General features: G+C 44.4%; 51 protein-coding genes, 4 pseudogenes, 1 CRISPR repeat array and 2 riboswitches. Of the genes and pseudogenes, 39 read left to right on the top strand and 16 right to left on the bottom strand.

Annotated features, from left to right (window positions below; genetic code table 11):
• Positions 1–5 precede the first annotated feature (5 nt).
• From cas6 to GBH70_RS08575, 8 genes and pseudogenes are all read left to right on the top strand, one after another.
• Positions 6–752, top strand: coding sequence for a CRISPR-associated endoribonuclease Cas6 (cas6, locus tag GBH70_RS08610; RefSeq protein WP_151680657.1), 747 nt, complete (start codon positions 6–8; stop codon positions 750–752).
• Positions 753–931: 179 nt separating this feature from the next.
• Positions 932–1,228: a CRISPR direct-repeat array (repeat unit 30 nt; unit sequence GTTTCTATCTTACCTATGAGGAATTGAAAC).
• A 72-nt stretch (positions 1,229–1,300) separates the two neighbouring features.
• A protein-coding gene (locus tag GBH70_RS08605) for an IS3 family transposase (RefSeq protein ID WP_371862244.1) occupies positions 1,301–2,463 on the top strand; the annotation gives its coding sequence in 2 pieces (ribosomal slippage) (positions 1,301–1,544 and positions 1,544–2,463; 1,164 coding nt in all).
• 214 nt (positions 2,464–2,677) lie between these two features.
• Positions 2,678–2,836 (top strand): annotated as a pseudogene (locus GBH70_RS08600) (DUF86 domain-containing protein); the annotation flags it as partial.
• Between the two features lie 4 nt (positions 2,837–2,840).
• A complete protein-coding gene (locus tag GBH70_RS08595) occupies positions 2,841–3,923 on the top strand; it encodes an NAD(P)/FAD-dependent oxidoreductase (RefSeq protein ID WP_371862243.1) in 1,083 nt (360 codons plus the stop codon).
• A gap of 148 nt (positions 3,924–4,071) precedes the next feature.
• Entirely contained in the window at positions 4,072–4,677 is a 606-nt protein-coding gene (locus tag GBH70_RS08590; protein WP_151680653.1) for a methyltransferase, read from the top strand.
• Between the two features lie 282 nt (positions 4,678–4,959).
• Complete coding sequence (locus GBH70_RS08585) at positions 4,960–6,423, top strand: type I restriction-modification system subunit M (RefSeq protein ID WP_151680652.1); 1,464 nt, start codon at positions 4,960–4,962, stop codon at positions 6,421–6,423.
• Positions 6,424–6,427: 4 nt separating this feature from the next.
• On the top strand, positions 6,428–7,615 hold the full coding sequence (locus tag GBH70_RS08580) for a restriction endonuclease subunit S (protein WP_151680651.1): 1,188 nt from the start codon (positions 6,428–6,430) through the stop codon (positions 7,613–7,615).
• A 17-nt stretch (positions 7,616–7,632) separates the two neighbouring features.
• Positions 7,633–10,971, top strand: coding sequence for a DEAD/DEAH box helicase family protein (locus GBH70_RS08575; RefSeq protein ID WP_253693650.1), 3,339 nt, complete (start codon positions 7,633–7,635; stop codon positions 10,969–10,971).
• 160 nt (positions 10,972–11,131) lie between these two features.
• Here GBH70_RS08575 and GBH70_RS16745 read toward each other — a convergent pair whose 3' ends face one another.
• Genes GBH70_RS16745 through GBH70_RS08560 form a run of 4 tightly spaced genes read right to left on the bottom strand, consistent with a single transcriptional unit; the run spans position 11,132 to position 14,050 of the window.
• The gene (locus tag GBH70_RS16745; RefSeq protein ID WP_172967558.1) at positions 11,132–11,305 is read right to left on the bottom strand and encodes a hypothetical protein; all 174 of its coding nucleotides are present in this window, start codon (positions 11,303–11,305) and stop codon (positions 11,132–11,134) included.
• 51 nt (positions 11,306–11,356) lie between these two features.
• Positions 11,357–11,920, bottom strand: a complete 564-nt coding sequence (locus tag GBH70_RS08570; RefSeq protein WP_151680649.1) for an ECF transporter S component — start codon at positions 11,918–11,920, stop codon at positions 11,357–11,359.
• 12 nt (positions 11,921–11,932) lie between these two features.
• Entirely contained in the window at positions 11,933–12,655 is a 723-nt protein-coding gene (locus GBH70_RS08565) for a DUF4430 domain-containing protein (protein WP_151680648.1), read from the bottom strand.
• A gap of 6 nt (positions 12,656–12,661) precedes the next feature.
• A complete protein-coding gene (locus GBH70_RS08560; protein WP_151680647.1) occupies positions 12,662–14,050 on the bottom strand; it encodes a prenyltransferase/squalene oxidase repeat-containing protein in 1,389 nt (462 codons plus the stop codon).
• Between the two features lie 56 nt (positions 14,051–14,106).
• Positions 14,107–14,254: riboswitch (adenosylcobalamin (AdoCbl) riboswitch) on the bottom strand.
• A gap of 168 nt (positions 14,255–14,422) precedes the next feature.
• Between GBH70_RS08560 and htpG the strand changes: the two genes are divergently transcribed.
• The 5 genes from htpG to GBH70_RS08535 all read left to right on the top strand — a co-directional run bounded on the left by htpG (position 14,423) and on the right by GBH70_RS08535 (position 20,010).
• A complete protein-coding gene (gene htpG, locus GBH70_RS08555) occupies positions 14,423–16,300 on the top strand; it encodes a molecular chaperone HtpG (RefSeq protein WP_151680646.1) in 1,878 nt (625 codons plus the stop codon).
• 176 nt (positions 16,301–16,476) lie between these two features.
• A complete protein-coding gene (locus tag GBH70_RS08550) occupies positions 16,477–17,661 on the top strand; it encodes a M20 family metallopeptidase (RefSeq protein ID WP_151680645.1) in 1,185 nt (394 codons plus the stop codon).
• Positions 17,662–17,751: 90 nt separating this feature from the next.
• A complete protein-coding gene (locus GBH70_RS08545) occupies positions 17,752–18,558 on the top strand; it encodes a transporter substrate-binding domain-containing protein (RefSeq protein ID WP_443098245.1) in 807 nt (268 codons plus the stop codon).
• 77 nt (positions 18,559–18,635) lie between these two features.
• Positions 18,636–19,295: an amino acid ABC transporter permease gene (locus GBH70_RS08540; RefSeq protein ID WP_151680643.1), complete on the top strand. Its 660-nt coding sequence runs from the start codon at positions 18,636–18,638 to the stop codon at positions 19,293–19,295.
• Positions 19,288–20,010, top strand: a complete 723-nt coding sequence (locus GBH70_RS08535; RefSeq protein ID WP_151680642.1) for an amino acid ABC transporter ATP-binding protein — start codon at positions 19,288–19,290, stop codon at positions 20,008–20,010. Before GBH70_RS08540 ends, GBH70_RS08535 begins: the two co-directional genes overlap by 8 nt.
• 223 nt (positions 20,011–20,233) lie before the next feature.
• Here the strand turns inward: GBH70_RS08535 and GBH70_RS08530 are convergent, their stop codons facing one another.
• Together GBH70_RS08530 and GBH70_RS08525 are read right to left on the bottom strand one after the other, a co-directional pair.
• On the bottom strand, positions 20,234–20,686 hold the full coding sequence (locus tag GBH70_RS08530) for an OsmC family protein (protein WP_151680641.1): 453 nt from the start codon (positions 20,684–20,686) through the stop codon (positions 20,234–20,236).
• 66 nt (positions 20,687–20,752) lie between these two features.
• Complete coding sequence (locus tag GBH70_RS08525; RefSeq protein WP_151680640.1) at positions 20,753–21,964, bottom strand: MFS transporter; 1,212 nt, start codon at positions 21,962–21,964, stop codon at positions 20,753–20,755.
• A gap of 336 nt (positions 21,965–22,300) precedes the next feature.
• On the opposite strand from GBH70_RS08525, the pseudogene GBH70_RS08520 reads away from it, so the two are divergent.
• The 10 genes and pseudogenes from GBH70_RS08520 to GBH70_RS08475 all read left to right on the top strand — a co-directional run bounded on the left by GBH70_RS08520 (position 22,301) and on the right by GBH70_RS08475 (position 32,438).
• Positions 22,301–22,671, top strand: a pseudogene (locus GBH70_RS08520) (YkvA family protein).
• 125 nt (positions 22,672–22,796) lie between these two features.
• The gene (gene pxpB / locus GBH70_RS08515) at positions 22,797–23,504 is read left to right on the top strand and encodes a 5-oxoprolinase subunit PxpB (protein ID WP_151680639.1); all 708 of its coding nucleotides are present in this window, start codon (positions 22,797–22,799) and stop codon (positions 23,502–23,504) included.
• Entirely contained in the window at positions 23,501–24,511 is a 1,011-nt protein-coding gene (locus GBH70_RS08510; RefSeq protein ID WP_151680638.1) for a 5-oxoprolinase subunit C family protein, read from the top strand. Before pxpB ends, GBH70_RS08510 begins: the two co-directional genes overlap by 4 nt.
• Complete coding sequence (locus GBH70_RS08505) at positions 24,498–25,265, top strand: LamB/YcsF family protein (RefSeq protein ID WP_151680637.1); 768 nt, start codon at positions 24,498–24,500, stop codon at positions 25,263–25,265. Before GBH70_RS08510 ends, GBH70_RS08505 begins: the two co-directional genes overlap by 14 nt.
• Positions 25,266–25,290: 25 nt before the next feature.
• Positions 25,291–25,995, top strand: a complete 705-nt coding sequence (locus tag GBH70_RS08500; RefSeq protein ID WP_151680636.1) for a DUF969 domain-containing protein — start codon at positions 25,291–25,293, stop codon at positions 25,993–25,995.
• Complete coding sequence (locus GBH70_RS08495; protein ID WP_151680635.1) at positions 25,992–26,945, top strand: DUF979 domain-containing protein; 954 nt, start codon at positions 25,992–25,994, stop codon at positions 26,943–26,945. The genes GBH70_RS08500 and GBH70_RS08495 overlap by 4 nt, the downstream gene beginning before the upstream one ends.
• A 12-nt stretch (positions 26,946–26,957) precedes the next feature.
• A complete protein-coding gene (gene pcp / locus GBH70_RS08490; protein WP_151680634.1) occupies positions 26,958–27,605 on the top strand; it encodes a pyroglutamyl-peptidase I in 648 nt (215 codons plus the stop codon).
• A gap of 364 nt (positions 27,606–27,969) precedes the next feature.
• Positions 27,970–28,821 carry a BglG family transcription antiterminator LicT gene (gene licT / locus GBH70_RS08485; RefSeq protein WP_151680633.1) on the top strand — a complete coding sequence of 284 codons (852 nt, stop codon included), beginning with the start codon at positions 27,970–27,972 and terminating at the stop codon, positions 28,819–28,821.
• A gap of 212 nt (positions 28,822–29,033) precedes the next feature.
• Positions 29,034–30,929 (top strand): beta-glucoside-specific PTS transporter subunit IIABC, encoded by a 1,896-nt coding sequence (locus GBH70_RS08480; RefSeq protein WP_151680632.1) that lies wholly within the window; start codon positions 29,034–29,036, stop codon positions 30,927–30,929.
• Positions 30,930–31,004: 75 nt separating this feature from the next.
• Entirely contained in the window at positions 31,005–32,438 is a 1,434-nt protein-coding gene (locus tag GBH70_RS08475; protein WP_151680631.1) for a glycoside hydrolase family 1 protein, read from the top strand.
• A gap of 36 nt (positions 32,439–32,474) precedes the next feature.
• Here the strand turns inward: GBH70_RS08475 and GBH70_RS08470 are convergent, their stop codons facing one another.
• From GBH70_RS08470 to GBH70_RS17795, 3 genes are all read right to left on the bottom strand, one after another.
• Entirely contained in the window at positions 32,475–32,693 is a 219-nt protein-coding gene (locus tag GBH70_RS08470) for a hypothetical protein (RefSeq protein WP_151680630.1), read from the bottom strand.
• Positions 32,693–33,043 carry a PLP-dependent transferase gene (locus GBH70_RS08465; protein ID WP_172968297.1) on the bottom strand — a complete coding sequence of 117 codons (351 nt, stop codon included), beginning with the start codon at positions 33,041–33,043 and terminating at the stop codon, positions 32,693–32,695. Before GBH70_RS08465 ends, GBH70_RS08470 begins: the two co-directional genes overlap by 1 nt.
• A 200-nt stretch (positions 33,044–33,243) precedes the next feature.
• Complete coding sequence (locus tag GBH70_RS17795; RefSeq protein ID WP_371862199.1) at positions 33,244–33,333, bottom strand: hypothetical protein; 90 nt, start codon at positions 33,331–33,333, stop codon at positions 33,244–33,246.
• A gap of 522 nt (positions 33,334–33,855) precedes the next feature.
• Here GBH70_RS17795 and GBH70_RS08455 point away from each other — a divergent pair.
• Positions 33,856–34,164, top strand: a complete 309-nt coding sequence (locus GBH70_RS08455) for a hypothetical protein (RefSeq protein ID WP_151680628.1) — start codon at positions 33,856–33,858, stop codon at positions 34,162–34,164.
• Positions 34,100–34,830 (top strand): annotated as a pseudogene (locus tag GBH70_RS08450) (transposase); the annotation flags it as partial. The gene GBH70_RS08455 and the pseudogene GBH70_RS08450, both read left to right, overlap by 65 nt.
• Positions 34,831–34,881: 51 nt before the next feature.
• Here the strand turns inward: GBH70_RS08450 and guaC are convergent.
• Positions 34,882–35,865, bottom strand: a complete 984-nt coding sequence (gene guaC / locus GBH70_RS08445; RefSeq protein WP_151680626.1) for a GMP reductase — start codon at positions 35,863–35,865, stop codon at positions 34,882–34,884.
• Positions 35,866–36,135: 270 nt separating this feature from the next.
• On the opposite strand from guaC, the gene GBH70_RS08440 reads away from it, so the two are divergent.
• From GBH70_RS08440 to ssuE, 6 genes are all read left to right on the top strand, one after another.
• A complete protein-coding gene (locus GBH70_RS08440; RefSeq protein WP_151680625.1) occupies positions 36,136–37,317 on the top strand; it encodes a NupC/NupG family nucleoside CNT transporter in 1,182 nt (393 codons plus the stop codon).
• Between the two features lie 401 nt (positions 37,318–37,718).
• On the top strand, positions 37,719–38,705 hold the full coding sequence (locus tag GBH70_RS08435) for a sulfonate ABC transporter substrate-binding protein (RefSeq protein ID WP_151680624.1): 987 nt from the start codon (positions 37,719–37,721) through the stop codon (positions 38,703–38,705).
• 22 nt (positions 38,706–38,727) lie between these two features.
• Positions 38,728–39,864, top strand: a complete 1,137-nt coding sequence (gene ssuD, locus GBH70_RS08430) for an FMNH2-dependent alkanesulfonate monooxygenase (protein ID WP_151680623.1) — start codon at positions 38,728–38,730, stop codon at positions 39,862–39,864.
• A 12-nt stretch (positions 39,865–39,876) separates the two neighbouring features.
• Entirely contained in the window at positions 39,877–40,635 is a 759-nt protein-coding gene (ssuC, locus tag GBH70_RS08425) for an aliphatic sulfonate ABC transporter permease SsuC (protein ID WP_151680622.1), read from the top strand.
• Between the two features lie 14 nt (positions 40,636–40,649).
• On the top strand, positions 40,650–41,411 hold the full coding sequence (locus GBH70_RS08420; protein ID WP_151680621.1) for an ATP-binding cassette domain-containing protein: 762 nt from the start codon (positions 40,650–40,652) through the stop codon (positions 41,409–41,411).
• A gap of 26 nt (positions 41,412–41,437) precedes the next feature.
• Positions 41,438–41,992: an NADPH-dependent FMN reductase gene (ssuE, locus tag GBH70_RS08415; protein WP_253693647.1), complete on the top strand. Its 555-nt coding sequence runs from the start codon at positions 41,438–41,440 to the stop codon at positions 41,990–41,992.
• 58 nt (positions 41,993–42,050) lie between these two features.
• Here the strand turns inward: ssuE and GBH70_RS08410 are convergent, their stop codons facing one another.
• Entirely contained in the window at positions 42,051–42,230 is a 180-nt protein-coding gene (locus GBH70_RS08410) for a YezD family protein (RefSeq protein ID WP_151680619.1), read from the bottom strand.
• A 176-nt stretch (positions 42,231–42,406) separates the two neighbouring features.
• Positions 42,407–42,515, bottom strand: a riboswitch (SAM riboswitch).
• A 229-nt stretch (positions 42,516–42,744) separates the two neighbouring features.
• Here GBH70_RS08410 and GBH70_RS08405 point away from each other — a divergent pair.
• Entirely contained in the window at positions 42,745–42,843 is a 99-nt protein-coding gene (locus GBH70_RS08405) for a putative holin-like toxin (RefSeq protein ID WP_151680618.1), read from the top strand.
• Positions 42,844–42,993: 150 nt separating this feature from the next.
• On the opposite strand, the gene GBH70_RS08400 is transcribed toward GBH70_RS08405, so the two are convergent.
• On the bottom strand, positions 42,994–43,905 hold the full coding sequence (locus tag GBH70_RS08400; RefSeq protein WP_151680655.1) for a DMT family transporter: 912 nt from the start codon (positions 43,903–43,905) through the stop codon (positions 42,994–42,996).
• A gap of 288 nt (positions 43,906–44,193) precedes the next feature.
• Here GBH70_RS08400 and GBH70_RS17160 point away from each other — a divergent pair.
• Positions 44,194–45,651 (top strand): annotated as a pseudogene (locus GBH70_RS17160) (amino acid permease).
• On the opposite strand, the gene GBH70_RS08390 reads toward GBH70_RS17160, so the two are convergent.
• From GBH70_RS08390 to GBH70_RS08385, 3 genes are all read right to left on the bottom strand, one after another.
• A complete protein-coding gene (locus GBH70_RS08390) occupies positions 45,641–45,859 on the bottom strand; it encodes a hypothetical protein (protein WP_151680617.1) in 219 nt (72 codons plus the stop codon). The pseudogene GBH70_RS17160 and the gene GBH70_RS08390 sit on opposite strands and share 11 nt — an antisense overlap.
• Positions 45,860–45,952: 93 nt before the next feature.
• Entirely contained in the window at positions 45,953–46,114 is a 162-nt protein-coding gene (locus GBH70_RS16740) for a cupredoxin domain-containing protein (RefSeq protein WP_172967561.1), read from the bottom strand.
• Between the two features lie 21 nt (positions 46,115–46,135).
• Positions 46,136–46,756, bottom strand: coding sequence for a hypothetical protein (locus GBH70_RS08385; protein ID WP_151680616.1), 621 nt, complete (start codon positions 46,754–46,756; stop codon positions 46,136–46,138).
• Between the two features lie 112 nt (positions 46,757–46,868).
• Here GBH70_RS08385 and GBH70_RS08380 point away from each other — a divergent pair, with 112 nt between their 5' ends.
• The 6 genes from GBH70_RS08380 (at position 46,869) to GBH70_RS08355 (ending at position 55,457) form a co-directional block, all read left to right on the top strand.
• Positions 46,869–48,530: a sigma-54 interaction domain-containing protein gene (locus tag GBH70_RS08380; protein WP_151680615.1), complete on the top strand. Its 1,662-nt coding sequence runs from the start codon at positions 46,869–46,871 to the stop codon at positions 48,528–48,530.
• Between the two features lie 237 nt (positions 48,531–48,767).
• Positions 48,768–49,880: a DUF917 domain-containing protein gene (locus tag GBH70_RS08375; protein ID WP_151680614.1), complete on the top strand. Its 1,113-nt coding sequence runs from the start codon at positions 48,768–48,770 to the stop codon at positions 49,878–49,880.
• Positions 49,864–51,417: a hydantoinase/oxoprolinase N-terminal domain-containing protein gene (locus GBH70_RS08370; protein WP_151680613.1), complete on the top strand. Its 1,554-nt coding sequence runs from the start codon at positions 49,864–49,866 to the stop codon at positions 51,415–51,417. Before GBH70_RS08375 ends, GBH70_RS08370 begins: the two co-directional genes overlap by 17 nt.
• A gap of 18 nt (positions 51,418–51,435) precedes the next feature.
• Positions 51,436–52,752, top strand: coding sequence for a purine-cytosine permease family protein (locus GBH70_RS08365; RefSeq protein WP_151680612.1), 1,317 nt, complete (start codon positions 51,436–51,438; stop codon positions 52,750–52,752).
• A 30-nt stretch (positions 52,753–52,782) separates the two neighbouring features.
• Positions 52,783–53,877, top strand: coding sequence for an S-methyl thiohydantoin desulfurase family protein (locus GBH70_RS08360; RefSeq protein ID WP_151680611.1), 1,095 nt, complete (start codon positions 52,783–52,785; stop codon positions 53,875–53,877).
• Positions 53,877–55,457, top strand: coding sequence for a hydantoinase/oxoprolinase family protein (locus GBH70_RS08355; RefSeq protein WP_151680610.1), 1,581 nt, complete (start codon positions 53,877–53,879; stop codon positions 55,455–55,457). Before GBH70_RS08360 ends, GBH70_RS08355 begins: the two co-directional genes overlap by 1 nt.
• A 412-nt stretch (positions 55,458–55,869) precedes the next feature.
• On the opposite strand, the gene GBH70_RS08350 is transcribed toward GBH70_RS08355, so the two are convergent.
• The gene (locus GBH70_RS08350) at positions 55,870–56,388 is read right to left on the bottom strand and encodes a folate family ECF transporter S component (RefSeq protein WP_151680609.1); all 519 of its coding nucleotides are present in this window, start codon (positions 56,386–56,388) and stop codon (positions 55,870–55,872) included.
• Positions 56,389–56,584 lie beyond the last annotated feature (196 nt).

The raw sequence follows: 56,584 nt of genomic DNA, 5'->3' as shown, positions 1-56,584 counted from the left end.
AATAAATGAGGCTTACGATTCGATTTAGACCAAAAAATGGAACCCTTACATTACCTATCAATTACGAAGAAGTGTTGCAAGGATTTTTATACCGCTCCATTCAAGATTTTGATCTTGCAGATTTTTTGCACAATATTGGATATCCGAAAGAAAAGCGGCGGTTCAAAATGTTTACATTTAGCCGGCTATACGGAACATACCATATTCATCGGCATGAGAAAAAAATCGAGTTTTTTGACCAAGTTACATGGTATGTTTCATCTGTGGTGGATTCGCTGATTGTAGATTTGGGAAGAAGCTATATGTTGCAAGGACAATTTACCCTTTATGGACAGCCAATTCATATTGAGGAAACAATAGTGAAAGCGCTAGATATCACCGCAAAGCGTGCTTATCCAATTCGAATGCTTTCCCCACTTACGATCTACAGTACTTATGAAAACCGATATGGCGACAAGCGAACCCATTTTTTCTCGCCGTCTGATCTTGTTTTTTCGGATATGGTTGAGAAAAATTTTTGTAATAAGTTTGAAGCTTATTTTCAAGCACAACCAACGGAGAGAGTTACTATTAAGCCGATCAAAGTAACAGAAAAAGATAAAGTGATTACAGCGTTTAAAGGATTCCGTATCAATGCATGGAATGGAATTTACGAAATTCAAGCCCCGTCCGCTTATTTAAAATTTATGTATGACGTTGGCGTTGGTGCCAAAAACTCACAAGGATTTGGAATGTTTGAAATCATGGAGTAGGTGTATTTTTCTGTCGTCGATCCCCAATAGCGTATGAATTCCAAGGGATCGACGACAATTCTCTAGTTGCCAGAATTCCAACTGGCGAAAGGAAAACAATGAATTGATTAAATGTTAAAAAACGTTTATACTAAAAATGTCTCTATTTTGCAAACGCTTATTTTATAAAGACTTTTGGCGTTTCTATCTTACCTATGAGGAATTGAAACAGGCTTAATACCTATGCTATGAACTACCATGCCTAGTTTCTATCTTACCTATGAGGAATTGAAACGCAAGTCGAATGTCGAATGCAGAAGGCAACATAAGCGTTTCTATCTTACCTATGAGGAATTGAAACTATGTCGGATCTCTCGTAATCACGCCGTCCTCTATGGCGTTTCTATCTTACCTATGAGGAATTGAAACTACTGGGTATACTTAATCATGCCGAGATAATCATTTTCGTTTCTATCTTACCTATGAGGAATTGAAACTTCATGATGCTAGTATAGTTTCATGGACACCCTTTAGTGAAATATAATATTAACGAAGGGATGTGTCCTGATATGGGTAACACAAGCGAAAAACGTAAAAGTTATCATGCTGAATTTAAAGAAATGGTGGTTGAGCTTTATCAAACTGGAACACCAGTAAAACAGATCTGCAGCGAATATGGCCTGTCTGAAACGACAATCTACAAATGGATCAGAAAACAAAAACCGGTTAAGCTGGATGACGGGAGCTCTTTTACCCCGGAAGAATTTCTGAACCTGCAAAAAGAATTGCACCGGCTGAAAGAGGAAAACGAAATCTTAAAAAAAGCTATGGCCATATTCGCAAAGAAGTAGATCAAACCACTGTTATATCCATGATTGACGAGATAAGAGCCAAACACCATTATGACCTTAAAACCATGTGTACGGTCCTTGGCGTGCCGAGAAGTACCTACTATCAATCCAAACAAAAAAAAGAGTCAAAAACAAAACGGGAAAACCGGGAGTTGACAGACAGAATACGAAAAATCCATACGGAAAGCAAGCAGAGGTACGGAGCGCCGAAGATCCGCCATATGCTTGAAAAAGAAGGGCTCAAAGTCAGCCTGAAACGGGTTCAGCGTTTGATGAAGGCTGCAGGCATTTATTCCATTATCAGAAAAAAGTACCGTCCCCATTCCAATAAGGGCAAGATGGAAGAACACGATAACCTGCTGAACCAGGACTTCTCAACGACAACCATCAACGAGAAATGGGTTACGGATATTACGTACATTCATACTTTGAGAGACGGTTGGTGCTACCTGGCTTCCGTAATGGATTTACATTCCAGAAAGATTGTCGGTTACGCTTTTGACCGCCACATGACGACTGAACTGGCTTTAAAGGCAGTAGAAAACGCTTATCAGGCACAACGTCCAGGTCCGGGATTGATCTTGCATTCTGATTTGGGATCCCAGTATACAAGCGAGAAATTTGCAGAATACATGGAAAAGAAGCAGTTCAAACACTCCTTCAGTAAAAAAGGTTGCCCATACGATAACGCCTGCATTGAGTCTTTCCATGCAATTCTGAAAAAGGAAGAGATCTACAGAGTCAACTATTTGAACTTTCAAGCTGCCAGAAGAGCCTTATTCGAATTTATAGAAGGCTGGTACAATCGGAAACGGATTCATAGCTGCTTGGGCTATATGACGCCACAAGAAACAGAAGACAGTATCAAAGGGGCAGCGTAGTGCTCTTCACAATATTACAAGCATCCGCTTTACATGGAGTGGCGGGCGTGGTAGGCTTGTTTGCCATGCGAAGGAAATCATTGCCTCTTGCGCCCTTCGCATAACACCACGCCCGCAGATGCTCTATGTCAAGCGACCAGCAGTCATGAAAAATATGGCATGAGATCAAAATTAAATTTCACTTATTGGTGTCCAAAATATTGACTTAAATCCACTAGCCGTAAAATTGAAGGCAATGATCGGATTCCGTAATATTGCTGTTTACGATTATCAGGCTATTAACTTGGAAATATTGAAGCAAATCATTGAGAACCACCTTGATGATTTTACTTCGTATACAAAACAAATCTTATTTTACAGGAAACAGGAGTGACATTATGCCATCTTATATCGTAGTCGGCGGCGGTGTGCTCGGGGCATCTGCTGCTTATCATCTGGCAAAAGCGGGCGCAGCCGTCACACTCATTGACAGGGCTGACAAGGGGCAGGCGACTGAAGCAGCAGCCGGAATCATTTGCCCGTGGCTGTCGCAGCGGAGGAACAAAGACTGGTACCGGCTCGCCAAAGCAGGTGCAAAGTACTACCCTGAATTAATCGCACAATTGGAAGAAGACGGAGAAACGGAAACCGGATATAAAAAGACTGGTGCCCTCAGCATACATACGGGTGAAGAAAAACTCGATAAAATGCAGGAACGGGCTTTGAAGCGGCGGGAAGATGCGCCCGAAATTGGCGAGATCAAACGGCTGTCGCCTGAGGAAACGCGCGGCATGTTTCCGTTGCTTTCCAGTGGCTTCAGCTCTGTCTATGTGGGCGGGGCTGCCCGCGTAAACGGAAAGGCGCTGCGGGATGCGCTAGTGAATGCTGCCCGAAAAAACGGGGCAGAAGTCATACATGGAAATGCCCGGCTGCTTGTGGAAGGCAGAAAAGTAATCGGGGTTGAAGCCGGAGGACGCACGATGCATGCGGACAAAACGATTGTGGCAGCGGGCGCATGGGCAAAAGAGTTGTTCAAACCGCTCGGCGCAACGTTCCAAGTCAGCCACCAAAAAGCGCAAATTATCCATCTGGAGCTGCCCGGCACGGATACTGGCGGCTGGCCTGTCGTGATGCCCCCGAATGACCAGTATTTGCTTGCGTTTGAAGGCGGTCGCATCATTGCCGGCGCCACCCATGAAAATACGGAAGAATTTGACCAGCGTGTGACTGCAGGCGGGCTCCACGAAGTTTTATCCAAAGTGCTGCCGGTAGCGCAAGGCCTGGCAGATGCAGCAATTATTGATGTAAAAGTTGGCTTCCGTCCGTTCACGCCGGGATTTTTGCCTGTCATCGGCGCGTGGCCCGGTTTTGGCGGGATTCTTGCCGCAAACGGGCTAGGTGCTTCAGGCTTAACCGTCGGACCGTTTTTCGGGGCTGAACTGGCAAGGCTCGCACTCGGCCGGGAAACGGAACAAGTTTGAAGTGTCCATTACTGTAAAAGGCAAAAGGCAAGGCTCGCACTCGGCCGGGAAACGGAACTGGATTTATCACCGTACGGACTGGAACAGGCAATAGAGCATCATTCGTTTCGTTCCGGAATGAAACCATAATAAACACAGGAGTAATGGCATGAACGATTCTTATATTGACGGGCTGTTAAATATTAAAACGACCGGGAAGCAGAAAAGTTTTTACGAATCGCTGCATTACAACCGGTATGAGCCAACGCCGTATTATGCGCTTGATGAACTGTTTGACCATTACGAACTAAGGGAGAGCGATCATGTTGTGGATTTCGGCTGCGGCAAAGGGCGGCTCAATTTTTACATTTACCATCTGTTCCACGCAACAGTGACCGGCGTTGAGATGAATGAAGTTTTCTACCGTGAAGCGCTCGAAAACAAGAAACGCTACGAGAAAAAATTCCCAAACCATCCCGGCCGGATTCATTTTAAACGATGCTTGGCAGAGGAATATGAGATCGCGCCTGAAGATAATCGCTTTTATTTTTTTAATCCGTTCTCGGCACAGATTTTTATGAAGATCGTGCAAAATATTTTACACTCGGTGGAAGAAGCGGGCCGGGAAACAGACATCATTTTATATTACCCATTGGAAGACTATATTTATTTCCTTGAAGACCGCACGCCGTTTGAAAAAATGCTTGAAGTCCCGCTGGCGCTTTTATATGAGCATAATCCATATGAAAAATTTGTGGTGTACCGGCTCGTATGATCATGATGCCCATATTCAAAGAACAACGGGAAGCAGTGGCGGGAGAGTACATGAATTCATGCTGGAATTTCCGTTGCGTTAAATGTGGTGTATGAAAATCAAACAGTTGTTCCATTAAAGTCCTCTGAAACATAAACCGGGGGATTTTCTTTTTTGTAAGAAATTGGTAAAGGCAATGGACAATGCATTTTTTTCCACGGAGGAAATACCGCTCCCTGCTTCCATCATCCTTTACTTAGTCGCTATAATAGTAATAAGTTCACTCAGGAGGAAGAAGTATTTATGATTACAGGCGAAATGAAAAATAAAGTAGATAAAATATGGGAAACATTCTGGACAGGCGGTATTACAAACCCCTTAACAGTGATTGAACAATTTACATACTTGCTGTTTATAAAAGGGCTTGATGATGCGGAGTTAATTAAAGAGCAGGAAGCGGAAGTTTTAGGGCTTCCGTATGAAGGCATATTCCCGGAAGACAAACAGCATCTTCGCTGGCACCGGTTCAAACAGCTTGGATCGGCAGACGAAATGTATGAAGTCGTTTCAAAAGAAGTGTTTCCGTTTATCAAAAGTTTGCATGGCAATGAGGACTCGGCGTATTCCAAATACATGGACGACGCCATGTTTTTGATCCCGACAGCAAATATGCTGGCGAAAATTGTGGACGGCATTGACAACCTGCCGATGAAAGGGCGCGATACGCAGGGAGACCTGTACGAGTATTTGCTGTCCAAGATCGCAACGGCCGGAACAAACGGACAATTCCGTACCCCGCGCCACATTATTAAAATGATGGTCGAATTGATGAAACCGACCCCCGAAGACATCATCATCGATCCGGCGATGGGTTCGGCAGGATTTTTGGTGGCGGCAAGCGAATATTTGCATCAACACCATGAGGATTTATTCCTCGTCCAGGGATTAAAGGAACATTTCCATAATACGATGTTTTACGGCAATGACATGGACCGGACGATGCTCCGGATTGGTGCGATGAACATGATGCTGCACGGTGTCGATAATCCGAACATTGCCTACCGCGATTCGCTATCCGAGGCGAATAAAGACAAGGACAAATACACGCTTGTACTTGCGAATCCGCCGTTCAAAGGCTCGCTTGATTACGAAGCCGTGTCGAATGATTTATTAAAAATCGCGAAGACAAAGAAAACAGAATTGCTGTTTTTATCTTTGTTTATCCGGATATTAAAACCGGGCGGCCGGGCAGCAGTGATTGTCCCGGACGGTGTCTTGTTCGGGAGCTCTAACGCCCATAAGAAAATCCGTAAAGAAATTATTGACAACCACAAGCTGGAAGCGATCATTTCGATGCCAAGCGGCGTGTTTAAACCGTACGCAGGCGTTTCGACCGCGATCATGATTTTCACGAAAACGGGGGCAGGCGGAACCGACAACGTATGGTTCTATGATATGAAAGCAGACGGTTTTTCACTAGATGACAAACGCAGTCCGATTGAAGAAAATGATATACCGGATATTATTGCCAGATACAATAATTTAGAAGCAGAAAAAGGGCGGAAACGGACAGAACAATCCTTCTTTGTACCGGTTGAAGAATTACGGGAAAACGAATATGATTTGTCGATAAATAAATATAAAGAGATTGAATATGAAGAAGTGGAGTATGAAGAGCCACAATTGATTCTTGAAAAAATTGAGAAATATGAACATGAGATAATACAAGGAATTAAAGAACTGAAAGATTCATTAAAAGGGTTGTGAAAAGATGGCTGTTATTTATAAAAAGCTAGGAGAAATTGCTGATATTTCAGCAGGTGGTACACCAAAAAGATCTAATCCAACTTATTGGAAAAATGGGAATATACCTTGGGTGAAAATTAGTGATATAAAAGGAAAGTACTTAGAAAAAACTGAAGAATTTATTACAGAAGATGGTTTAAATAATTCTTCTGCAAAATTGTTTAAGAAAGGAACTTTACTTTATACAATCTTTGCAACAATAGGAGAATGTGCAATATTAAATATAAATGCTTCAACGAATCAAGCAATTGCAGGAATAAATGTTAAAAGTGAAAAAGTATTGACTGAATATCTATATTACTTTTTGAAATCTATAAAAAATACAGTTGTAAATACTGGTCGTGGTGTTGCTCAAAATAATATTAATTTATCTATATTGAAAAATATTGATGTTCCACTTCCAGAAATTGAAGTTCAGAAGAAGATTATTAATTTATTGAATAAAAGTAATGAACTAGTTATAAAACGCAAATCCCAAATCGAAGCCTTAGACCAATTAACGCAAAGTGTGTTTTTGGAGATGTTTGGGGATCCGGTATTGAATAACATGAACTGGAATACTCAAAAGCTTTCAGAAACTGGGCAATTAAAAAGAGGATTGTCAAAGCATAGGCCTAGAAATGCACCTGAGCTTTTAGGGGGAGCCTATCCATTAGTCCAAACGGGAGATATTTCTAAGTCAGGAATATTTATTAAACAGTACACTCAAACTTATTCTGAATTAGGCTTAAAGCAAAGTAAGTTGTGGCCGGCAGGAACTTTATGCATTACAATTGCAGCTAATATTGCGGAAACTGGCATTCTTACCTTTGATGCGTGCTTTCCAGATAGTATTGTTGCATATTTACCAAATAGTTATATGTCCAACATCTACGTCCATACTTGGTTTAGCTTTCTTCAAAGAATTATAGAAGCAAATGCACCAGAATCTGCACAGAAAAATATAAATTTAAAAATTTTAAGCGAATTAGAAATTCCAGTACCACCGTTTGAGAAGCAAAAGAAGTTTGAAAATTTTATTCTAAATTTGGAAAATAAAAGAAAATTGTTTGAATTTAGTCTGTTTGAATTAGAAAATTCATTCAACTCCCTCATGCAACGTGCCTTCAAAGGCGAATTATTTACCGAAAAGGAAGAAGTGTCAGCTCTCTAATCCAAGGGGGGATATGGGTGTCGAACTTTGATTTTTTGAAAGAGAAGAAGCAGTACCGGAGTTTTGCAAAGGCTTGCTTGGAGGCGGAGAAGGCGTTGGTGGTGAGTCCGGCGGTGAGCGCGATCCAGTCGCGACGGGCGCTGGAACTGGCGGTGAAGTGGGTGTACCAGTATGATGGGGCGCTAAAAATCCCGTATCAGGATAATCTCTCCAGTTTGATCCATGACGCCAATTTTTTGGGGATTATCGATGAAGAACTGCTCCCGATGATGAAATATGTCGTCAAACTTGGCAATGTGTCCGTCCATACGAATGCGCCGGTGACCCGTGATGAGGCGGTGCTGTCCCTGCATCATCTCTACCAGTTTGTTTCCTGGATTGATTATTGCTACTCCGACACCTTTACGGCTGGTGATTTCGACGAATCATTGCTGCCTGTCGGCGAAGAGAAGCGGGTGCGTCCGGAAGAGCTGCAAGATTTGTATGAACAACTCAGCTCCAAAGACAAAAAACTTGAAGAACTGATGAAAGAAAACGAGGCATTGCGCCAAAAAACCGCTGAAAAACGTGAGCAAAACACGCAGGATTACGATTTCCATGTCGACGAGCTGAAGGAATTCGAAACACGGCTCAAATACATTGATCTTGACTTAAAACTGGCCGGCTGGGAATTCAACAAAGACATTGTACGTGAATATCCGGTCAGCGGGATGCCGAACCAGACCGGAAAAGGTTATGCCGATTACGTTTTATTCGGGGAAAACGGCAAGCCGCTCGCAGTGGTTGAAGCAAAGCGGACGTCAAAAGACGCGAAAATCGGCCGTCAGCAGGCAAAGCTGTATGCGGATTGCATCGAAAATATGACAGGCACGCGCCCCGTCATCTTTTACACGAACGGATTTGAAACGTATATTTGGCACGAGCCTTATCCGCCGCGGAAAGTGTCGGGCTTTTACAATAAAGAGGAATTGAGCCTGCTTTTGAATCGCCGCGAGATGAAACGACAGCTTAACAATATACGGGTGAACGACAACATCACAAACCGCTATTATCAAAAAGAAGCGATTCTCGCTGTTTGCAATGCGCTTTCCCGCAACCAGCGCAAAGCCCTGCTTGTTATGGCGACAGGAAGCGGGAAGACAAGAACTGCGATTTCCGTTGTCGATGTCCTTACGCGGCATAACTGGGTGAAAAATGTGCTGTTTTTGGCGGACCGGAAAACGCTGCTCAACCAGGCATATAAAAATTTTAATACTTTGCTGCCGAGCCTGACGTTGTGCAACCTGCTCGATAACAAAGATAACCCGGAAGAAGCACGGATGGTCTTTTCTACATACCCGACGATGATGAATGCGATCGACGAGGCAAGAAGGAAAGACGGTAAAAAGCTGTTTACGGTCGGCCATTTCGATCTCATCATCATTGATGAATCGCACCGGAGCATTTACAAAAAGTACCGCAGCATTTTTGACTATTTTGATGGAATCCTGCTCGGGCTGACAGCGACGCCGAAAGACGAGATCGACAAAAATACATATGAAGTATTCGGCCTTGAGAACGGTGTGCCGACTTTTGCCTATGAACTCGACCAGGCGGTAAAAGACGGGTACCTGGTTGATTACCGCACAATTGAAACGAAACTGAAATTCCTTGAAGAAGGCATCCGTTACGATGATTTATCGGATGAGGAAAAAGAAGCGTTTGAGGAAACATTTGAAGATGAAGAAAATGTAAAAGACATTGACAGTGCGGCGTTAAATGAATGGTTGTTTAATCAAAATACGATTGATACTGTATTAAAAAATCTCATGGAAAAAGGTCTTAAGGTGGAAGGCGGGGATAAGCTCGGGAAGACGATTATTTTTGCAAAAAACCACCACCACGCCGAAGTGATTGTCGATCGGTTTGATCATCTTTTTCCTGAGTATGGCGGCCATTTTGCCAAAGTCATTGATTACAGCGTGAAATACGTCCAAAGTTTGATCGATGATTTTTCCGACCGGCGTAAGCTTCCGCAAATCGCCGTGTCTGTTGATATGCTCGATACCGGTGTCGATATTCCGGAGGCGGTCAATCTTGTCTTTTTCAAAAAAGTGCGCTCGAAATCGAAATTTTGGCAGATGATTGGCCGCGGGACAAGACTTTGCCCGGACCTGTTCGGGATCGGCCAGGATAAAACGCATTTCCTCATTTTTGACTACTGCGGGAACTTCGAATTTTTCCGGGAAAACCCGAAAGGCATGGAAGGGGAGGTCGGCAAAAGCCTTACCGAAAAACTGTTCAATGCAAAAGTTGACATCATCCGTGAATTGCAGGGGAGCGATTACCAAAAAGAAGCATATATTCGCCATCGCAACGATTTGGTGGAAGAAGCGGTGAAAAGCATCCTCGTGCTTGACCAGGAAAATTTCCGTGTCCGCCAGCATTTGCAACAGGTGGAAAAATTCCGGAACCGCAGCAACTGGCAATCACTGTCCGTGCTTGATACAAATGAAATCAAGGAACACATTTCGCCGATTGTCATACCGATTGTGGAAGATGAGTTTGCGAAAAGGTTCGACCTGGTCATGTATACGATTGAGCTCGCGAAGCTGCAAATGAAAAATGCCACAAAACCAATCCGCAGCGTTGTGAAAACGGCGGAAGCATTGTCGAAGCTCGGCACGATTCCGCAAGTGCTTGAACAAAAGCCTGTGATTGACAAAGTACGGACTGAGGAGTTTTGGGAAAGCGCCGATCTGTTTGAACTCGATGCCGTCCGTGAAGCACTGCGCGATTTGATCAAATTTATCGAAAAAGAAACGCAGAAAATCTATTATACGAATTTCCAGGATGAAGTGCTGGAAGTGAAAGAAAACGGCCCAATGTACGAAGTGAACGATTTGCAAAGCTACAAGAAAAAGGTGCACCATTATTTGCAGGCGCATAAAGACCAGATTGCGATTTACAAACTAAACAATAATAAACCGCTGACCGCCGCTGATGTGGTGGCGCTCGAAAACATCTTGTGGAAAGAACTCGGCACGAAAGAAGATTACGAGAAAGATTTCGGCAATACGCCAATTACAAAACTGGTCCGCCAAATCGTCGGGCTTGACCCGAAAGCAGCCAATGCGGCATTTTCGGAATTCCTTTCTGAAGAGCGGCTGAATCTGAACCAGGTCCGTTTTGTCAAACTGATCGTTGATTATGTTGTGAAAAACGGTACGCTTGATAAAAAAGTGTTGCAGCAGGAACCGTTCAAAACCGTCGGCAGCATTGTCGAGATTTTTAAAGACAATATGGATGATGCCAGGAAAATTATCGGCATCATTGACACCATCAACCGGAACGCGGAGGAAATCGCCGGGGCATGAGCAAATAGGCGGATGGAAAGGGTGAAAAAACCTGTTCCAAAAAGCATGAAGAGTAATCGTTTTGCTTTTTCGCCTATAGATAGATGATCAAGAACCGGAGAAATCCATCATGATGGTGTCTTTCCGGTTCTTTTCCATTCTTTATATCAGTGGGCCAGTTTTAAAATGATTGTCCGCTTTGTTTGAGTGCGTCAATTTCCGGCGCTTTCTGATTCATGAAGGCGGTTGCGTTCGCTCCGGTCAGTTTTTTCTTTTTTAATTGGGGGCTGGTGGTATGCACTTCTGAACTCAGCAACATCTTGCTGTCCTTATGGCGGTTTTTTGCGGCAATCATTAGCGGGAACAGTCAAACAAGGCTGCCCGCAACAAAGGGGCAGCCTTGTTCCTAAACGCCGTATATCCGTTCTTTTTCTTTTGCAATTAATTTGATCAGGATTGGGCCCAAAATCAAGTAAATCACAAAGTTCCCTGCAGCATGGTAGCCATCAAAAAGCAGGCCGGCAAGGTAGTAAGTCCAAAACGCATACGGCCCGCCGATAAATAAATAATTCAATGAAACCATAAAGCCGAACAGAATGCCGGTAAATCCAGCATACAAACACAACACAATATGCGGGACTTTTTTGTAAAACTGTTTCTTGCCGAGCAGGCCGGAAAGCACGGCGACACTTCCCCAGGCAATAAACTGCATGATGGCAAAAAAACCCATGCCGAGAAACATGTCGGAACCGAAGACGGTTAAAAATGCAAGGGCCAGCCCGAAACGGATCCCGAATACGAATGAACTGCAAATAATGATGACGGTGCACGGCTGGACATTCGGAATCGAAGCCATAAAAATTCTTCCGGCGATGCTCAGTGCGGCCAGCACAGCGAGGAGGGCAATCTTTCTCGTTACCTGTGAAGCCGTTTTGGCCGATTTTCTGTTTTCAACCGGCTGTTTTTCCATTTGAAACATCTCCTATTCAGAATAGTACCATACGACCTGGTCGCCGGCTTTCAGTTTATACGTCCCCGCTGAATAATTCAGCTCCTTGCCGTTCACTTTATATTTCCAGCCGCTCATGCCGCCTTTATCCCCTTCATTCTGCCCGTCAATGCCTTTCACATAGGCGGTTGCACCAGATCCGGAGTAATCGAGGCTGATACCTTCCGCAGAAGCAGCGGTTTTTAACAGCGTAAAGGCGGTATCGCCGCTGTGGTATGCATATTTGCCGCTAAAAATGGTTCCTTTGTAGCCTTTAACCGTTAAAGAAACCGTTTCGGCTTTTTTTTCGGAAGATGCATTGGGGCTGCTGCCTGCGATGCTGCTTCCAGAATCTGATGAAAAAGCGCCGGATGACGTACTTTGGGTTGTGCTGACCGTTGTAGCCGTTTTTGAAGCCGGCGTTTCCCCGGTTTTGCTCTTAGTAGAAGATTTGCTGAGTGTATCATTGGAGCTGCCGGATTTGCTGTTTGCAGCACTTGGGTTGCTGTCTGATTTGGTTTTACTGCCACTGCTGCCGGCAGCGGTGCTTGTTTGCGCTGCATCCTCCGATTTGGCTGGGATGCTTGCAGTTTGTGTGGCCGCAGAATACGTTTTGACCGTTTTTGTTTCAGTATGGAAACCATCGATAAAAAACCAGGCGCCGAACGCGATCAAAAGCACCGCAACACTGTCAATGATGATACTTTTTAATTTCATTCCCGGTCACACCCCCAACAGCCTTTTCCGAATGACAAGCAGGATGACGCCTACACCGGTCGAAATGGAGCCGACCCAACCGTGCACAGGAGAGACGCCCGTTGTTTTTGTGGTCACCACTTTTTGGGGCTGCTGCTCTTTTTCTGCCGGTGCAGCTGAAGCCTTTGCAGTGGCTGCTTTTTTATCGGCATTCGAAGTTTTTTTCGTTTTTGCCGGCGTTTGTTTTGTGTCCACCGCCTTTTTGGTAATGGTGTTGTTTTTCGTGATGGTATTGGTTTTGGTGATCACTTCTTTTGTATTCTTTTCAATCACATTCGTGGCAGCCGCAGAATTGCCGGATGCTGTATTGGAACTTGATTGGCTTGCGGTATCCGTACTGCTGTTTCCTGATCCGGCTGATTTTGAAGCCGTATTGCCCGAATCCGGATTGCTGTTTCCGTTTTCCGTTGCGGCTGTGCTGCCCGTACTGCTTTTTTGCGTAAAATCGTACAGCGTATCTCCTTTTTGGAAAAGGTCATAGGCGACGAGTGCCTGAAGCACCTGTTCTGTGGAAAAACTGTCGGAAGCATCGCTCGTTGCCATCCATTTGTAGCCCCCGTTTTTTGTATCCTTAAAAGTGCTGAGCATCGATACCGGATTTGTGCCGCTTTTTACAAAATCCCCTGTTGTAGGGTCAACATCAACGGAAGTCAGTCCTATAATGGCCTGGGCGGTGCTGCATGAATTAATACCCCAGTTGTCAAAGCCGGCATTGTCCTTTTCCGCCGCTTTTAAGTATTTAATGCCGTCCTGTATGGCATTTTTTACATCCTCATCATGCCTATCCTGATACGTCCCGAGCGCGGTCAGCACCATCCCGGTTGAATCCACATCCGAGGCCGTTGCGGACGGGCCCCAGCTCCAACCGCCGTCTGGAAGCTCTAAATCCACAAGTTTGGCTGCGATTTTTGCCGGCGTATTCGGTGCATCGCCCGGAATCGAATAATTATCCGTATTCAAGGCGATTAAATCGTAGGCGTAGCCGGTCGTAGTGCTTTCTTCCTTTGTTTCAAACACGCTTCTCACGAGATTTTTGCCTTCAAAATTTGCCGGATCCTCGCCGATCGCTTTTAAAGCAATGATCGTTTTGTCGAGTTCCGTTCCGGTTAATGTTTTGGAATTAACCCTTTCTTTTATAACGCTGCGGTACTGTTTGATTTCATTGGCTGTCAGCAGATTTTCCTTCGCCAATGCAGCCACCACAAAATCGGAATTTAATGCTGATGATTTAAAGTATGAAGCTGTATCCGCAATGTCTTTGCTTACCGAAACAGCCGCAAAACTATGTGACGGAACCGCGAAGGCCAAAACGAAGGCTATCCCCCAGATGAGTCCCCTCAACCTTTTTCCAACCATATCACTCTCTCCTTTCCATAAAAAAACCCTTGTACGCAGAGGTATACAAGGGCAGAAAAAATTTTTCGCCTATACCTCGTAGGCTCCAAATAAACCGACAGCTTGGGAGAAAGACCTGACTTAGGAAAAGTTTTTCCATCACAGTGGCGGGACCGTATAGGATTTTCACCTATTTCCATCGCCCAAGCCCGTATTTAAATGTCAATTACTAATTATAAGCCATCATTTTACTGTTGGAAAGAACATTTTCGGCTGCCGTTTCATTGACAAACGGCCGGCACTGTGCTAAATAATAGTATGTTAGCACTCTGGTGTTTTGAGTGCTAAAATCAGAACCGGAAACGATTTTTTACATATAAAGGGGAGATCGATGTGGCGGTAAAAGAATTTAAAGCGGAATCGAAAAGGCTTTTGGACATGATGATCCACTCGATTTACACACAAAAAGAAATTTTCCTGCGGGAATTGATTTCAAACGCCAGCGACGCGATCGATAAAATTTATTACAAAGCCCTGACCGATGAAAATTTAACGTTTGATAAAGACAACTATTATATTAAAATTACCCCGGACAAAGAAAACCGGACTTTGACGGTTTCCGATACCGGGATCGGCATGACAGAAGAAGAACTCGAAAATAATCTTGGCACGATTGCACAAAGCGGTTCGCTCGCGTTTAAAAATGAAAATGAAAGCAAAGACGGGTATGATTTGATCGGCCAATTCGGCGTCGGCTTCTACTCCGCATTCATGGTTGCCGATGAAATTACGGTCATTTCGAAAGCAGTGGGAAGCAGCCAGGCCTATAAATGGCAGTCGAAAGGCGCGGAAGGCTATACGATCGAGCCGTGCGAAAAAGACGGCTACGGCACCGATATTATTTTGAAACTGAAAGAGAATACGGAAGACGAAGATTACGATCAGTTTTTGGAAGAGTACCGGCTGAAGGCACTTGTAAAAAAATATTCTGATTTCATCCGCTACCCGATCAAAATGGATGTGACAGAAAGGCGCCTGAAAGAAGGCAGCGACAACGAGTATGAGGAAGTGAAAGAAGAACAGACCCTCAACAGCATGGTGCCGATTTGGCGCAAAAACAAAAACGAGCTGACAGACGAAGATTACGAGAATTTTTACATGGAAAAGCATTACGGCTTTGATAAACCGGTGAAACATATCCATATTAAAGTTGACGGGGCTGTGCGTTACAACGCGATTCTTTACATCCCGGAAAAAATTCCGTTTGATTACTATACGCCGGAATACGAAAAAGGCCTTGAACTGTATTCGAACGGCGTTTTGATTATGGAAAAATGCCCGGATTTGCTGCCGGATTATTTCAGCTTTGTCAAAGGGATGGTCGATTCGGAAGACCTTTCCCTGAATATTTCGCGGGAAATGCTGCAGCATGACCGCCAGCTGAAACTGATCGCGAAAAATATTAAAAACAAGATCAAACGCGAGCTGGCCAATCTCCTGAAAGAAAACCGGGAACAGTACGAAGCGTTTTATAAATCTTTCGGCCGCCAGCTGAAGTTCGGCGTGTACAATGAATTTGGCGCCCATAAGGAAGATTTGCAGGATCTGTTGATGTTCTATTCGTCAAAAGAAAAGAAACTTGTGACGCTCGATGAATACGTCAGCCGCATGCCGGACGGCCAGAAATACATTTATTATGCAACCGGCGAATCGATTAACCGGATTGAAAAACTGCCGCAGACTGAACTTGTCGCCGACAAAGGGTATGAAATCCTCTATTTCACGGAAGATATCGATGAGTTTGCGATTAAAATGCTCATGAATTACAAAGAAAAAGAATTCAGGTCGGTATCAAGCGGCGACCTCGGTTTTGAAGAGGAAGACAAAAAAGAAACGGAAGCGGAAGAAAAAGAAAACAAAGATCTCTTTGATTTCATGAAAAAGGCTTTGAACGGCAAGGTGAAAGATGTGCGCGCATCGCACCGGTTAAAATCGCACCCGGTCTGCTTCACAACGGACGGCGAAGTGTCGATTGAAATGGAAAAAGTGCTGAACGCGATGCCGAACGGGCAAAACATTAAAGCCGACAAAGTGCTCGAAATCAACGTTCACCACGATGTGTTCCGCGCCTTAAAAGAAGTATTTGAAAACGATAAAGACAAATGCACGCTTTATACAAACCTGCTGTACAACCAGGCGCGGCTGATTGAAGGACTCGATATTGAAGATCCGGTCGCATTCACGAATGATATTTGCAAACTAATGGTGTAAAGTTGTAAAAGGCTTTATCCCATACAGGGGGTAGGGCCTTTTTATTTTTGCGTGATATTTTTTGAAAAAACACTTGCCGAACCTTATGATTTATTGTATATTTATAACATATTATTCATAAATATTAATTTTGCGATGTGCACAACACGGCATAGAACAGCAGGGGGATATTCCAAATGAAAGAACAACTCAGGCAGCATCTGAAACAAATAGAGTCGAAGCTTTGGGAAATGAGCGATACCTTATACCACCATCCGGAACTCGGCGACCAGGAATACAATTCAATGAAACTGCTCACAGACTTCCTTGAAGTCCATGGTTTTACGGTAGAAAAAGGGATCGTGGACAGGCCGACCGCATTCAAAGCGGTATATGACAGCCAAAAAGAGGGGCCGGCAATTGCGTTTCTGTCGGAATACGATGCGCTTCCCGGTGTCGGTCACGGCTGCGGCCACAATATGATCGGTACGATGAGCGCGGGCGCCGGCGTACTTTTAAGCAAAGTGATCGATGAGATCGGCGGACGCGTGGTTGTCCTTGGTACGCCGGCCGAAGAAACGAACGGTGCTAAAGTCCCGATGGCGGAACAGGGTATTTTCAATGATATTGACGCTGCCATGATCTTACATCCGGCCGATGAGTCCTATGAAAGCGGAGAATCGCTTGCCATGGATGCAATCCAGTTTGATTTCCGCGGCAAATCGGCGCACGCGGCTTCTAATCCGGAAGACGGCATCAACGCGCTTGATGCGGCGATCCAATTGTTTAACGGCGTAAATGCGCTCCGCCAGCATGTCACTTCCGATGTCCGCATCCATGGCATTATTAAAGAAGGCGGGATTGCCGCAAATATCGTGCCGGATAAAGCGGTAGCCCAATTTTATGTGCGCGCCAAAGACCGTGTATATTTAAACGAAGTGGTCGAAAAGGTGAAAAATATTGCAAAAGGTGCGGCTATGATGACGGGCGCCAAAGTGCATATTTCAAACTACGAATTAAGCTACGACAATATGGTGACAAACGAAACGTTGTCCAATTTGTTCACGAAAAACCTTTTAACAACAAAGGTAAAAGAAGTAAAGAAACCAAGGTCATCTTACGGTTCGATCGATATGGGCAATGTCAGCCATGTCGTGCCGGCCATTCACCCGTATATCGGCCTGGATTCCCCGGGCCTTGTCGCCCATACGAAGGAATTTGCCGATACGACGATTACGGACAATTCCCACCAGGTTTTATCGAGCGGGGCATTGGCCTTGGCGATGACCGGTTATGACCTGATTACCGACAAAGAAATCTTTGAAAACATGAAGCGTGAATTTGAAGAAAAGGTCAAAAACAAAATGCCAGTGAAAAGCTGACCAAACTGACAATATTTTAAAATATTTTTTTTGAATAAATATCTTCTCAAATATTCCACATCGTGTTAAAATTCATTTTGTTGAATAAAAATGCTTCGCAAGTTTGATACTTTCATAGGGGGAAAAATTGTGAAAAAGATCGTTTTAGGCATCGCACTTGTATTTGCAATGGTGATTACGACAGCTTGCGGCCAATCAAGCAGCGGAAACACCGCCAACAAAAAAGAAAAGGTATTGGTCATGGGCACATCAGCCGACTTTGCCCCGTTTGAAACAAGGGATACTTCCGGGAAAATTGTCGGTTTTGATATTGATCTGGCTAACTATATTGCAAAAGAATTAGGATATAAATTGGAAATTAAAGATATGAAATTTGACGGTTTAATTGGCGCCCTGCAATCGAAGCGGGTGGATATGGTGCTTTCCGGGATGTCCGCCACGAAAGAACGCGCCAAAAACGTTGATTTCTCCACGCAGTACCACCATTCAGGGGAAATGTTCGTGACATTGAAAGGTTCAAACATCAAGAAGCTGGAAGATATTAAGGGCAAAACCGTCGGCGTCCAATTGGGCACCATCCAGGAAGAAGGCGCTGATAAGCTGAAGAAAACGTACAATTTTAATGTCAAAAAACTCGATAACTCGACAAACTTAGTTGAAGAACTGCTTTCTAAGCGCATTCAAGTCGCCTATTTGGATAAATCCGTTGCGGAAGGTTATATTAAAAAGCAAAATCTGGCCGGCTTTGATGATCCGACTTCCAGTTCGCCGGGCATGGCTGTTGCTTTCCCGAAAGGCAGCAAATTGACGGCAAAAGTCAACAAAGTGTTGGCAAAAGCTGAAAAGAACGGTAAACTTGCTGAATTGAAAAAGAAATGGAAAATTGACCAACAGTAATTGCATGCAGGCGCCTTGCTGAGCAGGGCGCTGTTTTTTCAAGAAGTTCATTAAACTAACAAGGTGAGGTGTAAGGCATGAATTTGGATTTCAGCCAAATTGTGCCTTATATTCCTTTTATGTTAAAAGGAATATGGGTAACATTAAAATTTGTTTTCTTTGCGATTCTTTTCGGTTTTGTACTCGGGACGGTTTTCGCATTGTTTAAAATATCCCGTATCAAAACATTAAAATGGATCGGTGATATTTATACATCGATTTTTCGCGGCACGCCATTGATTGTTCAATTGATGCTCATATATTTTGCAATCCCGCAGCTGACCGGGTATGATATCAAGCCGTTTCTTTCGGCCATTTTGGCGTTCGGCCTGAACTCGGCTGCTTATGTGTCGGAAATCATCCGTGCCGGGATCCAGGCAGTGGACAAGGGCCAGACAGAAGCCGCCCAGGCGCTAGGGGTTCCGTACTATTTAATGATGAAAGATTTGATCCTGCCGCAGGCGATGAAAAATATTCTGCCTGCACTGATGAATGAATTCATTTCCTTGACAAAAGAGTCTGCCCTTGTTTCCACTATTGGTTATTTGGACCTGATGCGCCGCGCCCAGGTTGTCGGAGCACAAATTTACCGCAACTTTGAACCGCTCCTGTTTGTAGCCGTCATTTATTGGGTGCTTGTCTTTATCTTGACGGTGCTCGGCAGACAGCTGGAAAGGAAGATGAAATACAGTGATTAAAGTGGAACATCTCTATAAACAATTCGGCCATAACGAAGTCCTGAAAGATATTTCCACACATGTAGACAAAGGGGAAGTTGTTGCTGTCATCGGCCCGTCCGGATCCGGCAAATCCACTTTTCTGCGGTGCCTCAATTTTTTGGAAGAGCCGACAAAAGGCAGGATTTGGATCGACGGGGAAGAAATTACAGATAAGAAAATCAATATTATGAAAGTGCGCTCAGAAATTGGTATGGTTTTCCAACATTTTTATCTTTTTCCACATAAAACGGTTCTGGAAAACCTGACCTATGCTCCAATGAAAGTCAAAAAAATGAAACGCCAGGATGCAGAGGCCAAGGCAAGGGAACTTTTGGCAAAAGTCGGCCTGACGGAAAAAGAAGGGGCGTATCCAAATAACCTTTCCGGGGGGCAGAAACAGCGGGTGGCAATTGCCCGCGCACTGGCAATGGAGCCAAAGCTGATGTTGTTTGACGAGCCGACTTCCGCTCTTGACCCGGAAATGGTAAAAGAAGTATTAAACGTGATGAAAGACTTGGCCCAGACCGGCATGACCATGATGATCGTCACGCACGAAATGGGTTTTGCCCGAGAAGTGGCCGACCGCATTATTTTCATTGATGGCGGGAAAATTTTAGAAGAAGGCACCCCTGAAGCATTTTTTAGCCATCCAAAGACAACCCGGGCACAGGACTTTTTGGATAAGGTATTGTAAAAAAGGCAGCCGCTATTTTTCTCGGCTGCTTTTTTTAGCACTTCCTCTTAAGTTCTGCTTTGATAAAACCAATCAGAGATTTGATATAAGTGTTTTCATTGATGCGATGAAAGACAAATGCCAATTAAATATTGAAACAAGTGTCTTTCATAAGTAACAAGGCGAAACAAGTTCGTCCTGTGATTGTGCTTTTAATCGTAAATGCCACGGAAAGCCAGCATCACTATTTTGCGGCTCTTTTCACAGCTGCCTGTAATTCGAGCTCAACATTCCCCTGAATGGCGCGGCTGATCATGCATGATTTTTCTGCTTTTTCGGCCAGAGTGTACGCCAGCCGGATGTCCTTGTCGGTTGCGTCCGGTTTCAGCACAATTTCAGGGCGGTGGATCATTTTTTTATACGTAAATACACCATTGGTTACATCCACAATGCCTTCCGATTCCATCGTCAGCTGTTCTTTCTCCAAGTGGCTGCGCTCCATCATGGCCGCGAGCGTAATGATATAGCAGGTTGCCGCAGCCCCCAGGAGCATTTCATCAGGATTTGTCCCGACGCCGGGGCCGTCCATCTCCGGGGGTATAGAAATCTTCGCCACCAAATTTCCACAATCAATTGTGCCCACATCATTTCGCAGGCCGGGCCAGTCTGCCTTTAAATGAAAGTGGTGTACTGCCATTTGCTATTCCTCCAACCGATTTTCTATGAAAATTGCCGGCATTTTTTTAAAAGGCGGCGGCCGGCATTATGATTTATTTATGCTTTCTGCAACCGCCGTTTTTCTTTCCATTTTCGCCTTTTTTCCGTGCACGGCATAATAAATGGAAATGCCCGCGACAATCCAGCCTGCAACCGCAAGATAAAGGAAGCGGAAACTCATGAATCCGGCCGCGATCCCAAGCAGGTAAGGCCCCGCGCCGCTTGCCAGATCAATAAAAATGAAAAATGTCGACGTTGCCAGCGCTTTTTGGTGCGGCGGTGAAAGTTTGATGGCAATGGCTTGGAAACACGACTGCACGGTGCCGTAACCGATTCCGATCAGTGCGCCTGCCGCAAGCAGCATCCAACCGCTGTGCGCCTGGCTGAGCAGGAGAAAACCGGTTGTTAAACAAATCAAAAGCGGGTAAATAACAAAATTTTCCCCGTGCTCATCGAACCATCTGCCTGTAAACGGCCGCGTTAATATGAGTGCTGCTGCATAGACGATAAAGAAATAACTGGCGGCATTCACCAAGTGGATGTCTTTTGCATAAAGGGACAAAAAAGAAAGGAGGCTGGAATAGGCGAGCGTGACCGCGAAAGCCGCTACTGAAACCGGCAGCGCGGCCGGTTCGAAAAAATTTCTTACTTGAAAACGAGCCATTTCTTTTAACTGCTGCTCGGTCAAGTCCGCTTTCGGAACGGTTAAAAATACAGCAGAGATCAGATCGATCAGTGCAATGATGCTTGCCGCCAACATGATCATATGAAAATCGGCGATTCTCATGATAAACATGCCTAAAAATGGGCCGATTGCCATTGCCAAATTCATGCTCGTCGCATAATAGCCGGTGCCTTCGCCGCGGCGCTCATTCGGAATGATGTCGGCAACAATCGCGCCCGCCGCCGTTGTGATTGCGCCGTGCATCGCCCCCTGGATAAACCGTAGCACCATCAAAAATGCGAGGCTGTCCGCTTGGAAATGGAGCACCATGACCACGAAGAACACAATCAAAGATCCGACAAGCACCCGCTTACGCCCAATTCTGTCCAAATATTTTCCTGCAAATAATCTCGCGACTAACGAAGCCAGGACGAATATTCCTGCTGCCAGCCCGGCCATGCTTTGGCTTGCGTGATAGGCGGTTGTCACATACATAGCAACGCTTGTCATTAATAAATAAAACACGACATGCGTAAAAAAATTTGTGGATGAAACCATAATAAAGTCTTTCGTCCACAATTTCGGTTTGTCCATAAAAAGTAAATCCCCTCTTTTCCTGTTTGCCATCGTGCAAAAATCGGTAATTCCATTATAAGGCTTCATCGAAAGAATATTCAATGCATTTCTATACCAGAAATAATGGGTGCAATCGTTGCGACTCTTGTGGCACTCAGATTATACTTTGAATAATAAAAAATTCATACTAAGAATTTAACAAAAAGAGGATCCACTCTGAGGGAAGAAATAGAAGACGAGGCCGTCAAGCGATGAACGACCCTTTTCAGTTTTAACATTGTTTCCCCCGGGACCATTTCCAGGCAAAATAGACTTAAATAGGGGGCAAATAGAGTGGCACATTTACTGGTAAAAATGGAAACGCGCATGCAAAAAGCAAGGAAATATTTTTCGGAACAAAGTTTTTGGGAAAAACTGAAGAAATTTGCCCAAAAAGCCGGCATAAACGTGCCGTTCTACTTCTTTATTATACGCTGCAAAAACCGGACGTCCCGAAAAAAGCAAAAGCGACCATTATTGGCGCGCTCGGGTATTTTATTCTGCCAACCGATCTATTTCCGGATATTTTGCCGGCAGGGTTCACGGATGACCTTGGCGCCCTCGGCCTTGCGCTGATCCAGGTGGCTATGTATATTGATGACAATGTGAAAGCCGAGGCAAAAGGTAAACTGAAACAATGGTTTGGAGAGTTGGTGCATACATCGAAAATTGACCAAAAGTTATGAATCCCGCAGCATATTCCTGCCGGGGTTTTTAAATTGTAAAACAGAAATAATTTTGTTATTATAAAATAATAATATATTAATAATTTTTATAAATATAATTCTTTTTGAAAATGGAGGTGACCATGTTGGATTATCAGTTATTCCCGGAAGGCGACTGCGCAGTCCTGATTGAAGCGGGAAAAGAAATCAGCCTTGAAAACCACAGGAAAGTGCAAACGATCGTTTCATTATTGGAAAACCATTTTCCCAAGTGGATGATTGAATATATTCCCGCTTATACAACAGTCACCGTCCTATATGACCCGTTCAAAATTTATAAGCAAACCTCAGAAAACCCGTACATATATGTTTCAAGGTATTTAACACAACTGCTGGAGAAAGAGTCTGCAGCGCCCCTCCGAAAACCTCGTGTCATCGATATCCCGGTCTGCTACGGCGGCGAATTCGGGCCTGATCTGGAATATGTTGCCCGTGTAAACCGCCTCACTCCTGAAGAAGTCATCCACATCCATGCATCCGGCGACTATACGGTTTATATGATTGGATTTGCACCGGGTTTTCCTTATATTGGGGGGATGCCGGAAGAGATCGCAGCCCCGAGAAAAAAGACGCCGCGCTTGAGGATCCCGGAAAGATCCGTTGGCATTGCTGGCAAACAAACCGGCATTTACCCGATCGAAACGCCGGGCGGCTGGCAGATCATCGGGCGCACCCCGTTAAAATTATTCCTGCCGGAAAAAGACAGCCCAAGCTTGCTCAATGCAGGGGATAAGATCCGTTTTCAGCCGGTCAGTGCCGAGGAATATAAAGAGCTGGAGATGATGCCGTCATGATCAAGGTCATCAAACCGGGCATGCTGACAACGATACAAGACTTGGGGAGAACGGGTTACCAAAAATTTGGGGTTGTGCAAAGCGGTGCCATGGATCCTTTTGCACACCGCATCGCTAACCTGCTCGTCGGTAACCCGGAAAACGAGGCTGCAATCGAAATCACGGTAACGGGGCCGGTTCTCGAGTTCCAAACAGATGCGCTGATCGCCATCTGCGGCGGCCGTTTCCATGCCTATCTGAACGGCAAACCGATCGGGCTTTGGCGTCCGGTAAGGGTTGAGAATGGAAGCGAACTGCGGATCAAACAGGCGGAAACCGGCTGCCGGGCTTATTTGGCGGTGGCCGGCGGTTTTTCGGTCCCAACTGTGTTAAAAAGCAAATCGACATACTTGCGGGCCAGGATCGGCGGTTTTCAAGGCCGGACCCTGAAGGCGGGGGACGAGATCCAAGTCGGAATGCCAGGGGAATTATCAAAACAGCTCCAGTCATTATTCGAAGATGGTTCTCTGCAGGCAAGCTGGTCAGTTTCCAAAACCATTATGCCGGATTACGGCACGTTTCCAACCATCCGGGTAATAAAAGGGCGGCATGCCGAATTATTTACGGATGAAAGCATACAGGAATTTTTCCGGAAGCCGTACCGTATCTCCCGCGATTCCGACCGGATGGGCTACCGGTTGGAAGGGCCGGGGCTGGAGTTCAAAAGGGCACAGGAAATGTTGTCGGAAAGCGTCTGTTTCGGTACGGTCCAAGTGCCGTCCGGCGGGCAGCCGATTGTCCTATTGGCGGACCGGCAAACGACCGGCGGGTATTCGAAAATCGCACAAATTGCAGCGGTGGACCTTCCGCTGATGGCGCAGCTGAAGCTGGGGGACAAGGTCAGATTTCAAGAAATTTCGCTGGAGGAAGCCCAGGCGCTTTATATAGATAGGGAAAAACAAATCCGCCTGCTGAAAAAATCGATTTTCTATCAGGAAAAAAGGAGGGACACCCATGCCAAGCATTGATTTGAATTGCGATATGGGAGAAAGTTTTGGCGCATATACGATTGGATGCGATAAGGAAATCCTTGATTTGATTACATCGGCAAACATTGCGTGTGGGTTCCATGCCGGTGACCCTGCCGTCATGCGGAAAACCGTCCGCATGGCGCTTGAAAAAGGAATTGGGATCGGCGCACATCCCGGGCTTCCGGACCTCGCCGGGTTCGGGCGCAGAAACATGCAGATTTCTGCGCAGGAAGCATACGATATGACCGTCTATCAAATCGGTGCCTTGGCTGCATTTGCGAAAGCGGAAGGCGGGACAATCCAGCACGTCAAACCGCACGGCGCCCTTTACAACATGGCGGCAAAAGATCGGGAGCTCGCACAAGCCATTGCCAAAGCAGTATATGACGTTGATCCCGAAATCATCCTGTTCGGTCTGGCCGGATCGGAACTCGTGAAAGCCGGCACGAAAACCGGCCTGAAGACAGCAAGTGAAGTGTTTGCCGACAGGACCTATCAACGTGACGGCTCGCTGACGCCGAGGCGTGAACCCGGCGCGTTGATCGAAAACCGCGAAACCGCCGCAGACCAAGTGATCCGGATGATCAAAGAAGGCAGCGTCACATCCGTACAAGGGGAGGATGTCCGTGTCCAGGCCGATACGATCTGCATCCACGGCGACGGCCAACAGGCCCTTGTTTTTGCGAAGTTTATCCGGCAGTCACTGGAGCACGAAGGAATCAAAATAGAAAAAATCAGCAATTTTTTATAAAGCGTGTATAAAGGAGTGAATGGGTTTGGCTTTAATCGGTGTCGCACTCATTATCATTGGTTTTGCGCTCAGATTCAATCCGCTTGTCGTGGTAACCGTTTCCGGCCTTGCCACCGGACTGATCGTGGGTCTTCCGCTTAAAGAACTGATCACACAGTTCGGAGAAGCTTTTACAACTAACCGTTATATGTCAATTTTAATTGTTACCCTGCCGGTCATCGGTCTTTTGGAAAGAAGTGGGCTGCAAAACCAGTCAAAACATCTTGTTTCAAAAATCAAGGCGGCATCAGCTGGGAAAATATTGACCTTTTATCTGCTGATCCGTGAGATTGCCGCTGCCCTTGGGTTAAACAGCCTCGGTGGCCATCCGCAGACGGTGCGCCCACTCATTGCGCCGATGGCTGAAGGGGCGGCGGAGGCAAAATACGGTGAAGTGCCGGAAAAAGACCGGGAAGAGATCCGTGCCCAGGCTGCTGCTGCTGACAATATCGGCTTGTTTTTCGGTGAAGACATTTTTGTCGCAGTTGGTGCGATTCTTTTAATGAAAGGATTTTTTGACCAGAATGGGATAAAAGCAGATCCGATTTTCATGGCGCTTTGGGGCCTTCCGACAGCGATTTTTGTGTTTATCGTCCATTCTATCCGTCTCCGCCTGTTTGACCGGAAACTGGACCGCAAGCTTGGGAACCCGGGTAGAGGAAAAATGGATAGTGAGGTTGTGAGAAAATGATCATTTCAACGGAATGGATTTACATCGCCATGGGGATCGTTTGCCTCTTCTGTTCTTTCTATACGTTTTTTGACAAAACGAACAAAAGGCGCATCCTATCCGGCCTGTTTTATTTTATTTACGCCATTACATTGCTGTTTGGAAAAATCATCCCGCCATTTTACATCGGTCTAATGGTGCTGGCAATGGTAGTCATCGTGGCATTCGGTGGCCTGCAAAAAGGCGGATACGGTGAGACGGCGCCGGATGAGCTTGAAGCCCGACGCAAGCGTTTAGGGAACTGGCTTTTTCTGCCGGCATTATTGATCCCGATTCTAACTGTACTGGGCTCAAAACTGCTGGTGAATGTAAAAATCGGTTCCCGGCTGCTGCTTGACCCTTCAAACCCTACGCTTGTTGCCCTTGGGGTTGCATGTATCATTGCGATCCTCACGGCGATGTTATTGACGAAAAGCCGGCCTCAAACCGCATTCAAAGAATCGCGGCGCCTTTTGGAAGCAATCGGCTGGGCTGTTGTCCTGCCGCAGCTTTTGGCAACGCTCGGTACCATTTTTACAAAAGCAGGGGTCGGCACAGTCGTTTCGAAACTTATTACAAAAGTAATCCCAGAAAATTCGGTTTTCTGGATCGTGTTCGTTTTCTGTGTCGGCATGGCGTTGTTTACGATGATCATGGGCAATGCGTTTGCTGCTTTTCCGGTGATGGCGGCGGGGATCGCCATCCCGTTTTTGATTAAACGGTTTGGTGCCAATGCGGACCAGATTGCCGCGATTTCGATGTTTGCCGGCTACTGCGGCACGCTCATGACCCCGATGGCAGCCAATTTCAATATCGTGCCGGCTGTTTTGCTTGATTTAAAAGATAAAAATCATGTCATTCGTGTGCAGCTCCCGACCGCGTTAATGACGCTCGCGTTTAATATTATCCTGATGTATCTTTTAGTCAGATAGGAGGAGAGGAAAATGGGGAAAAAAGTGCTTTTAACAGGTTTTGAGCCTTTCGGGGGGGATAAACTCAACCCTGCGCTTGAAGCGATTAAACAGTTGGACGGAAGAAACATTGAAGGCATCCGGATTGTTACGCAGCAGGTGCCGACTGTTTTTTATGAATCGATTCGGACTGTAACAGAAGCGATTGACCGCCATCAGCCTGATGTGGTCATATGCGTCGGGCAGGCAGGCGGGAGGGCGCAAATCACGCCGGAGCGCGTCGCAATTAATATCGATGACGCCCGTATCCCGGATAACAAACAGCAGCAGCCGGTCGATGTTCCGATTGAAGCGGACGGGCCGGCGGCATACTGGTCCACCCTTCCGATTAAAATGATTGTCAGCCGGCTGCGGGAAGCAGGGATACCTTCAGCAGTCTCAAATTCCGCCGGGACGTTTGTGTGCAACCATCTTTTTTACGGTGTCCTGCATTATTTAGAAAAAAACAAAAAAAAGGTTCGCGCAGGCTTCATCCATATCCCGTACATCCCGGAACAAACGACGGAAAACGGAGATCCGAGCATGGCCCTTGATACAATCGTGAAAGCTTTGGAAATTGTCGCGGTGGTCTCCGCCACAACAGAAAAAGACATTGCGGAAACCGGCGGGGCGCTGCATTGATGTGAGGCGGAAGGCTGCGGCTTTCCGCTTTAAAATTGTTGACACTTTCACAAAATCATTTATAATGTATAATGTAATCGATTACAGAAATCGCTGATTGATTCAATGGGATCGTGACTGTTCGGCAGGCGAAACCCTGACATGTGCGTCCAGCTCGCCATGTTACGGGTTTCTTTTTTTCGGCGCCAGTCAGGCTTTAAGATGGTGCATATCGAAAAGAGATGGTACTGGCAAATTGATTTCTCTATTGGTTGACAGCGATGGATTAAAATTATAAAAATAGATGTGATGCTAGTAAAAATGTACCGGTGCGGATTTCTTTTCCGTTCCTGATTGTGGCATATCTATCTAAAGGGCGATTGCGATGAAAATCAAAAAAGTATTAAATAACAATGTAGTTGTATCAACTAACGAATTAAACCAGGAAGTTGTTGTAATGGGGAGAGGATTGGCTTTTCAGAAAAAAGCGGGAGACACGATTAACCATGAGAAAGTTGAAAAAACGTTTGTGCTGGAGAACCATGCGATATCTGCAAAACTCTCCAAATTGTTGCAGGATATTCCGACCCAATATTTAAATATCTCTGCAAAAATATTGGAGTATGCCAAATCCCAACTTCCGTATTCGTTAGATGAATATTTATATATCGCTTTGACTGACCATATCAGTTTTGCCATTAGCAGGCATAAACAAGGGATTGATTTAAAAAATCCGCTTTTATGGGAAATCCGGAAATATTATAAACAAGAGTTTGAAGTCGCATTAAAAGCGCTTCAAATTATCAAAGAAGATACGGGTGTTGCGCTTGGGGAAGATGAGGCGGCGGCGATTGCACTGCATCTGGTCAACAGCCAGCTGTCAGGGGAAAATATGTCATCCGCTGTTCAAATTACCGAGATGGTCAATACGATATTGAATATTGTAAAATATCATTTTAAGATGGAACTGGATGAGGGTTCAGTAAATTATGAACGGTTTTTAACCCATCTCCGCTACTTCGCCATCCGGTTTATTCAGAAAGAAAAACTCGAAGAGACGATGGAACCCTTTTTCATTGAACAAATCAGGCGTAAATATCCTGATGCCTATGCCTGCACAGAAAAAATTGCTGTCTATTTAGAGCATGACTTTAATTGGTCACTCACCAATGACGAAAAAGTTTATTTAACGGTTCATATCCATCGTGTAACAAACCGGAATAAAACAATAAAATAATTTTAAGAAAAGTGTTGACAAAATATGAAAGCGCACGCTATATTATAAACGTAAACTTCATATGAAGATTTCTATTAGGATTGTTACTGGTAAAGCAGGCAAAACCTAAACCGTTTACACATAGAGGCAGACGTGTCTCCTGCGTGTTTTCGGTTTAGGTTTTTTATTTGAAAAAAAGTTTAATATAATTGAAAAAATATGAGGTGATTATAATGAGCCATGAAAAACTGGCAAAAGATATTTTGGCTCTCGTTGGCGGAAAGGAAAACATTAACAACGTTTTCCACTGTGTCACACGGCTTCGGTTTAAATTAAAAGATGAATCCATTGCAAAAACGGAAGAACTCAAAGACTTGGATGGTGTGGTAACCGTCATGAAAAGCGGCGGCCAGTACCAGGTCGTAATTGGAAACCATGTGCCTGATGTGTACGCAACGCTCCTGAAAGTCGGCAACATCAGCGCAACCGAAGGCCAGGATGCTGGCGGGGAAAAAGAAAAAGTAGGGCCGCTTTCTGCATTCATTGATATGATTTCAGGCGTATTCACTCCTGTTCTAGGCGTATTGGCTGCAACCGGGATGATCAAAGGTGTAGCTGCATTAATTCTCGCGCTTCACTGGGTTTCATCCACATCCGGGACTTATAACCTGCTGAACTATGCCGGTGACGGATTGTTCACATTCCTGCCGATCTTCCTTGGCTACACGGCAATGAAAAAATTCGGCGGCACGCCATTTGTCGGCATGGCACTAGCCGCAGCGCTTTGCCACCCGTCGTTGTCCACTTTGTCTTCCGGGAAAGCGCTTTATACGTTATTTAGCGGCAGTTTGTTTGAATCACAAATTCATGTAACATTCTTAGGCATTCCGGTTATTTTAATGACGTACACATCATCGGTTATTCCGATTATCGTCGCATCGTATTTTACAGCTAAGTTGGAAAATGGCCTCAAAAAAGTGATTCCGGACGTTGTCAAAACATTTGTCGTCCCGTTCTTAACGATCATGATCATGGTACCGCTGACATTCCTTGCCATTGGCCCGATTTCGACATGGGCTGGACAATTGCTCGGTGCAGCAACCATTTGGCTCTACCATTTAAGCCCGGCTGTTGCAGGTATTTTGATTGGCGGTTTATGGCAAGTGTTCGTTATGTTCGGCCTCCACTGGGGACTTGTTCCAATTGCAATGAACAACCTGGCTACTTTGAAATATGATCCGATTTTAGCAACATCTGTCATGGTTTGTTTTTCACAAATCGGCGCAGTACTGGCCGTTATGCTGAGAACGAAAAACAAAGGTTTGAAAGCCCTCACGATTCCAGCGTTCATTTCAGGGATTTTCGGGGTAACCGAACCGGCCATTTACGGGGTAACATTACCGCTTAAAAAACCATTCATCATGAGCTGTATCGGCGGTGCAGTCGGCGGCGGCATTATCGGTGCGCTGGGCGGAAAATTGTGGATGTTCGGCGGCATGGGCGTATTCTTCATTCCGGCTTTTATCAAACCGGGTTCAGGGCTTGACCTTGTATTCTGGAGCTCCATCATCGCACTTGTTGCAAGCTTTATCATCGGTTTCATTTTGACCTTTGCATTCGGATTTAAAGACAAAGAAGAAAAAACAACGAAAGCAGTCCAGCCAAATGAAAGCCGTGTACTGGAAGTGAAAAGCCCGTTGAACGGGAAAACCATTCCGTTAACTGCTGTGAAAGATGCAGCATTTTCAAGCGAAGCAATGGGGAAAGGGATTGCCATTGAGCCGTCTGAAGGGAAAGTGTACTCACCGGTAAATGGCATTGTTACAACACTTTTCAAAACACGGCATGCGATTGGGATTACTTCTGAAGACGGCGCCGAAATTTTAATCCACGTCGGAATGGATACCGTTGAACTGGACGGGAAATATTTTGAAGCACGTGTAAATCAAGGCGATGTGGTAAAAGCAGGAGATCTGCTCGTCGAATTTGATATGGAAAAAATTAAAGAAGCAGGATACGAAGTGGTAACACCGGTTATTATTACCAACACGCCGGACTACTTGGATGTGATCCCAGCACAAAACAGCAAAATTTCCATTCATGACACGGCTTTAACAGTGTTAGTGTAAACATCACTGCCACGGCGGCATCCCCGTGGCAGTCCCAATGAAATATTAAAATCTTGAGTAAAAGGGTGATTCAACATGGCAAAACGATTTCCTGAAGGATTTTTATGGGGCGGGGCAACCGCTGCAAACCAACTCGAAGGCGCTTACCGCGAAGGCGGAAAAGGGCTGAATATTCCGGACGTGCTGCCTGGCGGGAAAGTGCGCTTAAAAGTCATTACAGAACCGGGTTTTAACTTCGAAATTGACAATGAAAAATACACTTATCCAAACCATGAGGCGATAGATTTTTATCATCGCTACAAAGAAGACATTGCGCTGTTTGCCGAAATGGGATTTAAAGCATTCCGCATGTCGATTGCCTGGTCCCGCATTTTCCCGAACGGCGATGAAACTGTGCCAAACGAAGAAGGACTGGCATTTTATGACCGCGTATTTGATGAACTGCATAAATACGGGATTGAGCCGGTTGTTACAATTTCCCACTATGAAATGCCGCTTCACTTGGTAAAAGAATACGGTGGCTGGCGCGACCGCAGGGTTGTAGAGTTTTTTGAAAGATATGCAACCGCGCTTTTCAACCGTTACAAAGATAAAGTAAAATACTGGATGACATTTAACGAAATCAACAGCGGCCTGCATATGCCGATCATGGGGCTGGGCTTTGCGATTCAGGAAGAACGTGACCGCTACCAGCCTACTTTCCAGGCTTACCATCATCAATTCGTTGCAAGTGCAAAAGCGGTAATAGCCTGCCATAAAATCATCCCGGATGCTAAAATAGGGTGCATGATTGTGTATACGCCAACCTATGCTTTTGATTGCAACCCGGAAAATGTCATGTATGCCCTGCAGGAAGAGCGTTTGTTCAACTACTTCTGCGGCGATGTACAAGTGCGCGGCGCCTACCCTGCTTTCATGAAACGCTATTTTAAAGAACATAACATTCAGCTGGAAATGGAGCCGGGCGACCTCGAACTGTTAAAAGAAGGAAAAGTGGATTATGTGGCATTCAGCTATTACATGTCGCGCACGGAGAAAAAAGATAAGAAACCGGAAGACGTTGGGGAAGGCAATATTCTCGGCGGGATTAAAAATCCATTCTTAAAAGCAAGTGAGTGGGGATGGGAAATTGACCCAATCGGCTTGCGGGTATCTTTGAACCAATTATACGACCGTTACCAAGTACCGTTGTTTGTTGTGGAAAACGGCCTGGGCGCTTACGATAAAGTGGAAGAAGACGGTTCTATTCAAGATGATTACAGGATTGATTATCTCCGCTCGCATATTCAGGAGATGGGCGAAGCCATTGAAGATGGTGTTGAGCTGATGGGCTATACCTCCTGGGGCTGCATCGACCTCGTCAGTGCTTCGACCGGAGAAATGTCAAAAAGGTACGGTTATATCTATGTCGACAAGCATGACGACGGAAGCGGCACACTTGAACGGAAAAAGAAAAAATCGTTCTACTGGTATAAAGACGTCATTGCAACGAACGGAGAAAAACTGTAATAAATGAAGGGATGCCCTGGCAGCGGGGCATCCCTTTTAAATTGGGTTACTGGATAAAAAGAGGAGTTTTTTTGGAATTTGCTCGGGAGCAGCTTTTGCGCCACAAATTTTGCGGTGCGCCACATTTTCCGGGGTTTGCGCCACAATTCCATGCCTTTGCGCCACAATTCCATGCCTTTGCGCCACAGTAGTCACACCGGCACAATCCAAATATTTAAACCATTCCCGAAACACATCGGGAAGCAACTGCACCACTAAACAAACTGGTTCAGCCCGCGATCCAAATCCTCCAGCAAAACATCTGTATCTTCAAGCCCTGCGGCAAGGCGGATCAGGTCCTGGCTGAGGTGTTCCTGCTGAAGCTGGTCTCCGTTCGTGCCGTAAAACGGAGACCATGCCAGGCTTTCAAATGATCCCCACGAAACACCAATTTTAAAAACCTTCAAACTGTCCATAAACTTTGTGATCTTTTCCAACCCTTTTTGCTTCAATTCAAAACTAAGCAGGCCGGAAGATCCGTACATTTGCCGCTTTGCGCATTCATAGTCGGGATGTGAAGCAAGCCCCGGATAGTGCACGGTTCGGACAGCGGGATGCTTTTCCAAAAACGCTGCAATTTTACACGCATTTTTTCAAAGGCCTTCATCCGCATCGGCAGCGTCCGGATTCCCCGGGCTAATAGGGCGGCACCATAAGAGGAAAGCGCCGTCCTCAACAGCAGCAGTTCCTGATGAAACAAAGAACCTATTATTTCCTGATTAGCAATCAATTGAAGCGGAGTGGACGACAATATCGATGTCTTTTATCAAAGGCTTCTGAAAGAGCGGGTCGCACATGTGTTATCAACCATTGTCCGGATATTCCTTTTCCGGGTTACTTCCGTGGCTGTTTTCAAATCAATGATCCGGTGCAACAAATTCGTCGGGCTCTCCCAAATAGATCACCCGGGTATTCTGCCGGAATGCCCATAATCGGTTTACCAAGATATGCCGAATTTTTCGATGTACCGACAAGCTGGATCGTAGTGGAGTAAACAAGCCCTACAATGAATAGATGGTCCCCTCTGCTGTAAACTATTCAAAAACGCCGTGCTGATGGCTGTCATCCCCGAACTGAATAGTCGGCATGCATCGTCCCGCTACAAAGCCGCGAGTTTTACCTCAGCTACTTTCACAGTCGGGTTTGGGCCGCGCCGGTACACATAATGATGGGCGGGATGGCTGTTGGTATCGGTCAATTCCTCAAACGTACTAAAAGTAAATAAAGTATTGCCAAAAACAGCGGCACAACAGCTCCGTGAAAATCTTCCCTAACTTTTTCTTAGTTCTTGCAGATTTTTTTATCGATTGAGTATGAATCGCGGTTGTCCATGGAATTGCTCCCTGTGTAAATAATCAGTACGCTAAGTTTGTCGAGAATGATTGATGTTCATGCAAACAAAAACTGGGTGCATTTTCCCTGCGAAGCTCGTAAAATAGTAGTAAATAAGGGGGGTTATGAAAAAGTTTTTTATACTGGCCCTTGCAATTGTGTATGCTGCCTTCCCAAACCGGAGCGCGGGGCGGCAGAGAGGCATATTGACAGCAAATCAATCTATAACTATATTACAAAACATAAGGGCATTATCGGTGTCTATTATTACAATATTGAGACAGGCGATAAGGTCGAAACGAAAAATTTACAAGAAACTCAAAGAAGACTACTTACCACGGCTGAAGAAGTATGAAGCATTTTTGGAGACCGGAACAGTTATTCCAAAACAGATCACGATGCCACCTTTATGCGGATGAAAGAAGATCATATGAAAAACGGCCAGCTGAAACCGGGTTACAATGTCCAAATTGGAACGGAAGACCAGCTTATTCTTGGATACACTATACACCAGAGGCCAACTGATACAAGATGCTTTGTGCCGCATTTGGAGAAGCTGAAAGCATCCGGCCTGCCTAAGCCAAAACGGATCATTGCGGATGCAGGTTATGGCGGGGAAGCCAACTATTTGTATGCGCATGAGGAAGAGTTCGAAGCATTGATTCCTTACAATACTATGAGGAAAGAAGAGACGCGGGCTTACAAAAAAGATATCCGAAATGTTTCTAACTGGGAATATCGTGAAAAAGACGAGCAAATCTACGCTCGAAGGAAAATCGAGGTAGAAAGCGTGTTCGGTCATATCAAAGGCAATCGGTCGTTCCGCAGATTTTCTCTACGGGGGCTTGAGAAAGTAAATATCGAATTCGGGCTGGGTGCCATCGTCCACAATCTTCTGAAACAGGCGGAAAAGAACCGCCTGTTTCAGAAAGAAGAAAAACCGTCGAGAAAATTATTTTCTCAACGGTTTTTCTTGTTTAAGAAGGGGCTTTTGGGACAGCCCCTTTTGTCCGTTGTTTGAAAAAACATTGATAGCGGCCGTGCCGCAAGAAACCAAAATTCCACCTTCTTATCAATATACCCTATCCCCGTTAAAAATGGAGTTTTTCACAATGACATAGTCCACTTTCCGAATGTCGGCCAGTTTGTTTCCGCCGGCATAAGAAATGGATGACTGCAGGTCTTCTTCCATTTCCGTCAGCGTATCTTGCAGCGGGCCCCTGAATTCTACATACATTTTTTTGCCTTCCACGTTTTTCCGTTCACCTTTTTGAAACTCGGATGCGGATCCGAAGTATTCTTTATAAAGTTTGCCGTCAATTTCAATCGTTTCACCCGGCGATTCTTCGTGGCCGGCGAAAAGGGAGCCGATCATCACCATCGTTGCCCCGAAACGGACCGATTTGGCAATATCCCCATGCGTGCGGATGCCGCCGTCTGCAATAATTGGCTTGCTCGCGGCTTTCGCGCACCAGCGCAGGGCCGCGAGCTGCCATCCGCCTGTACCGAATCCGGTTTTAATTTTCGTAATGCACACTTTCCCCGGCCCGATGCCGACTTTTGTCGCGTCCGCACCGGCATGTTCCAGTTCCCTTACTGCTTCCGGTGTGCCGACATTCCCGGCAATCACAAAGGTTTCCGGCAAGTGCTTTTTAATATGATGGATCATTCTGATAACCGCATCGGAATGGCCGTGTGCGATATCAATCGTAATGTATTCCGGCTTCAGGTTTGCTGCAGCCAGTTCTTCAATAAAAGTAAATTCTTCCGGCTTGACGCCGACGCTGACCGATGCATAAAGCCCCCGGTCAATCATATCTTTCACAAATTGCAGGCGCTTCTCCGGCTGAAACCGGTGCATTATATAAAAATATCCATTTTCGGCCAAATATACGGAGATTTTTTCATCAATAATGGTTTGCATGTTGGCAGGCACTACAGGCAGTCTGAACTTACGCCCGCCTAACACAACACTTGTATCACATTCCGAACGGCTGTTCACGATACATTTTTCCGGAATTAGCTGCACATCTTCATAATCAAACACTGTATCCATGTTTTTGCACTCCCAAAAACGAATGTTATTTCGGTATAACTTGTTAAATGTTCGTACGTTGGTACTTTACCTTATTTTTTTCTGGTTGTCAAAGGTTTTTACAAACAATTTTCTTAGTTTTACAGACAATTAGAATGGATGTTCCTGGAATGGAGTGCTGCAAAAAAGGACATTCCTATAACGAAGTTTGCAAAATAACCAAGTATTTACTACTATGAATAAGGCTTGTTTACAATTGGCAGGCAAAATTTAGGCCAAGGAGGAAAATCAGTGAAATATATCATCGGGCTATTGGGCATCATGTTGATTCTTGGGCTGGCCTGGCTTGCCAGCAGCGATAAAAGGCATATTAAATATCGGCCCATTCTCACCATGATTCTTCTTCAGTTTCTGTTTGGTTTTTTACTGCTGAATACGAGCGCCGGCAATTGGCTGATCGCAGGAATTGCAGAGGGGTTCGGGAAGCTTTTAACATATGCGAATACAGGTGTGAATTTCGTATTTGGCGGAATGGTGAATAACAAACAATTGGCATTCTTTCTCAGTGTCTTGATGCCGATTGTCTTTATTTCAGCGTTGATCGGCATATTGCAGCATTGGAACATACTGCCGGTAATCATTAAAGGGATCGGCTATGCTTTAAGCAAAGTGAACGGAATGGGAAAACTTGAGTCATATAATGGGGTAGCTTCCGCCATATTGGGACAGTCCGAAGTCTTTATTTCGGTAAAAAACCAGCTGGAAACATTATCGGAGCAACGCCTTTATACACTTTGTACTTCTGCAATGTCCACAGTATCGATGTCCATTGTCGGGTCTTATATGGAATTAATTAAACCGGAATACGTAGTGACTGCAATCGTGCTGAACTTATTCGGCGGCTTTATCATCGTTTCATTGATTAATCCATACGACGTTTCCCCGGAAGAAGATGCTATCGTTTTTGAAACAGGAGAAAAGCAGTCGTTTTTTGAAATGCTCGGTGAGTATATTATGGTCGGGTTCCGGGTAGCGGTTACAGTGGCGGCCATGTTAATCGGCTTTGTCGCGCTGATCTCCATGATTAACGCGATTTTTAACGGCATCTTTGGCATTACTTTCCAGAAATTTCTCGGCTATATCTTTTCACCGTTCACCTTTTTGATGGGCATTCCGTGGCACAGTGCAGTAGATGCCGGAAGCATTATGGCCACAAAATTGGTGAGCAATGAGTTTGTTGCCATGACCAACCTGGCGCAAGGGCATTTTACCTTTTCGCAAAGGACATTGGCCATTATCTCCGTTTTCCTTGTTTCATTTGCAAACTTCTCGTCGATCGGCATTATCGCGGGTGCTGTGAAAAGCTTGAATGAGAAGAAGGGCAATGTTGTTGCGAAATTCGGGCTCAAACTGTTATACGGTGCAACGCTCGTCAGCTTCCTGTCGGCAACCATTGTCGGGTTAATCTATTAATGAATCTAAGGGAAAATGCAAAAAGAGTGTAGAGTTCCAAAAATTGATTGGAAAATGATAAATAAAATAAAACTCACTTGACAGATCGAAATAATGTAATTAAAATGAACATAACAATTTAAAAGGTTATGATTTATAAAAATATTTTTATTGATTAAAACAAAAATAAACCAACTGTCTGTTTTCTTTAAGCAGATTCATAAGTGCCGACCGGTCAACCGCGGGCTCCTATCTTTATGAATGAAAGATAAGGGGCCCTTTTTTGTTACTTATAATCCCACTAAAAAAATGGGATTTATTGGTAATAGTGCTTTTCACCAATTCCATTGAAGGGGGTGATCCATCTTGTAGTTCACAAAATGGAAAAGAGCTGCACCTTGAAAATTAAGGGAGGTTTAAGCGTGTTAAAAAAAGTGAAGCGGCGAAGGTGGATAGCATTCATTCTTTTGATGATTGTTTCTTTATTGTTTGGCGGCTGCGGTGTTTCGAAGAAAGAAAAGGCAGCAGCGAAACTTGGGGAAAAGAATGATAAGGTAATCCGTATCGGTTATCAGAAGTTCGGGACTTTAAATATTTTGAAAGCAAAAGGCAGTTTGGAAAAACAATTGAAGCCTCTCGGCTACACGGTAAAGTGGACAGAATTCCCCGGCGGCCCGCAATTACTGGAGGCTTTAAATGCTGGCAGCCTCGACTTCGGCCATACAGGTGAAGCACCGCCTATTTTTGCACAGGCGGCAGGCGCGCCGCTTGTATACTTTGCCAACTCTGTCGCCAATCCAAAAGGTGAGGCCATCATCGTGCCAAAAGATTCAAAGATAAAAACTTTGAAAGATTTAAAAGGAAAGAAGATTGCGCTGAATAAAGGTTCCAATGTCCATTATCTGCTAGTAAAGGCATTAGAGAAAGCCGGCATTTCTTACAGTGACATTCAAACTGTTTTTCTTGCGCCTGCAGACGCCCGTACAGCGTTTGAGCAAGGAGCCGTAGACGCATGGGCCATATGGGATCCATTTCTCGCGGATGCCCAGCTTGCAACGCATGCCCGCACTTTGTCAGACGGCATCGGGCTTGTGAAAAACCGTGAGTTTTTCCTGGTAACGAGCCAGTTTGCAAAAAAACATCAGGATATATTGAATGTGATTTACAAACAGCTTGAAAATACGGAGCACTGGGTGAAGAACAATCCTAAACAAGCGGCTAAGTTTTTGACACCGCAGATTGGAATGAGTGAGAAATCTTTGGAGTTGACGCTCAGCCGTAAAAATTTCGGCCTGGAAAAGATCAACAGCCAAACGATTGATGACCAGCAGCAAATCGCGGATGAATTTTACAAATTGAAATTGATTCCAAAACCAATCAAAGTACACGAAGCATTTTTATCAAATTAATCCGGGGAGAGGAGAAAGACTGATGAAGGCATTCTGGTTTATACCAACACATGGCGATTCACGATATTTAGGGGTAACGACCGGCGGAAGGGCCGTAAATTTTCCTTATTTAAAACAAGTGGCACAGGCGGTGGACCACCTCGGGTTTACCGGGGCTTTGCTACCGACCGGCAGATCATGCGAAGATTCATGGGTGGTGGCGTCCAGCCTGATTCAGGTAACCTCAACAATGAAATTTTTGGTGGCGGTCAGGCCAGGGGTTATCTCACCATCACAGGCAGCGAGAATGGCCGCAACCTTTGACCGTTTATCGAAAGGGAGGCTCCTCATTAATGTGGTGACCGGGGGCGACCCGGTGGAACTGGCAGGGGACGGGTTGCATTTAAGCCACCGCGAGCGTTATGAACTGACCGATGAATTTCTCACGATTTGGAAGGATTTATTGGAAAACGGGGAAGCTGATTTTTCGGGCAGGTATTTAAATGTGAAAGGCGGCAAGTTGCTTTATCCGTCAGTGCAGCAACCTTACCCTCCGCTTTATTTCGGTGGGTCTTCGGAAATTGGCCAGGAAATTGCGGCAAAACATGTGGACGTCTACTTGACTTGGGGGGAGCCGCCTGAAAAAGTTGAAGAAAAAATTAATCGCGTTAAAGAATTGGCGGAAGCACAGGGAAGAACGGTGCGGTTTGGCATCAGGCTGCATGTCATTGTCAGGGAAACCGAAAAAGAAGCATGGGCTGCCGCTAATGATTTAATTCGGTATGTGGATGATGAACTTATTGCATCTTCACAAAAAATATTTTCTAGATTTGATTCAGTTGGGCAACAAAGAATGACGGCACTGCATAATGGAAGCCGTGAAAATTTGGAAATCAGCCCGAATCTCTGGGCAGGGGTCGGCCTGGTACGGGGAGGAGCCGGAACAGCGCTGGTTGGCAGTCCGGAAACGGTGGCACATCGTATGAAAGAGTATGCTGAACTTGGCATTGAATCATTTATTCTTTCCGGATATCCCCATCTTGAAGAAGCTTACCGGGTAGCCGAATTATTATTCCCGCTTCTTCCGCTGGAGCGTCCGGTTGCTGATACACATTCTAATATCATCAGCCCGTTTGGGGAAATTGTTGCCAATAATGAATATCCAAAAGTATTAAAGTAAAGGGGTGTTCGCATGGCTAAAAATCGTTTTGTGCCTTGGATCGTGCCGGTTATTTTGCTCGCAGCCTGGCAGCTCTCGAGCCAGTTTGGATTGTTATCTTCAAAGGTGCTGCCAAATCCTGTTGCTGTGGTGGAATCCGCTGTGGAATTGGCACGCTCCGGCCAGCTTTTCGATTATATTGGCGCGAGCAGTAAACGGGCACTCGTTGGTTTTTTAATCGGAGGAGGCATCGGCTTTGCATTGGGCCTGTCCAACGGTTTGTTTAAAACTGCAGAGAGTCTGCTCGATAGTACTTTGCAGATGATCCGGAATATTCCCCATCTGGCTTTAATTCCGATTGTCATTTTATGGTTTGGCATTGAAGAAGAAGCGAAGTTGTTTCTCGTTGCGCTGGGCACTTTTTTCCCTATTTATTTAAATACTTTCCACGGTATCCGTTCAGTAGACAAAGCCTTGATCGAAATGGGGGATGTCTACGGGCTGAAGGGGACCGCGCTTTTTTGGCATATTATTCTGCCGGGGTCGCTTCCATCCATTTTGGTCGGTGTGCGTTATGCATTGGGGGTAACGTGGGTTACACTGATTGTTGCCGAAACGATTGCTTCTAATTCCGGAATTGGATACATGGCGATGAATGCCCGTGAGTTTATGCAACTGGATGTCGTTGTATTAAGCATAATCCTGTATGCGCTTCTCGGAAAGTTATCCGACTTGTTGGCAAAGATCGCCGAAAAAAGGCTGTTAAAATGGCATCCGTCGTACCAAAAGTAGAAGGAGAGGAACCCATGGCGTCAAAAGAGAAGGAAATTGTGTTAGAGGTTGACGATTTGCAAAAATCATTTGGCAGCCATCAAGTGCTGCGCAAAATTGATTTAAAAGTGAAAAAAGGGGAATTTGTCGCAATTGTCGGCCGGAGCGGATGCGGCAAAAGTACACTGCTGCGGCTGCTGGCAGGACTTGAAAAAGCTAGCAGCGGTACAATTTTCATAAATGGAAAACCTTTGTCTGGCAAAAACCCTTCGGTAAAAATCATGTTTCAAGATGGCCGCCTGCTTCCATGGAAAAAAATCCTCCAAAATGTAGGCCTTGGGCTGCAGGGTGATTGGAAAGAATGTGCCAATCAGATGCTTAAACAGGTCGGCCTGGACGGGCGCGCCAATGATTGGCCGTCTGAATTATCGGGCGGCCAGAAACAAAGGGTTGCATTGGCGAGAGCTTTGGTTCACGAGCCCGAAATCCTGCTGCTGGATGAACCGCTCGGCGCATTGGATGCTTTGACAAGAATTGAGATGCATCAGCTGATCCAATCGCTGTGGCTCGAGAAAAACTTTACAGCGATATTGGTGACGCATGATGTAGAAGAGGCTGTCGCACTCGCCGACAGAGTTATTTTAATAGAAAATGGTGAAATTGCAATGAACTATCCCGTAAAACTGCCGCATCCGAGAAAAAGGGACCATGCACTCTTTTCTTCAACTGTAAACCACATTCTAAACCGGATCTTAGGTGATGGCGGACATCACGGATTGCGGGCTGCCAAAAATTAAACATTAAGGGGAGAGGAGCGGCTCTGATGGAAAAAGTTGTTTTACTTACAGGAAGCCCTTCAGAATTCACAAGATTGAACGGAATACGGGATTATGTGGAAGGCTATTTGCAAAGAGGCGGGCTTCAGCCGGATGTCATTAATATCAGGGAACTGCCGGCAGCTGATTTAATTCAAGCAAGGTTTGGCGGAAGGGAAATTTCAGAAGCTTTAAGAAAGGTAGAGGCAGCGGAGACTGTTATCATTTTAACCCCGGTATATAAAGCATCATTTTCGGGGCTTCTTAAAATTTTTCTTGATTTCCTGCCGCAAAACGGTTTAGCCGGAAAAAAGATTTTACCGCTCGCAATGGGTGGTACATTCGGACATCTATTGGCATTAGATTACGCATTAAAACCGGTGCTGGCCGCACTGGGTGCAACCAGCATCGAAAAAGGGGCATTTATTTTGGACAGCCAGGTTGAAAAAACAGCAAAACACCAATACCGATTGGATGAACAGGCAAAGAGCCGTCTGGATTCTTCTTTAAAATTTCTGCTTCCTGTTTACACAAATGGCGGCATTTCAGTTACTTCATCTTAGAAAAAATTCCGGCATTTGGAAGTATGCTCCAAATGCCGGAATGCTCTAATAATCTCAATTAGCTCATCCTTTGTTTGGCGATATGCGCTTTTTTCTTTTCCAATGCGAACCGGACTTTCTCTGTTGTTTCAATCTGTGTGATACTCCCCTCGTGGATCGAGATGATAACCGTTCCAAATTCGAGTTTTTTCAGCGATTCAATAATGTGAGTCAACCTTGATTCATCAATATAAGCCAATCTTTTTCTACCCCCAAAATAATATTTTACACATGCTTTTGGTGGTCCAATCAGCAAATGCAGATGTTGAAAATCCTTTTATGAAACGGGTCCCCGTTCAGTTTGATCAATTTCTCTTCCGGCAAATGGAAAGCCCCCTTCCGAAAAGTTAAGAAGAGGGCTTTCACATTCTCCTTAACTTATCTTCCAAGCTTTGGTCGCTTGCTGGAATTAGCACAGTTTTCTTTAAAAGAATCTGTTGCTGAGGTTTCCTCGGGCCAGTCCCTCCGCCTCTCTTGATAAGCAGCCGGTATGCAATTGATCAAAAAACGTTGTTTCTAAAAATAATGATAAATAATAGTATTCCGACTTGTCAACTTATATTTTGAAAAAATAATCACGATAGTTACAAAGTCACATTTTTCTGCTGCATAGGAACTTATTGATTTGAAGGGGAACGTATGTGCTATAATAGAGTAGACACAGCTGCAGGGTGGGCAGCGGTCGCTCCCTGGGAAAGGGGGTGATTTGCAAAATGGTCTCTGTTTTCGACGCGGTTTCGCTGATGATCATGTTCGGAAGCTTGCTCATTGCCGTGATCGAATTGGTCATTTCCCTGATCAAACGGAAATAACCCACCCTGCTCCCTGCCATGGTTCGGGTGGGTTACGCCTATACCGGGCCGCTGCTGATCGCAGCATGCTGTGCCGGGGACATTGGCTGGGGGGCCAATGTTCCCTTAAATGTTCGCTACCGTTAGTATATGATAAAAACCCTGTTCCATTCAATTTATTTCTGCGTGCACTTTCTTTTTTCGAATGAAGTTTTTGGAAGGATGATTGGTTAAATAAATGCTTATCAGGATGAGAACCAAACCTTCCAGAAGCGAAAAAGTGAACGGTTCGCCAAGGAAAAGGGTGCCGATGCCAACAGCAATCAGCGGGACAAGAAAGGTAAATGAAGCGACCTTGCTGGCATCCCCGGTGTTCATCAGCTTAAAATATAGGGTTGTAGCAACCGCCATGCCCAGTACACCCCCGAACAAAAGGCAGGCGATATAAGGCAAATTCCAAGTAATGTCTGAAATGTTTTCTTTTAAAAATCCTGCTCCCGTTAAGAATAGCCCTCCTAAAATGCTTTGTAATGCCACCAGCCATAATCCGTGTACCTGCGTGCTCGTTTTTTTCATGTAGACAATTCCAAAAGCCCAGCCGACACTGGTGATCAACGCTAAAATGATACCAATAGCTGAAACTTTTCCGGTAAATCCGTCCCTGCAAACAGCAGCCACACCGAGAAATCCGATCAAAAGCCCGGCAATTTTCAAGAACGACATGGATTCTTTTAGCCATAACCATGCAAAAACACTTACCAGTACCGGCTGCAGGTAAACAATCACGGAAAATAATCCGGATGCCATATACTCTAGGCCGATAGTCTGCACCCCATTAAAAATAACCGTGTTGAAGAAGCCGACAATACAGTAGATTTTCCAATTTTTTCGCCATTCAATTTTTTGCCATTGCGGGACAAGGAAAAGCGCGAGCAGTACCCCGCCCAGAAGCGTGCGTATGCCGGCGAAAAGCAACGGCGGCGTATAGGCAAGTGCGTACTTATATACGGGCCAGCACATTCCCCAGATGATGACAACATATGCGATGTAAAAAGCAGTTTTGATTTTTGCCCCATTTCTCATTCTGATCATTCCCTTCTCATGCTCCCTCTGATGATTGGGCAAAGATTTAAGACAATTTTTCTAAGTACTGGTCTGCTTCGATGTATATTCAATTTTAATCCATTTGTCTTTATTTTTAAAATTATACAATTGCACTTGGAACATATAAAGTTTACATTTTTAACAACTTATTTCGAATATCAAAATATGTTCTATGTTATAACTGCTTTATGAAATCATGTTGAAGATGGTTTTTCCGCTTTCGATGATCTCCGCACTTTCGGGTATAAGCAGGAACTTCTGCGGGATATGGGCGGTTTTTCAAACTTTGCGATCTCATTTTCTATTATTTCTGTTTTAACAGGTGCTGTGACATTATACGGCTTTGGTTTCAGCCAGGGAGGTTCGGCGGTAATGGGCATCGGCTGGCCGCTCGTTACGATTTTTGTTTTATTGATTGCTGCTTCTCTTGCTGAGCTGACTTTGGTCATTCCGACATCAGGCGCCTTCTATCATTGGGCATCAATTTTTGGGGGCAAAGGATGGGGCTGGTTTACGGCATGGTTTAATATGGTCGGCCAGGTGACGATTGTGGCCGGCATTGATTTCGGTTGCGTCGGTTTTGCTTCTTCTTTAATTTTTGGCAATTCGACAAAATCTGAAATCTTAAGTGTTTATGCAGTCATTCTTTTAAGCCATGCGATTTTAAACCATATCGGCATCAAGATCGTTGCGAAACTGAATGATGTTTCGGCCATCTACCATATTATCGGTGTTGGAACCATTATTGCTGCATTGGCTTACTTTGGGCCTGAACACAATGTCGGCTATTTGTTCCACACAGGTTTTTCAACTGCAACCAACAGCACTACTCCTTATTGGTTTGCATTTTTAATCGGATTGCTACAAGCCCAGTGGACATATACAGGTTATGACGCATCTGCCCATACGAGTGAAGAAACCATTGATGTAAAGGTTCGCTCTCCGTGGGGTGTTTATTTATCTGTCGCAGTATCCGGGCTCTTTGGATTTATTATGATTGCTTTGGTTACAATATCCATTACCAATCCGCAAGCTGTTGCAGAAGCGGGAAGCAACGGGTTTATTGTTGCAGTTGAACAGGCTATGGGCTGAACATTCGGCAGAGCGGTCATTTGGATGGTTACAATCGCGATGTGGTTCTGCGGACTTTCATCTGTTACTTCTATTTCAAGTATGTTATATGCCTTTTCACGCGACAACGGTCTGCCGTTTAAAAACTCTAAAGTATCGGCAAAATTCCGCACACCCGCTTACGCCATTTTGCTCAGCGTTTTCTTAGCTTTCCTTTGCGCCCTGGCGGATAATGTATATGCTGTCGTGACTTCCTTGAGCGTCATTGGGCTGTACACTTCATACGGAATTCCGATTTTCTTAAAATTAAGAGCACAGCTGAGAGGATATTGGACAGAAGCTGATAATGGCCCGTGGACTTTGGGGAATTGGAGCAAACCTGTCAGCTTTATCTCGGTACTATGGATTGTATTTGTAACCGTATTGTTTAACATTTCTTCAAGTGATGTGGCGATCACAAAGCATTTCACACTGACCTATGCGACCGGAAAAGTATTTGCTTGTGTCGCCATTCTATTGATCATTTATTATACGCATCAAGCGCGCCATACATTCAAAGGACCGAACTTAGGCGCATACCGTGCAGTCCATGAACGGATCACCGCCAAAAAACTTCCAGCAGAACCGGAGGGGGAAGAAAACGTTATTTTGTAAGCCTGCTTTTAAAAACTGCGGGAAAGCAGACCGCTGCCACTACCTTACGATTTTTCATCTGATAAATATGCAAATGATCATCATTTACAAAAAATCTAGCCTGAAAACCATGACGGCTAGGTTTTTTTATAGTTATAAACAAATCCCGGGCAGTTATTGTAAAAGGCTTCTGTTTTTTAATCAAATTTCCTTCCTGTTTATATTCCATAAAACAGTATCCTCTGTGATGTAGACAGCAATGAGGGAGGAAATGAATCAGATCATTTTCCACCAGCCGTCTGTTTTCGCGGAGTTCTGTCATCTATCCGTGGCCTTCCCCGCAAAAAGTATTGCAGTGTATTTGATAATCGCCGGATTTTGCAGGCGTAAACTTTTCCGTGCCGCCGGGTGCTTTTACATTTACATTCAGTTCATCGATGGCAATGCCATGCACGCTCGCTTTTGAAGTAAACGTAAGCGTCACTTCCTGGCCGGCTTTGACATATTAAACTTTTTTTGCCGGATTGGAAATTGCTTGCAGTGAATTTAAGAATTCGGCTGGTTTTATGGCTGGAGGCAGTGCGGAAAGATGTGTTTTTTTGAAATCGGCGGAATCTTTGCCGGCAATCGTAAGCAAAGACGGCTGAACTTTAAAAGGATGATTCTCTCCTTTTTTATCTCCGTCCGTTGCGGTTACATAATAGTTCAATATTCCTGTCGGCGTGTCTTGTGTTACCGGATAGGCCGCTGTCCAGAACATCAGGCCGGATTTATCCGTAGGCGGATTGCGGTCGAGCTTCATTTCCAGCACTTTCCCCGTTGACAAGTGGACTTGCAGCTTTGCGCTTTTGGCCTGTTTATTTGTATTCGGGTCAATGGCGTTTATCCGGAAAATAATTTTGTTGTCTGCTTCAAACCTGATCTGCAGAATACAGCCCGTTTTTTCAGAAATCGTATCCCCGGAAACGGCCGAAGCTTTCACTTCACCGGCAGTTTTTTGCCCGTATCTTTTTTGGGGTTGATCGTTGCTGCAGGCACCCAGTATCATGGCAATGGCAAAAAATGTGCCAATGTAAAATGCATTCTTCTTGAAATTTTGAATTTTTCTCTCAAGTCTTGGTGGCATAAGCAAATCCTAAAACCTCGGCCATCATCCCCTTTGCAAAATAATGTTATGATGGAAGGTATAAATAGGGAGGGAAATGATCATCAATAAATTTTTAAGGAGGGAGTTGCGTATGGCTTCTTTTAATGAATATGAGCAGATGTTAAATCAGGAAATCTTTTCCTCCACTCCGGGATATATCGAAATAAAAGAGAGAGATGATCTTTTGCAATGCCGGGATTTAGATCAGGAATACATAAAAGAAATATTTCAATCGGGTGTGAGAATAGAAAAGGCGGAAAAAGAAAATTCGTCCCTCATTAATTATTTCCCGATTATCCGGAACATGAAAGTCATCGCGATACTATTGCTGCGGCCCAGAACCCGGCAGGAGCAAGACTTTATTCGAGATATTAAATATTTAAATATGGTGTCAGAACTCGCTTGTAAATGGGTGAGCGAAAAACTGGAAAAAGAAAAATGGCAAAAAAAATATACGATCACAAGTCTGGAACTGCAGAAGTTCTTTCAAACGATTACCCAGCCTTTTTGCCTGGTTGATCATGGAGGCATCATCCAGGAGATTAGTGAACATATGGCTTCTATTTTTCATAAAAGAAAAACGGCTTTCATCGGGGGGAAAGTGACTGAACTAATAGCGTATGATGACTGGAAGAAAATAAGAAGGCAAAAACAAAAATTTGAAATGTCCTTGCAGTTACAGGGAAAACAGAATGAACAATTTACAGCTGTTATCCAACCGGTATATTACAACGGCTATTGCTCTTATATCATCCTTTTAAAATCAAAGTTGATAACAAAAACGGAGCAAAACCGCCGCCGTCTTTATCGCTTTGAGGACATTATCGGTGTGAGTGATGTATTAAAGAATACGATACAGTCGGCAAAAAGGGTTTCAAAAAGTGATGTAACCATTATGTTGCGTGGCGAGAGTGGCACTGGAAAAGAAATGTTTGCGCAGTCTATCCATAATGAAAGCGACCGGAAAGACAAGCCTTTTATTGCAATTAATTGTGCGGCAATCCCTGAAAATTTGTTAGAAAGTGAATTGTTTGGGTACGAAAAAGGTGCTTTTACCGGTGCCGAGAAAGACAAACCGGGGCGTCTTGAATTGGCAAATAAAGGGACGCTTTTTTTGGATGAGATTGGTGACATGTCCTTGTACCTGCAAGCAAAAATCCTTCGGGTTATTCAAGAGAAAACGTTTGAAAGGATTGGATCAAATAAAAGCAAAGAAATTGATGTTCGCATTATCTCAGCGACTCATCGGGATTTAGAGGAGCTGGTTAGAAAGGGGGAATTCAGGGAGGACCTTTATTACCGGATTAGTGTCATCCCGATCTATATCCCCCCTCTTCGCGAACGAAAAGAAGATTTGCCAATATTAATCGAGCATTTTATGAGCGGATTTTCAAGAGATATGCAACGTTCTCCGAAAAAATTATCAGCGGAAGTCCTTCAGAAACTCATTCAATATGACTGGCCGGGGAATATCCGGGAACTGCAAAATGTTGTAAGGCATTTTGTAGAATTGGAAATTGGCGATACGGTGACAGTGAAAAGCTTGCCTTCGGCCTTGCGAAAGAAGGAAGAAACAGCTCCTTTGACTGTTGAGGCACAACCATTCAAAAATCATTCAAAACCGAATAAAAAACAAATCCAAAATCTTTTAGACCGCTATGGTTGGAGTACAGAAGGAAAGAAAAAAGCGGCGGCACATTTGGGCATCAGCCTGGCCACTTTGTACCGCTATATGAAAAAAATGAAAATATAATTAAATTAGAAACTTGAGAAATCATGATAAAAAAAGAGAAAACATGAGAAATAACTATATTTCCTTCAAAAAATAAAGAAATACGTGGAAGGTTTTCTCACCTTCTAAATACAAAAGATCAAAAATTCCAGCTGTTTATATAATTGAAAACTTCAGAATCCATTGCGAAATGAGTTTTTTTATGTTTTTTTAAATTGGCATGATTATTGCATAAGTTTTAAATGAGGGGTGTAAAACGTGGGTTGGCTGATAACAAAAGAGGACATTCCTTACATTAGCACCGGTGCTAAATTTTTATCTTGTGGAGGAGGTGGTGAGACCAGGTCTGTTGAGTGTTTATTATTGTCGATCATGAACGAAGATGATGGGATCGTGGTAAAATCCTCTGTTGAAATGTCAAATGAGTGGATAGTGCCTGTGGCGGTAGCAGGTTCCACGGTTTTAATGAATGAAGACATTCCCTCCGGACAGGAAATTTCCAAAGCCTTGAAACTTTACGAATCAGCCTCTGGGAGAAAAACGGGTGCACTGATTTCAATGGAAATCGGAGGAGTCAATGCGCTCATTCCACTGCTTGCCGCTTTGGAATGCAATCTGCCGGTGATTGATGGGGATGGCATGGGAAGGGCTTTTCCGGAAGTGGAAATGACGAGTTTTTATCATTCAGAAATCTCGGCGGTTCCATTAGTGGCCGTCTCAAAAGAACATTCTCTGGTGGTCACGAGCACGAAGAAGCTTATCGATACATTTAAAGATTTTACATTTCAAGATTACGGGTATTGCCATTTTGCCTGTTTCGGAGCAAACGGCCATCATATGAAGGCAGCAATGATTCCAGGAACATTAAAGCTGACCCGTGATATTGGAAAGGTACTTGCACAGAAAGCATCCATTTGGGATAAAGCCAAAAATATTCGCCACGCATTTTTGAACTCTGTATATGGGGAAATGGAAATAGTGTTTACAGGGAAAATTCGATCAATCCGCAGATGGTTTGTGAATAAAATGCTGGTTGGATCAGCCACATTGACAGGGCAACTGCAATACCATAAGAAGCAGGCCGATTTATATTTTCAAAATGAATTCCTTGCTTTTGCAATACCCGAAGAAACAGCTTGCACGACCCCTGATTTAATTATTTTGCTTAATTATGAAACAGGGCTGCCCTTATCTGTCTCGGAGATTCGGGAAGGCATGCTTGTTATGATTCTTGCCATAAAAGCCCCAAGCCTTTTTCATACAAAAGAAATGATTGACCAAACAGGCCCCGAGCCATTTAGGATACCGGAGAGCTTTTGTCACAGTACGGATGCAAACGGAAGGGGGTTACCTCATGAGAATTGGTATTGACATCGGCGGTACCAATACACATGCAGTGTTGGTCACCGATCAGGGAAAACTCAGGATGGCCTCCAGTTCCGTCACAACTCCTGATATTTTTACAGGTGTCCGCAGTTCTGTAGGGAATTTGTTAAAAAAAACAAGCATCCAGCCAAATGAAATCAAAGGAATTTTTGTTGGGACAACGGAATTACTGAATGCCGTCTATGAAGAGAGGACATTGGCGAAAACGGCACTGATCCGGATTGAGCTTCAGCCTTCGAAAATCATTCCGGCTTTGAACTGGCCGGAATCATTAAGATCTTTCCTTAAAGAGATATATGAACTAAAGAGCAATAATCGCTATAATCAAGCGGGCAATGAAATTAGTTGTCTAAAACAGCTGAAGCCGCTTTACAAATCGATAGCTGAGAAAAAAATTGATGCGGTTTGCATTGTGGGTGCTTATTCTCCAATGTATGAAAATGAAGAAATGCAAGTAAAAAATGAAATCAATAACAGATTTCCGGACATATCTGTAACGGTTTCCCATCAATTCGGCAGCATGGGGTTTATTGAAAGAGAAAATGTAGCTTTATTGAATACCTTATTATCTAAAGTCATTAGAAAAATTTTATTCAATCTGGCATCCTGTTTTTCTTCTCTTTCCCTCCAATGTCCTTTTTGGCTCACGCAAAGCAATGGTTCATTAATGACGATTGAGCAGGCTATGAAATTTCCGATATTAACCATTGCCTCGGGTGCAGCGAATAGCTTAAAAGGCGCTTCAAGGCTCTCGGGGTTAAAAGAAATGATTGCCATCGACATTGGGGGAAGCAAAATTTATGTCGGACATGTAGCCAACGGAGAATTAAAGGAAATGACAGCATCTACCAACCTATTCGGAATAGATGCAAGTTTAGAAATGCCGGAGATAATTTCCCTGCCTTTTGGTACCGGAAATATACCATTGATTCATGATGGAAAAGTGGAGTTTTTACCGCTTATTTCCAATGATATTAAAAAAGTCGGCACAGCTTGGGGAGGGGATACATGGACAGTCAGCGATTGCTTCCTTAAACTGTTTCCAAAATCATTTTATGATCCTGATATTGATACGGAAAAGTTGGAAACATTATCGGAAAGTGAATGTGAAAAAGTTGTATACGATGTCACCCAAAAAATCAAAGAAGCGATAGACCAGCTGCAAAATGATGAAAAGGAACTGCCTATTGTTCTTGTGGGGGGAGGAAGCCCGCTTTTTAATCAGAAGCTGTTTGGTAAATACCAGCAAGTGATAAACCCGGCCGGTTATCCGTTTAGCAGCGCAATAGGGGCGTGTTTCTCTTCTGTTAGTGAAGTAATCGACAAGGTCTATTGGTTAAATCACCGTTCAAAAGAAGAAGTAGTGAAAGAAGCGGCCGAAGCATGCAAACAAGCTGTGGTTAAAAAGGGAGCAGATCCCCATTCAGTAAAGTTGTCGTATATCCAAGAATATCCTTTCGAGTATTTAAGGGGAGAAATTCTCAGAGTGAAAGTAAAAGCTGTAGGTGAACAAATCTTATAATTTGGAGGCTGGCAATAAATGCAAAAGAAAACAAATATCGGCGATGACTATTCTTTGTCCAGGGTCCCGCAATCAGACCGGCAGTCTTTATGGAATATCACCATTATACGTGTCGGATCTTTGGCTACCATTTCGCAGTTTATCCTGGGGGCTTCATTGGGATACGGAATGACTTTTTGGGAGGCCTTTTGGGCTACCATGTTTGGCAGTGTGATTTTGGAAATCATTAGCTTCCTGCTGGGCTATGCCGGTGCAAAAGAAGGCTTGTCAACAAGTTTATTATCCCGTTGGACGGGCTTTGGCAGATATGGATCAAGTATTATAGGCGCGGTCATTGCCATATCCACAATCGGATGGTTCGGCGTGCAAAACTCTGTTTTTGCTCAAGGAATTGTCCAATCTTCAAACGGGGCTATCAGTCTTCCTGTTGCAGCTGCCATTACAGGATTTGGCGTAACCATTTTAGTGATATTTGGGTTTAAGATTTTAAGTGCGACAGCTTCAATTGCTGTGCCTGCTTTTTTATTGGCGGTTGCTGTTGGGATTTATCAAGTTCTCAGCAATCATTCCATCATGGATTTAATGGGCAGCTCTCCGGCTGGAAAACCTTTGACGATGGGAGTCGCAACAACGATGGTTGCGGGCGGATTTATCATTGGGGCCGTTATCACTCCGGATTTCAGCAGATTTGCAAGAAACGGGAAAGATGTATTTTGGATGACAATGATTGGAACCATCATCGGAGAACTTGGCATCAATATGATTGCGGTATTAATGGCACTTGCTGCAAGGACAAGTAATGTTGCGAGTATCATGATGCAAACTTCGGGATGGCTTGGCGCGTTGGTGGTTGTCTTTTCAACGGTTAAAATTAATAACTTGAATTTATATTCATCTTCTCTCGGTTTTACGAATATTTTCGATACGATTTTCAATATTAAGCTCAACCGTGGGATGGTTACACTCGTGATCGGTGCCATTGGAACGATATTGTCTGTGATGGGAATCCTTAACCGATTTACTGAATTTCTTGTCTTTCTTGGCGTATTAGTGCCTCCTGTTGCAGGGATCATGGTCATGGATTATTTCGTGTTGAAGACACACAAAAAAGAATTGGATGAAAGCCGCAAAAAGGGAGCTTTGCCGGAAAGTGAAGAGAAAATAAATCCGGTGACCATGATTGCTTGGGTAGCGGGGTTTGCAGTTGGATATTTTGTGAAAGCCGGGATTCCATCTATCAATTCCCTGCTTGCAAGTGCAGTGGTTTATTTAGCAGGAGTACTTATTATGCAGGCAGCCAGGAAAAACACCGTTGATGAAAAAGCTGCATCTTAAATAATTGAAATATTGGAGGTTTAGACAAAAATGAGAAAAATAGGAGTACAAGAAATAGAAGATATTGCCGTCGGAGCAGCTCTACTGGGCACGGGTGGCGGCGGTGATCCTTATATCGGGAAATTGATGGCAATCCAGGCAATTGAGGAATATGGGGAAATAACTTTGTTGGATGCAGATGAAGTACCGGATGATGCTTTGGTTGTTCCTTCTTCCATGATGGGGGCTCCGACGGTCATGCTTGAAAAAGCGCCGAGCGGGGAAGAAGCACTAGTCGCTTTTCGCAATTTAGAAGCTTATCTTGGTGAAAAAATTTATGCCACCTTTCCAATCGAAGCAGGAGGTGTCAATTCCATGTTGCCATTTGCTCTTGCGGCGAGGCTTGGATTGCCGGTTGTAGATGCAGATGGTATGGGCAGAGCTTTTCCGGAGCTGCAAATGGTTACGTTTTATTTGGATGGTATCCCGGCAACACCGGCGATTTTAGCCGATGAAAAAGGAAATACAGTCTTGTTATCCACCATTGATAACGTGTGGACAGAAAGGATTGCTCGTGCAGCAACTGTGCAAATGGGCGGATCTGCTATGACAGCTATGTATTCTATGAGGGGACGAAATCTAAAAGAAAGTGGAATACAGAACATTTTAAAATTAGAGGAGGAAATTGGGAGAACCATCCGGCTGGCAAAGGAAAATAACGTTAATCCTGTCCGGGAAGTCATCAAAAAAGTGAAAGGTTACCAATTATTCCATGGCAAAGTGAATGATATTAACCGCAAAACAGAATCCGGTTTCGCCAAGGGGACAGCAACGTTTGAAGGTATGCAGGAAAATAAAGGTGAGACACTTACACTTCGGTTCCAAAACGAGCATCTGTTGGCACGAACAGAACAGCGTTTATTATGTGTAACGCCTGATTTAATTGCCGTTCTGGATGCGGAAACGGGGCTTCCAATTACAACCGAGGGCATTCGATATGGGGCCAGATGTATTGTAATCGGGATACCTTGTCATCCAAAATGGAGAACAGAAAAAGGGATTGCAACAGTCGGGCCAAAATATTTTGGTTATCATGTCGATTATGTTCCGGTAGAAAAACTTGTAAAAGAGGGAGTGCGTTCATAATGGGAATTTATCGGGTAGGTATTGATGTTGGCGGTACACATACTGATGCGGTTTTATTGGATGAAAACAATACAGTAATAGCTGAAACAAAATCACCGACGACGGAAGATGTTGCAACTGGCATTTATAATGCTATGCATAAAATAATTAAAGATGCCAACGTGCCCCGGGATCAAATAAAATACGCAATGCTTGGTACTACGCACTGCACAAATGCAATTGTAGAAAGAAAAAGATTAAACAAAATAGCGGTCGTCCGAATCGGGGCACCTGCGACACTGGCAGTAAAGCCGCTTATCGGTGTTCCGAAAGATCTGAGGGAAGCATTAGGTAAGCACGTTTATTTAGTGCGTGGCGGTCATGAATTTGATGGGCGGGAAATTACTGCATTAGATACAGATTACCTTTATAAAATCGCAAATGAGATTAAGGGGAAGGTCGATTCTATTGCAATAACATCTGTATTTTCACCCGTTTCCCAAACTCATGAGCATAAGGCGAGCGAGATTTTTACGGAAGTATTGGGAGATCAAGTCTCCATTTCGTTGTCATCTGAAATCGGCTCAGTTGGTCTTCTGGAGCGGGAAAATGCCACCATTTTGAATGCATCGGTTGTAAATGTAGCCAAAACAGCGGCGGATGGTTTTATAAAAGCTCTGAAAAGCGAAGGAATCGAAGCCAATGTATTTTTCGGGCAAAATGACGGTACTTTGATGTCTGTTGATTATGCGGTAAAATACCCAATCTTTACAGTAGCTTGCGGCCCGACAAATTCATTGCGCGGTGCTTCCTATTTAAGTAACCTGTCGGATGCGATTGTCGTGGATGTCGGGGGCACCACATCAGACGTTGGTGTGCTTGTCCAGTCTTTCCCGCGGGAATCTTCACTGGCTGTTGAAATTGGCGGAGCGCGTACGAATTTCCGTATGCCGGATCTTATTTCCATTGGCCTTGGCGGAGGAACAATTGTCCGAATACAAGAAGATGGGCAATTTACGATCGGTCCGGATAGCGTCGGCTACCGACTTCCGGAAAAGGGATTAGTTTTCGGAGGGGATACACTGACAACAACAGATGTGGCAGTAGCGCTGGGGAAAGTGAAACTTGGGGATGCATCCAAAGTTGCCCACCTCAATAAGGAAATTTTAAATAAGGTTTATGATAGAATGGTAGAAATGGTGGAAGAAGCCATTGATAAAATGAAAACAAGTCCAGCTCCCGTACCTGTCATTCTAGTTGGCGGCGGCAGCATTTTATTGCCGGATGTCTTGAAAGGGGCATCAGCAGTGATTCGCCCCGAACATTCAGGTGTTGCCAACGCAATTGGGTCGGCGATTTCGCAAGTAAGCGGGCAAATTGAAAAAATTTATGTGCTGGATGAAATAGGTAGAGAACAAGCCTTGGAATCTGCTAAATCCCAGGCTATGTCCGAAGCGATTAAAGCCGGAGCAGATCCTGATAGTCTTGTTGTTGTTGATATAGAGGATATCCCACTCGCATACCTTCCAGGCAACGCAACTAGAATCCGCGTAAAGGCAGCTGGAGAATTGGCACGGAGCAATAAAGAGCAGTTAGCATGATAAAAGGATGAAACCATCCACAAGGTGAAAAATCACCTTGTGGATGGTTTTTTTTAATTGTTCTTTTAGTATGTACCAAGCGTAACGGTAGAATTTACATTAGCTTGTCCTAAAGGGGGAGGGCAATTTCGACGCTTTTTTTCCCGACACGGTTTCCCCTGTGCATTGCATCATCACCGGTATTTCCTTTTTGCTTTTTCGCGCTCTATCCGTCATAACACATGACCATGTAAAGCCCCTTTAAAACAAATACGCGCTTTCTTCAAAAGAATGAAAGGGGCATCATCAATGGTTCCACAACAAAAAAATTTCCGGGGAAAAACATTCTAACTGTTTTGACCCGTTTAATCCCATCCGCCGCGCCCAGTTAATAGCCGGACAGTTTGTGAGAAAAATGCCGGGCACCAAACCTTTAATTGGTCCCGCCAAAAGACAATCGATGCTTCAAACTTGCGGCAAGGGACTTCCAGACTACTTGAATGGTGATGACTTGTATGGGGAACATAATGGCGGATTTCATCATCCGTGCCGGTAATAAACCGAGTATCCCCTTTCCGGTAAGCATCCATAGCCATAGCGTATCTAGACCAAGATTAACAAAAATTGTTATGATCAACACCGCCAAACATACTCTCCAAAATCTCACAGGTTTTTTATAGAAAAACAATCCGTAAATGGCGCCTGCCAGAAATGCCGAGAGTGTAAAACCCGGGAAATAAGCCCCTTCTGCCGGAAATAACATCATCCCTATGACATCTGCCAATCCTGCAGTAATGCCTGCAAATAACGGCCCCAGTATACAAGCAGACAATGCTGTGGGAATAAAAGTAAATCCAATTCTTAGGACCGGCGTTTGTATGGACAGAAATCGTGTTGAAATCACTTCTAATGCAATAAAAAGGCCGGCAAGTACTATTTTTTTGACATTCATCGCTTAACCTCCATTATGGATGTCCATCATGTACAGGCATCGAAAAATATATTCATTTTGCACCCAAGATTCACAATAGTTTTATAGCTTTATTATCCGGCCCGGATGAGATGATGTCAATGTGGTGAACGGGTTTAGTATGTGTCAAGTTTTTCTCGACACTGTTTAAATATCGGGCATTCCAAGACACCCTCGT

Source organism: Weizmannia acidilactici (genome assembly GCF_008974225.1).
GTDB classification, from domain to species: domain Bacteria; phylum Bacillota; class Bacilli; order Bacillales; family Bacillaceae_C; genus Weizmannia; species Weizmannia acidilactici.
This window is presented reverse-complemented; position numbering and strand designations above follow the sequence as displayed.

Bases quoted from the DNA above. Each gene is read 5' to 3' on its own strand.
- cas6 (WP_151680657.1), top strand. From the start codon at position 6: ATGAGGCTTACGATTCGATTTAGACCAAAAAATGGAACCCTTACATTA.
- GBH70_RS08595 (WP_371862243.1), top strand. From the start codon at position 2,841: ATGCCATCTTATATCGTAGTCGGCGGCGGTGTGCTCGGGGCATCTGCT.
- GBH70_RS08590 (WP_151680653.1), top strand. From the start codon at position 4,072: ATGAACGATTCTTATATTGACGGGCTGTTAAATATTAAAACGACCGGG.
- GBH70_RS08585 (WP_151680652.1), top strand. From the start codon at position 4,960: ATGATTACAGGCGAAATGAAAAATAAAGTAGATAAAATATGGGAAACA.
- GBH70_RS08580 (WP_151680651.1), top strand. From the start codon at position 6,428: ATGGCTGTTATTTATAAAAAGCTAGGAGAAATTGCTGATATTTCAGCA.
- GBH70_RS16745 (WP_172967558.1), bottom strand. From the start codon at position 11,305: ATGATTGCCGCAAAAAACCGCCATAAGGACAGCAAGATGTTGCTGAGT.
- GBH70_RS08570 (WP_151680649.1), bottom strand. From the start codon at position 11,920: ATGGAAAAACAGCCGGTTGAAAACAGAAAATCGGCCAAAACGGCTTCA.
- GBH70_RS08565 (WP_151680648.1), bottom strand. From the start codon at position 12,655: ATGAAATTAAAAAGTATCATCATTGACAGTGTTGCGGTGCTTTTGATC.
- GBH70_RS08560 (WP_151680647.1), bottom strand. From the start codon at position 14,050: ATGGTTGGAAAAAGGTTGAGGGGACTCATCTGGGGGATAGCCTTCGTT.
- GBH70_RS08550 (WP_151680645.1), top strand. From the start codon at position 16,477: ATGAAAGAACAACTCAGGCAGCATCTGAAACAAATAGAGTCGAAGCTT.
- GBH70_RS08545 (WP_443098245.1), top strand. From the start codon at position 17,752: ATGCTTCGCAAGTTTGATACTTTCATAGGGGGAAAAATTGTGAAAAAG.
- GBH70_RS08540 (WP_151680643.1), top strand. From the start codon at position 18,636: ATGAATTTGGATTTCAGCCAAATTGTGCCTTATATTCCTTTTATGTTA.
- GBH70_RS08530 (WP_151680641.1), bottom strand. From the start codon at position 20,686: ATGGCAGTACACCACTTTCATTTAAAGGCAGACTGGCCCGGCCTGCGA.
- GBH70_RS08525 (WP_151680640.1), bottom strand. From the start codon at position 21,964: ATGGACAAACCGAAATTGTGGACGAAAGACTTTATTATGGTTTCATCC.
- GBH70_RS08510 (WP_151680638.1), top strand. From the start codon at position 23,501: ATGATCAAGGTCATCAAACCGGGCATGCTGACAACGATACAAGACTTG.
- GBH70_RS08505 (WP_151680637.1), top strand. From the start codon at position 24,498: ATGCCAAGCATTGATTTGAATTGCGATATGGGAGAAAGTTTTGGCGCA.
- GBH70_RS08495 (WP_151680635.1), top strand. From the start codon at position 25,992: ATGATCATTTCAACGGAATGGATTTACATCGCCATGGGGATCGTTTGC.
- pcp (WP_151680634.1), top strand. From the start codon at position 26,958: ATGGGGAAAAAAGTGCTTTTAACAGGTTTTGAGCCTTTCGGGGGGGAT.
- licT (WP_151680633.1), top strand. From the start codon at position 27,970: ATGAAAATCAAAAAAGTATTAAATAACAATGTAGTTGTATCAACTAAC.
- GBH70_RS08480 (WP_151680632.1), top strand. From the start codon at position 29,034: ATGAGCCATGAAAAACTGGCAAAAGATATTTTGGCTCTCGTTGGCGGA.
- GBH70_RS08475 (WP_151680631.1), top strand. From the start codon at position 31,005: ATGGCAAAACGATTTCCTGAAGGATTTTTATGGGGCGGGGCAACCGCT.
- GBH70_RS08455 (WP_151680628.1), top strand. From the start codon at position 33,856: ATGATTGATGTTCATGCAAACAAAAACTGGGTGCATTTTCCCTGCGAA.
- guaC (WP_151680626.1), bottom strand. From the start codon at position 35,865: ATGGATACAGTGTTTGATTATGAAGATGTGCAGCTAATTCCGGAAAAA.
- ssuD (WP_151680623.1), top strand. From the start codon at position 38,728: ATGAAGGCATTCTGGTTTATACCAACACATGGCGATTCACGATATTTA.
- ssuC (WP_151680622.1), top strand. From the start codon at position 39,877: ATGGCTAAAAATCGTTTTGTGCCTTGGATCGTGCCGGTTATTTTGCTC.
- GBH70_RS08420 (WP_151680621.1), top strand. From the start codon at position 40,650: ATGGCGTCAAAAGAGAAGGAAATTGTGTTAGAGGTTGACGATTTGCAA.
- ssuE (WP_253693647.1), top strand. From the start codon at position 41,438: ATGGAAAAAGTTGTTTTACTTACAGGAAGCCCTTCAGAATTCACAAGA.
- GBH70_RS08405 (WP_151680618.1), top strand. From the start codon at position 42,745: ATGGTCTCTGTTTTCGACGCGGTTTCGCTGATGATCATGTTCGGAAGC.
- GBH70_RS08400 (WP_151680655.1), bottom strand. From the start codon at position 43,905: ATGAGAAATGGGGCAAAAATCAAAACTGCTTTTTACATCGCATATGTT.
- GBH70_RS08390 (WP_151680617.1), bottom strand. From the start codon at position 45,859: ATGGAATATAAACAGGAAGGAAATTTGATTAAAAAACAGAAGCCTTTT.
- GBH70_RS08385 (WP_151680616.1), bottom strand. From the start codon at position 46,756: ATGCCACCAAGACTTGAGAGAAAAATTCAAAATTTCAAGAAGAATGCA.
- GBH70_RS08380 (WP_151680615.1), top strand. From the start codon at position 46,869: ATGGCTTCTTTTAATGAATATGAGCAGATGTTAAATCAGGAAATCTTT.
- GBH70_RS08370 (WP_151680613.1), top strand. From the start codon at position 49,864: ATGAGAATTGGTATTGACATCGGCGGTACCAATACACATGCAGTGTTG.
- GBH70_RS08365 (WP_151680612.1), top strand. From the start codon at position 51,436: ATGCAAAAGAAAACAAATATCGGCGATGACTATTCTTTGTCCAGGGTC.
- GBH70_RS08360 (WP_151680611.1), top strand. From the start codon at position 52,783: ATGAGAAAAATAGGAGTACAAGAAATAGAAGATATTGCCGTCGGAGCA.
- GBH70_RS08355 (WP_151680610.1), top strand. From the start codon at position 53,877: ATGGGAATTTATCGGGTAGGTATTGATGTTGGCGGTACACATACTGAT.
- GBH70_RS08350 (WP_151680609.1), bottom strand. From the start codon at position 56,388: ATGAATGTCAAAAAAATAGTACTTGCCGGCCTTTTTATTGCATTAGAA.